General features: G+C 57.8%; 51 protein-coding genes. 25 read left to right on the top strand and 26 right to left on the bottom strand.

Annotated elements, in window-relative coordinates:
- Positions 1–36 precede the first annotated feature (36 nt).
- Positions 37–294 carry a hypothetical protein gene (locus ACFPM8_RS05105; RefSeq protein ID WP_378995617.1) on the bottom strand — a complete coding sequence of 86 codons (258 nt, stop codon included), beginning with the start codon at positions 292–294 and terminating at the stop codon, positions 37–39.
- A gap of 425 nt (positions 295–719) precedes the next feature.
- On the opposite strand from ACFPM8_RS05105, the gene ACFPM8_RS05100 reads away from it, so the two are divergent.
- From ACFPM8_RS05100 to ettA, 6 genes are all read left to right on the top strand, one after another.
- The gene (locus tag ACFPM8_RS05100) at positions 720–1,199 is read left to right on the top strand and encodes an Hcp family type VI secretion system effector (protein ID WP_378995615.1); all 480 of its coding nucleotides are present in this window, start codon (positions 720–722) and stop codon (positions 1,197–1,199) included.
- A 1-nt stretch (position 1,200) separates the two neighbouring features.
- Positions 1,201–1,956 (top strand): hypothetical protein, encoded by a 756-nt coding sequence (locus ACFPM8_RS05095; protein ID WP_378995614.1) that lies wholly within the window; start codon positions 1,201–1,203, stop codon positions 1,954–1,956.
- Complete coding sequence (locus ACFPM8_RS05090; RefSeq protein ID WP_378995612.1) at positions 1,944–2,360, top strand: hypothetical protein; 417 nt, start codon at positions 1,944–1,946, stop codon at positions 2,358–2,360. The genes ACFPM8_RS05095 and ACFPM8_RS05090 overlap by 13 nt, the downstream gene beginning before the upstream one ends.
- 194 nt (positions 2,361–2,554) lie before the next feature.
- The gene (locus tag ACFPM8_RS05085; protein WP_378995610.1) at positions 2,555–3,802 is read left to right on the top strand and encodes a Bcr/CflA family multidrug efflux MFS transporter; all 1,248 of its coding nucleotides are present in this window, start codon (positions 2,555–2,557) and stop codon (positions 3,800–3,802) included.
- Between the two features lie 36 nt (positions 3,803–3,838).
- Entirely contained in the window at positions 3,839–4,723 is an 885-nt protein-coding gene (gene rarD / locus ACFPM8_RS05080) for an EamA family transporter RarD (RefSeq protein ID WP_378995608.1), read from the top strand.
- A 70-nt stretch (positions 4,724–4,793) separates the two neighbouring features.
- Positions 4,794–6,461 carry an energy-dependent translational throttle protein EttA gene (gene ettA / locus ACFPM8_RS05075; protein WP_378995606.1) on the top strand — a complete coding sequence of 556 codons (1,668 nt, stop codon included), beginning with the start codon at positions 4,794–4,796 and terminating at the stop codon, positions 6,459–6,461.
- 121 nt (positions 6,462–6,582) lie between these two features.
- On the opposite strand, the gene alr is transcribed toward ettA, so the two are convergent.
- Both alr and ACFPM8_RS05065 read right to left on the bottom strand, forming a co-directional pair.
- The gene (gene alr / locus ACFPM8_RS05070; protein WP_378995604.1) at positions 6,583–7,689 is read right to left on the bottom strand and encodes an alanine racemase; all 1,107 of its coding nucleotides are present in this window, start codon (positions 7,687–7,689) and stop codon (positions 6,583–6,585) included.
- Between the two features lie 114 nt (positions 7,690–7,803).
- Positions 7,804–9,090, bottom strand: a complete 1,287-nt coding sequence (locus tag ACFPM8_RS05065) for a D-amino acid dehydrogenase (RefSeq protein WP_378995602.1) — start codon at positions 9,088–9,090, stop codon at positions 7,804–7,806.
- 131 nt (positions 9,091–9,221) lie between these two features.
- Here ACFPM8_RS05065 and ACFPM8_RS05060 point away from each other — a divergent pair, with 131 nt between their 5' ends.
- A complete protein-coding gene (locus ACFPM8_RS05060) occupies positions 9,222–9,713 on the top strand; it encodes an Lrp/AsnC ligand binding domain-containing protein (RefSeq protein WP_378995600.1) in 492 nt (163 codons plus the stop codon).
- 199 nt (positions 9,714–9,912) lie between these two features.
- On the opposite strand, the gene ACFPM8_RS05055 is transcribed toward ACFPM8_RS05060, so the two are convergent.
- From ACFPM8_RS05055 to ACFPM8_RS05040, 4 genes are read right to left on the bottom strand one after another with little or no spacing between them, the layout of a single operon-like run.
- Positions 9,913–10,233 carry a HigA family addiction module antitoxin gene (locus ACFPM8_RS05055; protein WP_378995597.1) on the bottom strand — a complete coding sequence of 107 codons (321 nt, stop codon included), beginning with the start codon at positions 10,231–10,233 and terminating at the stop codon, positions 9,913–9,915.
- Between the two features lie 9 nt (positions 10,234–10,242).
- The gene (locus ACFPM8_RS05050; RefSeq protein WP_378995595.1) at positions 10,243–10,521 is read right to left on the bottom strand and encodes a type II toxin-antitoxin system RelE/ParE family toxin; all 279 of its coding nucleotides are present in this window, start codon (positions 10,519–10,521) and stop codon (positions 10,243–10,245) included.
- A gap of 38 nt (positions 10,522–10,559) precedes the next feature.
- Positions 10,560–11,414, bottom strand: coding sequence for a pirin family protein (locus tag ACFPM8_RS05045; protein WP_378995593.1), 855 nt, complete (start codon positions 11,412–11,414; stop codon positions 10,560–10,562).
- A gap of 11 nt (positions 11,415–11,425) precedes the next feature.
- Entirely contained in the window at positions 11,426–11,830 is a 405-nt protein-coding gene (locus tag ACFPM8_RS05040; RefSeq protein ID WP_378995591.1) for a DoxX family protein, read from the bottom strand.
- A 153-nt stretch (positions 11,831–11,983) separates the two neighbouring features.
- Here ACFPM8_RS05040 and ACFPM8_RS05035 point away from each other — a divergent pair, with 153 nt between their 5' ends.
- The gene (locus tag ACFPM8_RS05035; protein WP_378995588.1) at positions 11,984–12,895 is read left to right on the top strand and encodes a LysR family transcriptional regulator; all 912 of its coding nucleotides are present in this window, start codon (positions 11,984–11,986) and stop codon (positions 12,893–12,895) included.
- Positions 12,896–12,988: 93 nt separating this feature from the next.
- Entirely contained in the window at positions 12,989–14,305 is a 1,317-nt protein-coding gene (locus tag ACFPM8_RS05030) for a voltage-gated chloride channel family protein (RefSeq protein WP_378995586.1), read from the top strand.
- Here the strand turns inward: ACFPM8_RS05030 and ACFPM8_RS05025 are convergent.
- The 3 genes from ACFPM8_RS05025 to rtcR all read right to left on the bottom strand — a co-directional run bounded on the left by ACFPM8_RS05025 (position 14,302) and on the right by rtcR (position 18,891).
- The gene (locus ACFPM8_RS05025) at positions 14,302–15,354 is read right to left on the bottom strand and encodes a T6SS immunity protein Tli4 family protein (protein ID WP_378995584.1); all 1,053 of its coding nucleotides are present in this window, start codon (positions 15,352–15,354) and stop codon (positions 14,302–14,304) included. The two genes, ACFPM8_RS05030 and ACFPM8_RS05025, sit on opposite strands and share 4 nt — an antisense overlap.
- 162 nt (positions 15,355–15,516) lie before the next feature.
- Positions 15,517–16,767 (bottom strand): Hsp70 family protein, encoded by a 1,251-nt coding sequence (locus ACFPM8_RS05020; RefSeq protein WP_378995582.1) that lies wholly within the window; start codon positions 16,765–16,767, stop codon positions 15,517–15,519.
- Positions 16,768–17,277: 510 nt separating this feature from the next.
- Entirely contained in the window at positions 17,278–18,891 is a 1,614-nt protein-coding gene (gene rtcR / locus ACFPM8_RS05015; protein WP_378995580.1) for an RNA repair transcriptional activator RtcR, read from the bottom strand.
- 469 nt (positions 18,892–19,360) lie between these two features.
- Between rtcR and ACFPM8_RS05010 the strand changes: the two genes are divergently transcribed.
- The 4 genes from ACFPM8_RS05010 to ACFPM8_RS04995 all read left to right on the top strand — a co-directional run bounded on the left by ACFPM8_RS05010 (position 19,361) and on the right by ACFPM8_RS04995 (position 23,542).
- The gene (locus ACFPM8_RS05010; RefSeq protein ID WP_378995578.1) at positions 19,361–20,596 is read left to right on the top strand and encodes an RtcB family protein; all 1,236 of its coding nucleotides are present in this window, start codon (positions 19,361–19,363) and stop codon (positions 20,594–20,596) included.
- A 151-nt stretch (positions 20,597–20,747) separates the two neighbouring features.
- Positions 20,748–21,767, top strand: coding sequence for an RNA 3'-terminal phosphate cyclase (gene rtcA / locus ACFPM8_RS05005; RefSeq protein WP_378995576.1), 1,020 nt, complete (start codon positions 20,748–20,750; stop codon positions 21,765–21,767).
- A 386-nt stretch (positions 21,768–22,153) separates the two neighbouring features.
- The gene (locus ACFPM8_RS05000) at positions 22,154–23,362 is read left to right on the top strand and encodes an RtcB family protein (protein WP_378995574.1); all 1,209 of its coding nucleotides are present in this window, start codon (positions 22,154–22,156) and stop codon (positions 23,360–23,362) included.
- A gap of 3 nt (positions 23,363–23,365) precedes the next feature.
- On the top strand, positions 23,366–23,542 hold the full coding sequence (locus ACFPM8_RS04995; RefSeq protein ID WP_378995571.1) for a hypothetical protein: 177 nt from the start codon (positions 23,366–23,368) through the stop codon (positions 23,540–23,542).
- Positions 23,543–23,598: 56 nt separating this feature from the next.
- Here ACFPM8_RS04995 and ACFPM8_RS04990 read toward each other — a convergent pair whose 3' ends face one another.
- From ACFPM8_RS04990 to ACFPM8_RS04970, 5 genes are all read right to left on the bottom strand, one after another.
- Positions 23,599–24,045 (bottom strand): TssQ family T6SS-associated lipoprotein, encoded by a 447-nt coding sequence (locus tag ACFPM8_RS04990; RefSeq protein WP_378995569.1) that lies wholly within the window; start codon positions 24,043–24,045, stop codon positions 23,599–23,601.
- Positions 24,046–24,063: 18 nt separating this feature from the next.
- The gene (locus ACFPM8_RS04985; protein ID WP_378995568.1) at positions 24,064–25,848 is read right to left on the bottom strand and encodes a serine/threonine protein kinase; all 1,785 of its coding nucleotides are present in this window, start codon (positions 25,846–25,848) and stop codon (positions 24,064–24,066) included.
- A 69-nt stretch (positions 25,849–25,917) separates the two neighbouring features.
- Complete coding sequence (locus ACFPM8_RS04980; protein WP_378995565.1) at positions 25,918–26,718, bottom strand: PP2C family protein-serine/threonine phosphatase; 801 nt, start codon at positions 26,716–26,718, stop codon at positions 25,918–25,920.
- A complete protein-coding gene (gene tagH, locus ACFPM8_RS04975) occupies positions 26,711–27,883 on the bottom strand; it encodes a type VI secretion system-associated FHA domain protein TagH (RefSeq protein ID WP_378995563.1) in 1,173 nt (390 codons plus the stop codon). Before tagH ends, ACFPM8_RS04980 begins: the two co-directional genes overlap by 8 nt.
- 500 nt (positions 27,884–28,383) lie before the next feature.
- The gene (locus ACFPM8_RS04970; RefSeq protein ID WP_378995561.1) at positions 28,384–29,049 is read right to left on the bottom strand and encodes an NUDIX hydrolase; all 666 of its coding nucleotides are present in this window, start codon (positions 29,047–29,049) and stop codon (positions 28,384–28,386) included.
- Positions 29,050–29,260: 211 nt separating this feature from the next.
- Here ACFPM8_RS04970 and ACFPM8_RS04965 point away from each other — a divergent pair, with 211 nt between their 5' ends.
- Genes ACFPM8_RS04965 through ACFPM8_RS04940 form a run of 6 tightly spaced genes read left to right on the top strand, consistent with a single transcriptional unit; the run spans position 29,261 to position 36,427 of the window.
- Entirely contained in the window at positions 29,261–30,130 is an 870-nt protein-coding gene (locus tag ACFPM8_RS04965) for a cysteine hydrolase family protein (protein WP_378995559.1), read from the top strand.
- 56 nt (positions 30,131–30,186) lie between these two features.
- Entirely contained in the window at positions 30,187–31,374 is a 1,188-nt protein-coding gene (pncB, locus tag ACFPM8_RS04960; protein WP_378995557.1) for a nicotinate phosphoribosyltransferase, read from the top strand.
- 10 nt (positions 31,375–31,384) lie between these two features.
- Positions 31,385–33,082 (top strand): NAD+ synthase, encoded by a 1,698-nt coding sequence (locus tag ACFPM8_RS04955; protein ID WP_378995555.1) that lies wholly within the window; start codon positions 31,385–31,387, stop codon positions 33,080–33,082.
- Between the two features lie 10 nt (positions 33,083–33,092).
- Entirely contained in the window at positions 33,093–34,133 is a 1,041-nt protein-coding gene (locus tag ACFPM8_RS04950) for a bifunctional nicotinamide-nucleotide adenylyltransferase/Nudix hydroxylase (protein ID WP_378995553.1), read from the top strand.
- Positions 34,134–34,175: 42 nt separating this feature from the next.
- Positions 34,176–35,309, top strand: a complete 1,134-nt coding sequence (locus tag ACFPM8_RS04945) for a hypothetical protein (protein ID WP_378995552.1) — start codon at positions 34,176–34,178, stop codon at positions 35,307–35,309.
- Entirely contained in the window at positions 35,309–36,427 is a 1,119-nt protein-coding gene (locus ACFPM8_RS04940; protein ID WP_378995550.1) for a TRM11 family SAM-dependent methyltransferase, read from the top strand. The genes ACFPM8_RS04945 and ACFPM8_RS04940 overlap by 1 nt, the downstream gene beginning before the upstream one ends.
- Positions 36,428–36,623: 196 nt before the next feature.
- Here the strand turns inward: ACFPM8_RS04940 and ACFPM8_RS04935 are convergent, their stop codons facing one another.
- Positions 36,624–38,438, bottom strand: a complete 1,815-nt coding sequence (locus ACFPM8_RS04935) for an aminopeptidase P family protein (protein ID WP_378995548.1) — start codon at positions 38,436–38,438, stop codon at positions 36,624–36,626.
- A gap of 185 nt (positions 38,439–38,623) precedes the next feature.
- On the bottom strand, positions 38,624–39,625 hold the full coding sequence (locus tag ACFPM8_RS04930; protein WP_378995747.1) for a LysR substrate-binding domain-containing protein: 1,002 nt from the start codon (positions 39,623–39,625) through the stop codon (positions 38,624–38,626).
- A gap of 123 nt (positions 39,626–39,748) precedes the next feature.
- On the opposite strand from ACFPM8_RS04930, the gene ACFPM8_RS04925 reads away from it, so the two are divergent.
- Complete coding sequence (locus ACFPM8_RS04925; protein ID WP_378995546.1) at positions 39,749–40,021, top strand: hypothetical protein; 273 nt, start codon at positions 39,749–39,751, stop codon at positions 40,019–40,021.
- A 65-nt stretch (positions 40,022–40,086) separates the two neighbouring features.
- Here ACFPM8_RS04925 and ACFPM8_RS04920 read toward each other — a convergent pair whose 3' ends face one another.
- Entirely contained in the window at positions 40,087–40,893 is an 807-nt protein-coding gene (locus ACFPM8_RS04920) for an AraC family transcriptional regulator (protein ID WP_378995544.1), read from the bottom strand.
- Positions 40,894–40,979: 86 nt separating this feature from the next.
- Between ACFPM8_RS04920 and panB the strand changes: the two genes are divergently transcribed.
- Complete coding sequence (gene panB, locus ACFPM8_RS04915) at positions 40,980–41,807, top strand: 3-methyl-2-oxobutanoate hydroxymethyltransferase (RefSeq protein ID WP_378995542.1); 828 nt, start codon at positions 40,980–40,982, stop codon at positions 41,805–41,807.
- Between the two features lie 158 nt (positions 41,808–41,965).
- Here the strand turns inward: panB and ACFPM8_RS04910 are convergent, their stop codons facing one another.
- The 6 genes from ACFPM8_RS04910 to ACFPM8_RS04885 form a co-directional block, all read right to left on the bottom strand.
- Positions 41,966–43,276 carry an alpha/beta hydrolase family protein gene (locus tag ACFPM8_RS04910; protein ID WP_378995541.1) on the bottom strand — a complete coding sequence of 437 codons (1,311 nt, stop codon included), beginning with the start codon at positions 43,274–43,276 and terminating at the stop codon, positions 41,966–41,968.
- Positions 43,277–43,514: 238 nt separating this feature from the next.
- Positions 43,515–44,666 carry a 2-methylaconitate cis-trans isomerase PrpF gene (gene prpF / locus ACFPM8_RS04905; RefSeq protein WP_378995539.1) on the bottom strand — a complete coding sequence of 384 codons (1,152 nt, stop codon included), beginning with the start codon at positions 44,664–44,666 and terminating at the stop codon, positions 43,515–43,517.
- Positions 44,667–44,760: 94 nt separating this feature from the next.
- The gene (locus tag ACFPM8_RS04900; RefSeq protein ID WP_378995745.1) at positions 44,761–45,663 is read right to left on the bottom strand and encodes a GIY-YIG nuclease family protein; all 903 of its coding nucleotides are present in this window, start codon (positions 45,661–45,663) and stop codon (positions 44,761–44,763) included.
- 234 nt (positions 45,664–45,897) lie between these two features.
- Positions 45,898–48,543, bottom strand: coding sequence for a DEAD/DEAH box helicase (locus tag ACFPM8_RS04895; protein ID WP_378995537.1), 2,646 nt, complete (start codon positions 48,541–48,543; stop codon positions 45,898–45,900).
- Between the two features lie 7 nt (positions 48,544–48,550).
- The gene (locus ACFPM8_RS04890; protein WP_378995535.1) at positions 48,551–50,146 is read right to left on the bottom strand and encodes a site-specific DNA-methyltransferase; all 1,596 of its coding nucleotides are present in this window, start codon (positions 50,144–50,146) and stop codon (positions 48,551–48,553) included.
- 40 nt (positions 50,147–50,186) lie between these two features.
- Positions 50,187–50,402, bottom strand: a complete 216-nt coding sequence (locus ACFPM8_RS04885; RefSeq protein WP_378995533.1) for a DUF6471 domain-containing protein — start codon at positions 50,400–50,402, stop codon at positions 50,187–50,189.
- A gap of 812 nt (positions 50,403–51,214) precedes the next feature.
- Here ACFPM8_RS04885 and ACFPM8_RS04880 point away from each other — a divergent pair.
- Entirely contained in the window at positions 51,215–52,675 is a 1,461-nt protein-coding gene (locus ACFPM8_RS04880) for a hypothetical protein (protein WP_378995531.1), read from the top strand.
- A gap of 932 nt (positions 52,676–53,607) precedes the next feature.
- Here ACFPM8_RS04880 and ACFPM8_RS04875 read toward each other — a convergent pair.
- Positions 53,608–54,468 (bottom strand): sigma-70 family RNA polymerase sigma factor, encoded by an 861-nt coding sequence (locus ACFPM8_RS04875; RefSeq protein WP_378995529.1) that lies wholly within the window; start codon positions 54,466–54,468, stop codon positions 53,608–53,610.
- A gap of 285 nt (positions 54,469–54,753) precedes the next feature.
- Between ACFPM8_RS04875 and ACFPM8_RS04870 the strand changes: the two genes are divergently transcribed.
- From ACFPM8_RS04870 to ACFPM8_RS04860, 3 genes are all read left to right on the top strand, one after another.
- Positions 54,754–55,212 carry a carboxymuconolactone decarboxylase family protein gene (locus ACFPM8_RS04870; RefSeq protein WP_378995527.1) on the top strand — a complete coding sequence of 153 codons (459 nt, stop codon included), beginning with the start codon at positions 54,754–54,756 and terminating at the stop codon, positions 55,210–55,212.
- Positions 55,213–55,626: 414 nt separating this feature from the next.
- Positions 55,627–55,707 (top strand): tryptorubin family RiPP precursor, encoded by an 81-nt coding sequence (locus ACFPM8_RS04865; RefSeq protein ID WP_378995743.1) that lies wholly within the window; start codon positions 55,627–55,629, stop codon positions 55,705–55,707.
- 107 nt (positions 55,708–55,814) lie between these two features.
- A complete protein-coding gene (locus ACFPM8_RS04860) occupies positions 55,815–56,849 on the top strand; it encodes a cytochrome P450 (protein ID WP_378995525.1) in 1,035 nt (344 codons plus the stop codon).
- Between the two features lie 21 nt (positions 56,850–56,870).
- On the opposite strand, the gene ACFPM8_RS04855 is transcribed toward ACFPM8_RS04860, so the two are convergent.
- Positions 56,871–57,671, bottom strand: an 801-nt coding sequence (locus tag ACFPM8_RS04855; RefSeq protein ID WP_378995522.1) for a hypothetical protein, incomplete at its 5' end; no start/stop codon positions are given.

Raw genomic sequence — 57,671 nt, 5'->3', positions numbered from 1 at the left:
CATCCAAAACGGCGGATAACGCTACGCTCATCCGCCCTACTTCTTGCGCGTTTTCTTGCTCTCTTCAAATTGCTCGCGCATCACATCGAACAGGTTGTGCCTGTCGTCGGCCAGGTCGATGATGGCCTGCACCAAGTCATGCGTCATCTTGTTGTCTTTGGAAATCTCGCGCAGCGGCCGCAACAGCCGCCGCACTTCTTCCAGGCAGATCATGCCCAGGCGTGCGGCTTCGAGCGCTTCATCGAGGTAATCGGGACAGATAATTTTTTTGTCGGGCGTGATAGCGAAGGTCATGCGGGCTCCTGTGTGGTGAGGTTAATCGAGCCGCGCTGCCAAAACGGGAGGGCGGCGAAAAGCAAGGTTGACAGACCGGCCCTGGTAACAACCCGTTCCACCGGCAGCCCGAAGGCTCCCCGCCATCGCCGCCCGGAGAGGGCAGAGATAGGAACGGACGCACAGACCGCATGGCGCGGTCCGTACATACCAGGAGGCAGGCTGTCAAACCAGGTCCCTTCTTTATTCAGGGACGGGAGCGACTATAGACCTTCTTTAGCATTACGGCAACAAGCATGCCGTATCCAAGGTCTCGGTTCTCTGAGCATCAACGTCGCACCACATAGCGACAGAAAATTCACCGTACAACTTCTAGAATTTTCTTATATACAAGATTTTATCGACGGTCAGAATGAGTACCTTCACTCACAAAAGAAGAGGCTCAGATGACTCAGGACATGTTTCTCAAAATCGCTGGCATCAACGGCGAAGCACAGGATGCAAAACACCGGGACGAAATCGAGATTCATAGCTGGTCTTGGAATATGAGCCAACAATCAAACATGCATTCAGGCTCAGGTGGTGGATCGGGGAAAGCTACGGTGGGAGATCTGACTTTCTTTCACAAACTTGATCGTGCCAGTCCAAATCTGATGAAGTACTGCTTGGCTGGCAAACATATTAGCGAAGCAGTTCTTATTTCAAGGAAGGCAGGCGGAAGTCCGCTCGAATTTCATAAAATCACGATGAGCGACGTGATTGTATCCAGCGTGTCGTTGAACGCAAACGGAGACGCAGGAGGTATGGAAACCGTAAGTCTGTCATTCTCAAAAGTCGCACAAGAATATGTCGTGCAAAATGCGCAAGGCGGCAGCGGCGGTTCTGTCATCGCATCCTTCGACATCAAAGCCAACAGAGAAACATAAAATGGCTGATGAAAAAGCACGGTATAGCTATGCGGTCAAAGCGTCCGAAACGGTCAATATCGCTTTCCCGGTGGCCGCGAACATAGCGTGGGATGGTTATTGGCGCGCTGCCTATGAAAAAGCAAATGCAGTTATCCAGAAACAAGCCAACGAGTTTGTGCGTCGTGGGAATATCACTCTGGAAGAAGCGCGCAATCTTGTGGAAGTTCAGCGCAACGGACTGGTTATTGAGATGCGCAAACCGCTAAGCCCGTTCGGCCGGTTCTATTCTGAAACACTCAAGCCATCCAACAGACTGCCAACCTTGGAGAGCCTTCTCGCAAAGAAAGGGAGCATCCAGGCCGTCCTGGTCAGTACCGGCAAAACCCGCGCCGTAACGAACCGCATCGCCTTCATTAGTCGTACAGCCGGTTCGGCCGGTATCGTCCTGGAGATAGTCGCCATTGCCGTAGTCATTGAACAAACTCCCGAAAAACAAAAGGCGCAGGTGACAGCCGAACAGATCAGTGGTGCGGTAGGTGGCTTGTCTGGTGGAACATACGGAATGTGGCGCGGTGCTGTCGCTGGTGCCGCATGGGCAGGTACGTGGGCTTCGCCGACTCTTGCAATCCCGGTGATTGGCGAAATTACGGAGGGAAGCGCGATTATTCTCGGTGGCATCATAGGCGGACTATTTTTTAGCTGGCTCGGACACGAAGCGGGTCATACGGCAGCGCATCATGTCTGGAAACTATTACCGATCCAATGGACGCAATGATTCAATTTTTGAGCAAGATTAAACGTGCACTCATCCCTTCCGGAACAGAGAGCATCAGTCGATTGCCATCGCGCCGTCTTGCGGGAAATTGCCGCTTTACTGCTAGCGATAACGGCGTATTGCTACACGACGAATCAAGCGATTATTCCAGATTGGTTAAATGGGACGAAATTGGGGAGATCGTTGTGATTCGCGTTGAGCGGTGGGTCGGGGATACCTTGCTGCTTGTTTTCGAATTACGTGAGGGCGGCACATTCCAGGTGCCCGAAGATCATCCAGACTGGAAATCACTTGGTAACGCCATATGTCGCCATCTGCCCAATGCCAAACAGCCTGACATGTGGTTTCTGGAGGCCGTCTCCTCAAAGGTCGGCTCTGTCCAGATTTATCCTCAACCCATTTGATGTCGCGTCCAATCAGGACATATCCATCACGCCAATCAGAGGCGTCTCGCCACTGACGATATAAACTGATCCGCCGCAGCCCCCGGCAAATACCGGCGCGTTGGTGTAACATGGCATCCCTTGTTTCCGGCCGTAAAAAACACTGCACGCGCCGCCAAAGAAATCTCTTCCTGCGCAATTCCAAAGCACCATTCATGACAAACACACCTGATTCTTCCAGCCCGGAGAAATTATTGCCGGGCTGGCTTGTATTACTCGGCGCATTGATCGCCATCGGTCCGCTGTCGATCGATATGTATCTGCCGAGCTTTCCTACCATCGCGCAGCAATTCGGGGTCGGCAGCAATCTGGTGCAACTGACCCTGGCGGCTTTTCTGGTCGGGCTGGCGGCCGGGCAAATGTTGTACGGCCCGGTCAGCGACCGGTTCGGCCGCAAGCCGCCGCTGTATGTCGGCATGGGGCTGTATCTGTTGGGCTCGCTGGCTTGCATGCTGTCGCAAGACGTTTTCATGCTGATTTTTTTCCGCTTCGTGCAGGGCTTGGGCGGCTGTGCCGGGATGGTGATCAGCCGTGCGGTGATCCGCGACCGGCTGGGCGTCACCGGTTCGGCCCGCGCATTTTCATTGGTGATGCTGGTGATGGGGGTGGCGCCTATCCTGGCGCCGCTGATCGGCGGCGGCGTGCTCAAGCTGTGGGGCTGGCGCGTGATTTTCGGCGCGCTGGCGGCTTTCGGCCTGCTGTGCTTGCTGGCGATCCATTACACGATGCAGGAAACGCTGGACCGCAATAAAGCAGCGCCGCTGCATATGGGCCATGTGTTGAAGCAATACGGCCGGCTATTGCTGGACCGCCAGTTCGTTGCGTACACCCTGGTCGGCGGCTTGATCCAGGGCGGCATGTTTGCCTACATCACCGGTTCCTCGTTTGTGCTGATCGAGCTGCATGGCATCAAACCGGAAAATTTCGGCTGGGTGTTCGGCACCAATGCTTTCGGCTTGATTGCAGCGTCGCAGATCAATGCCCGGCTGGTCGGCCAATACTCGCTCGATGCCATCCTCGGCCGCGCGCTGTGGCTGCCGGCCGGCTTAAGTCTGGCAGTGGCCTTGCTGGTGGCCGGCGGCATCAATCATCTGGCGATCCTGTTGGTCGGATTCTTTTGCTTCCTCGCCAGCTACGGCTTTATCAGTCCGAATGCGTCGGCGATCGCGCTGTCGCAACAAGGCAAGCAGGCCGGCACCGCATCGGCCTTGATGGGCACCTTGCAATTGGCGCTCGGCTTTTTGACCGGCGTCAGCATGAGTTTGTGGCACGATGGCAGTGCGTTGCCGTTGATGACGGTGATGGCGGTGTGCGGCGTCGGAGCCTTGCTGGTGCATCGCTTCATCGCCCGGCCGGAACATGCGCGGCTGACGCAAACGGCGGCCAAACCCGCGCAACAATAAGCACCGCATCTCTCTCTTTTTTAGCTGGAATTCGTCATGCAAGCAGGTATGTTTTACGCCGCCACCGCCTATATTCTGTGGGGCATTTTTCCGTTGTACTTCAAGGCGCTGCACGAGATCCCGCCGGTCGATATCGTGATGCACCGGATGATTTGGTCGTTCCTGTTTTTGCTGGCGGTACTGGCGGTGCGCAAGCAATGGGCCTGGGTCGGCCCGTTGCTGCGCCAACCGCGCGTGATCGGCGGCTTTGCTTTTAGCGCGCTGCTGCTGGCGGCCAACTGGCTGACGTATATCTGGGCGGTCAACAATGACCATATCGTCGATGCCAGCTTGGGCTATTTCATCAGCCCGCTGGTCAGCGTGGCGCTGGGCTATGTGTTTTTGCGCGAACGGCCAGGACTGATGCAATGGCTGTCGATCTTGCTAGCGGCTGCCGGCGTGATGTGGCTGACTTGGCACACCGGCCGCTTTCCGTGGGTGGCGCTGACCTTGGCGGCCAGTTTCGGCGGCTACGGTTTGTTGCGCAAGACCGCCAGCCTCGGCGCGCTACATGGCTTGGTGCTGGAGACGGCGCTGGTGCTGCCGCTGTCGCTGGCGTATCTGGCCGTCACCACCGTGCAGGGACATAACAGTTTTATCGAGGCATCCACGTCGTCGCAATGGCTGCTGGCTGCCGCCGGTCCGATCACGTCGATCCCGTTGCTGCTGTTCGCGGCCGGCGCCCGCCGCATTCCATTGTCGCTGGTCGGCTTGCTGCAGTACATCACGCCGACCTTGCAATTGCTGCTGGGCGTCTGGCTGTATAACGAACCGCTGGACGGCGCCAAGCTGACCGGCTTCATCGTGATCTGGAGCGCATTGGCGCTGTATTCCGCGGATGGCTTGTGGCGCACTTGGAAGCGCGGCACGGTTGCAGGCTGACGCCGCCACTTCGGTTATCCTTGGCAGTCGGTTTTATTCCATTCATTTTTACTTAACTCAACTATTTTCCATGGCCCAATACGTCTACACAATGAACAAGGTCGGCAAGATCGTGCCGCCCAAACGTCAGATTCTGAAAGATATCTCGCTGTCGTTTTTCCCTGGCGCCAAGATCGGCGTGCTGGGCCTGAACGGCTCCGGCAAATCGACACTGCTGAAAATCATGGCCGGCATCGATAAAGACATCCAGGGCGATGCGGTGCCGATGCCGGGATTGAACATCGGCTACCTGCCGCAAGAGCCGCAGCTGGACCCGGAGCAAACCGTGCGCCAGGCAGTCGAAGGCGGCCTGGGCGAAGCGTTCGAAGCGCGCGCAAAGCTGGATGCGGTGTATGCCGCGTATGCCGAGCCGGACGCCGACTTCGACGCGCTGGCCGCGGAACAAGGCCGGCTGGAAGCAATCATCTCCACCGTCGACGGCGGCAACCTGGAATTGCAATTGGAAATGGCGGCCGACGCATTGCGCCTGCCGCCATGGGACGCCAAGATCGGCGTCTTGTCCGGCGGTGAAAAGCGCCGCGTCGCGCTGTGCCGCCTGCTGCTGTCCAAGCCCGACATGCTGCTGCTGGACGAGCCGACCAACCATCTGGATGCCGAATCGGTCGAGTGGCTGGAACAGTTTCTGCAACGCTTCCCCGGCACCGTGGTCGGCATCACCCATGATCGCTACTTCCTGGATAACGCCGCCGAGTGGATCCTGGAACTGGACCGCGGCCACGGCATCCCGTGGAAGGGCAATTACAGTTCGTGGCTGGAACAAAAGGGCAACCGCCTGAAGCAGGAAGAAGCGACCGAATCGTCGCGCCAGAAAACCATCGCCAAGGAATTGGAATGGGTGCGCCAGAATCCGAAAGGCCGCCAAGCCAAGAGCAAGGCCCGTCTGGCGCGCTTCAATGAATTGAGCGAACACGAATACCAGAAGCGCAACGAAACCCAGGAAATCTTCATCCCGGTCGCCGAGCGCCTGGGCAATGAAGTGATCGAGTTCGTCAACGTCTCGAAATCGTTCGGCGACCGGATGCTGATCGACAACCTGAGCTTCCGCATCCCGGCCGGCGCGATCGTCGGCATCATCGGCCCCAACGGCGCCGGTAAATCGACCTTGTTCAAAATGATCACCGGCAAGGAACAGCCGGACAGCGGCCAAGTCGTGATCGGCCAGACCGCCAAAGTGTCTATCGTCGATCAGTCGCGCGACGCGCTGCAGGACGGTCAAACCGTGTTCCAGGACGTGTCCGGCGGCGCCGACATCCTGACCGTGGGACGCTTCGAAATGTCGTCGCGCGCCTATCTGGGCCGCTTCAACTTCAAGGGCGGCGACCAGCAAAAAATCGTCGGCAACCTGTCCGGCGGCGAACGCGGCCGCCTGCATCTGGCCAAGACCCTGCTACAAGGCGGCAACGTGCTGCTGCTGGATGAACCGTCCAACGACCTCGACGTCGAAACCCTGCGCGCGCTGGAAGATGCGTTGCTGGAATTCGCCGGCAGCGTGATGGTGATCAGCCACGACCGCTGGTTCCTGGACCGCATCGCGACCCATATCCTGGCGTTCGAGGGCGACTCGCAAGTGTCGTTCTTCGACGGCAATTATCAGGAATATGAAGCAGACAAGCGCAAGCGCCTGGGTGAAGAGGGCGCCAAGCCTAAGCGGATTCGCTACAAGCCTGTGACGCGTTGATGAGGAAGTTGTAGGGCGGAAAAGCGCAGCGTCTTCCGCCGTTTTGGATGCATCACACGCCTGTGAGGCATCCGACGGCGGATAACGCTTCGCTCATCCGCCCTACATTGCAGGCAGCAAACTACCCGCCAACATATTCCCGGTAATAACGATTGCCCAAACTGGTCAGCACCTCGTAGCCAATGGTTCCGGCCAGTTCGGCCACCGCATCGACCGGATGTTGCGCGCAAATCAAATCGACCGCGGCACCGGCATATAGGCGTTCCGCCGCAATCGCGCTGACGTCGAGCGTGATCGAATCCATCGAGATGGTGCCCACCATCGGCACCGCAACACCGTCAATAAACGCCACGCCGCGATGACTCATGCTGCGCAGCCAGCCGTCCGCATAGCCGACCGAGACGGTGGCGATCCGGCGTTGTTCGCTGGCGCTGTAACGGCTGCCGTAGCCAACATGGTCGCCGCGCTCGATGAGGCGGGTTTGCAGGATTCGCCCCTGCAACGAGGCCACCGGCTGCAGCGGATTGGCGGCGCCGGCCACCGGTGCAATGCCGTATAGCGCGGCACCGGGACGCACCAGATCGAACTGGAAGTCGGGCCCCAGGAAAATCCCGGAAGAATTCGCCAGGCTGGCGGCAACGTTCGGCAGCCGCTGACGCAGCGCGTTGAAGCGCGCCAGTTGCGTGCCGTTCATCGGATGATCCTGATGCTCGGCGCAGGCCAGATGACTCATCACATAGAGCAACTGGATGCTCTTCATGAATGCGGAATTGTCCAGCCAAGCCTCCACTTCCACAGGCGACAACCCCATGCGCGACATGCCGGTATCGACCTGGACGATGGCGGGCAGTGCTTGGCCCATTTCCAGCGCCAACGCATGCCAGGCCTGGATTTGTTGCAGCGAATTGAGCACCGGGATCAGCTGGTGGACGATGCATTCCTTTTCTGCGCCGGGCGGCACCCCATGCAGCACGAAAATTTCAGCCGGCGGCGGCAGGTGCGGACGCAGCGCAATCGCTTCATCCAGATGGGCGACAAAGAAATGGCGGCAACCTTCGGCCGCCAATGCCGGTGCGACCCGGTCGGCGCCCAGACCGTAGGCGTTGGCTTTGAGGACGGCGGCGCAGGCCGCGCTGCCGGCTTGTTGACGCAGCAGGCGGTAGTTGGCGCGCAGCGCGTTCAAGTCGATCGTCAGGACGGCGCCGGCGTGAGATTTTTGTGGATGCATGGTGCTCGTTTATTTATGCGTAGGGCGGATGAGCGTAGCGTTATCCGCCGCGGGTGTTTGACACGCATTTAGAACGGCGGATAACGCTGCGCTCATCCGCCCTACTTAATGGACTCAGGCGTAGACCGGACGCGCTGCCTGACTATTCTGTTTGGAGTATCGAGCAACCGCCAGATCGTCCGATGCAATCGCCGGACGCCGTCCGGAAATCAGGTCGGACAGCAATTGCGCCGAACCGCAGGACATGGTCCAGCCGAGCGTGCCGTGACCGGTGTTGAGGAACAGGTTGCGGATGCGGGTGGCGCCGACGATAGGCGTGCCGTCCGGCGTCATCGGCCGCAAGCCGGTCCAGAAGCTGGCGGCGGCGCTGTCGCCGGCACCGGGGAACAGGTCGTTGACCACCATTTCCAGGGTGGCGCGGCGTTTCGGCTTGAGGGTCTTGTCGAAGCCGACGATCTCGGCCATGCCGCCGACCCGGATCCGGTTGTCGAAGCGCGTGATGGCGATCTTGTAGGTTTCGTCGAGGATGGTCGAGACCGGCGCCTTGTCGGCATCGGTGATCGGCACGGTGATCGAATAGCCCTTCAGCGGGTACACCGGGATATCCACCAGCGAGCCCAGGAAGCCGGTCGAATAAGCGCCCAGCGCCACCACGTAGCTATCGGCTTGCAGATATTCGGAGCCGCACTGGACACCAGCGATCTCGCCGTTGGCCAGGGTCAGGCCGTCGATTTGCAGGTTGTAGCGGAAGCGCACGCCGAGTTCTTCAGCCATCTTCGCCAGCCGCGTGGTGAACATCTGGCAGTCGCCGGTTTCATCGTTCGGCAGCCGCAGTGCGCCGCTCAGTTTGTGCTTGACCGCGGCTAGTGCCGGTTCGGCGCTGGCCAGTTGATCGGGACTCAGCAGCTCGAACGGGACGCCGCTGTCTTTCAGTACCTGGATGTCTTTGGCCGCATCGTCCAGTTGTTGCTGGGTGCGGAACACTTGCATCGTGCCTTGCTGCCGGCCTTCGTAGGCAATCCCGGTATCGGCGCGCAGGGTCTTGAGGCAATCGCGGCTGTATTCGGCCAGCCGCACCATGCGCTCCTTGTTGATCGCATAACGGGCCGAGGTGCAGTTGCGCAGCATTTGCCACATCCAGCGCATCTGGAACAAGGTGCCGTCCGGCGTGATCGACAGCGGCGCGTGTTCTTGCAGCATCCATTTCAGCGCTTTCAGCGGAATCCCGGGGGCCGCCCAAGGCGAAGCGTAGCCGGGAGAAATCTGGCCGGCGTTGGCGAAACTGGTTTCTTCCGCCGGCCCCGGCTGCCGATCGATGACCGTCACTTCATGCCCGGCGCGGGCCAAATAATAAGCGCTGGTGACGCCGACGACACCGCTGCCAAGAATAAGCACCCGCATGGTAAGACTCCGAATTAAGATATTTCTGATTACAGGAAATAGCGCTATCCTAGTTGCTATTCTGCAGCGTTTGTTCATGTATATATTCACAAATTCAGTAATTAATACTAAAAATATCTCGGAAATCAGTCATGAGAATCCATAAGGAATCGACCCGCAGCCTGGACAAGCTGGACCGCCATATTCTGCGCTTGTTGCAACAGGACGGCCGGATGTCGATGAAGGATCTGGGCGAGCAGGTGGGACTGTCGATCACGCCCTGCATCGAACGGGTCAAGCGGATGGAGCGCGACGGCGTGATCGACGGTTATTACGCCCGCATCAACCCGGCCGCGGTCGGCGCCAAGCTGCTGGTGTTCGTCGAAATCACGCTCAACCAGAAATCGGCGAATGCGTTCGAACAGTTCCGGCGTGAAGTGCTGCGCATCCCGGAAGTGCTGGAGTGCCACTTGGTCTCGGGCGATTTCGACTACCTGATCAAGGCCAGGATCCGTGAAATGGCCGAGTACCGCAAACTGCTGGGAGACATGCTGCTGCAACTGCCGGGGGCGGCGCAGTCGAAGAGCTATGTGGTGATGGAGGAGATCAAGGAGACGCTGGCGTTGTCGATGGAGGGGAATTAGACGATATCCGCCGAAGAAAAGTAGGGCGGAAAAGCGTAGCCCTTGCAGGGCGCGTATCCGCTTGCAAGCGGATACCGTTCCGCAGGCAGATGGCATGCCATCTGAAACCCCTGCTACACCCTTCCGCCGTTTTGGATGCGTCAAACACTTGTGGCACATCCAGCGGCGGATAACGCTGCGCTCATCCGCCCTACAGTGTCTATGCGGCGTGCGCCAACTCAGCCATTGGTTGTATCTCTTGCATGATTTTTTGCCAAACTTCGGCCTCGGTAATTTTCAAATCATAAGTTTGCTGAAGGTTTAACCAAGACTGCGCATCGCCGCCGAAGTAGCGCGCCAGCCGCAGGGCCGTGTCGGGCGTGATGCCGCGCCGCTCCAGCACGATGTCGTTGATGCGTCCGGGCGGGACATGCAGGGCTTTGGACAGCGCGTTGGCGCTGATGCCAAGCGGCTTCAGAAAGTCCTCGCGCAGGATTTCTCCGGGGTGAATCGGGCGCATGCCGTTGTTGAACTTGCTCATGTTTTACTCCTAGTGGTAATCCACAATTTCGACTTGCTCCGGGCCTTCGTCGGTCCAGACAAAACACAGCCGCCATTGTCCGTTGATACGAATACTGTGCTGACCGTTACGGTCGCCCGCCAATTGTTCCAGGCGATTGCCAGGCGGCGAGCGCAGAAAGTCCAGCGTCGCCGCACTGTCTAGTTGCTGCAATTTGCGCTCGGCTACTGAGGCGATATTGGCAAAACGGGCGACTTTCTTACCTTCATACAGTTTCTGGGTGTCAGCGCAGGAGAAGGATTGAATCATCGCTAGAGTATATGCCGCTTATCGGTAAGCGGCAAACCTCAAATCTTCCCATCCCGAAAATCCTGCATCGCCTGTTCCACCTGCTCGCGGGTATTCATCACAAACGGTCCCCATTGAGCAATCGGCTCATTCAGCGGCTTGCCGGCAATCAGCAGGAAGCGACTGTCGCCCTGTGCCTGCACCGTCACACCGGCGGCATCGGCGCTATTGCTCAAAATCGCCATCCGGCCCGCCGGTGCCAGCCGTGCATCTTCACCAACTTTCAGGCCGCCTTCGAATACGTACAGGAAGGCGTTGTGGCCGGCCGGGATAGGCAAGTCCAGCTGTTGGCCGGCTGCCAGCCGGACATCCAGGTACAGCGGCTCGGTGCTGGGCTTTTGCACTGCGCCCGTGGTGCCGAAGGCGGAACCGGCGATGACCCGTACTTGCACTCCCGCCTGCGGCGACACTTCAGGAATCTCGGCCGACGGTATGTCGCGATAGCTCGGCGTCGCCATCTTGTCCTTGCCGGGCAAGTTGACCCATAGCTGGAAACCGCTCATCAAACCGTTTTCCTGCTCGGGCATTTCGGAGTGCACCAGGCCGCGGCCGGTGGTCATCCATTGCACCCCGCCCGGTTGCAACAGGCCCTCATGGCCGGCGTTGTCGCGATGGCGCATGCGGCCGGCCAGCATGTAGGTGACGGTTTCGAAGCCGCGGTGCGGGTGGTTCGGGAAACCAGCCAGATAGTCGTCCGGCCGATCCGAGTGGAACGCATCCAGCATCAGGAACGGGTCTAGCCGATGTTGCAGATCGTGGGTCAATACCCGCACCAGGCTGACGCCGGCGCCGTCCGTGGTCGGGATGCCTGTGACCAGGCGTTCGAGCTGGCGATTGAAGTTTGTAGCTGTCATGATGCCGCTCCTTAAATTGTGTTCGATTTAGCTGGTTGGCCCGCACTCACTTCAAGCGCGGCCACCATCAACAGCGCTCCGATCAGCGCGATGTTTTTCAGGAAATGGGTGAGCTGGCCTTGCATGCTGGTGGCGTCCGCGGCCCAGAAGCGATGCGCGGTCAAGGTCGCGGCGACGGTGAACAGCGCCACCAGCACGGCTGCCGGACGCACCTGCCAGCCGCTCGCGATGGCCAGGCCGCCGCCGATTTCAACCGCGATCGTGGCGATCACGGCCAGCATGGCAAACGGTACGCCGAGGCCGGCCATCCAGCCGACCGTGGCGGTGAAGGCGGTGAGCTTGAGGATGCCGGAGACGATAAACAAGGAGGCGAGCAGGGCGCGGCCGGAACGATACAGTGTTGGAGAGATGATCATGATATTTCCAATATAAAAAGAGTTGTGAAGTAGTCTTGCAGACTGCTCGATAAGTGATGCAGCCAGTGACGACAGATTAGCGCTGTCTTTATCCACAAAAAACTGACTATCTTTTTATAATCACTATCTAAATATTAGATAATGTTGAGCATCATGAATATCGAACGACTATCCCTGGACCAATTGCGGGTGTTTGCCCAGGTGGCCGACAGCGGCAGCTTTCTGGCCGCGGCACGGGCCCTGGCGCGGGCGCAATCGGCCGTCAGCTACGCCGTCACGACCCTGGAAAACCAGCTCGGTGTGGCGTTGTTCGACCGCAGCCAATACCGGCCGCAATTGAGCGAGGCCGGCAAGGAATTGTTGCGCGATGCGCGTCAGGTGCTGGACCAGGTCGATGCGTTGCAAGCGCGCGCCAGCGCCTATGCTCAGGGTCAGGAGCTGGAGATCACGCTGGCGCTCGACGTGTTCTTCCCGACCGCGGCGCTGGTCGGCTTGCTGCAAGGCTTTCGCGCCGCTTTTCCGGGTGTCACGGTGCGGCTGGAAATCGAGGCGCTGGGCGCGGTGGCCGAGCGGGTGCTGGACGGCGAGGCGATGCTGGGCATACTCGGCACCTTGCCGATCGTGCCCGCCCATCTGTTGCACATCAGTTTGCCGACTGTGCTGCTGGTGGGGGTGGCCGCACCGTCGCATCCGCTGGCGCAAGTCACAGGCCGGGTGCCCGAGCGGCTGCTGGCGCAGCAGGTGCAACTGGTGTTGAGCGACCGCAGCGCGCTGACCGCGAACCAGGATTTTTCGGTGCACTCGTCGCTGTCCTGGCGCATGAGCGACCTCGGCACCAAGCACGCGCTGCTGCGCGCCGGCCTCGGTTGGGGTTATATGCCGCGGCATGTGGTGGCGGACGATCTGGCGGCGGGGCGGCTGGTGACTATCCGGACCGGCGCGCATCCGCCGGCAGGGCTTGCATTGCCGATGCAATGTATTTATCGTCCCGACCACCGGGTCGGCCCGGCATTGAGCTGGTGGCTGGATGCGCTGGCGCAATTGACCAGCTTCGATCCGGCGTAGGTTGCGGTTGAGCCGAAGGCGAAGCCCAACGTTTAGTCATGATTAAAGAAATGTCGGGCTTTGCAACCCAAGCAATTGTTCTCCTTGAAAGCCATGAAAAGAAAAAACCTCCCCGAGCAATTTTTGATGCTGCTGTATCTCGGCCGCTGGCTGCTGTTGGCGTCTATCGTCGGCGCGCTGGCGGGAGCGGCGTCGGCCGCCTTGCTGGCCGCGCTGGACTGGGCCGGCGACACCCGCAGCGCGCATCGCTGGCTGCTGTGGCTGTTGCCGCTGGCCGGCTTTGCGGTCGGACTGATTTATCACTTGCTGGGCAAGTCGGTCGAGGGCGGCAACAATCTGCTGATCGATGAAATCCACGATCCGAAAAAGATTGTGCCGAAGCGCATGGCGCCGCTGATTTTTATCGGCACCGTGATGACCCATTTGTTCGGCGGTTCTGCCGGGCGCGAGGGAACGGCAGTGCAGATGGGCGGCGCGCTGGCGGATTTTGTGACGCGGGTGGCCGGATTGAAGCAGGACGACAGGCGCATTTTGCTGATGGCCGGGATCAGCGCCGGCTTTGCTTCGGTGTTCGGAACGCCGCTGGCGGGCGCGGTGTTCGGGCTGGAAGTATTGGCCATCGGTCGGCTGCGTTACGACGCGATTCTGCCGTGCTTTGTCGCCGCGATCATCAGCGACCAGCTGCCGGCTTTGCTCGGCGTGCACCATACCCATTACGCGGTGCCGTTGGTGCCGCACTTCAGCCTGGGCATCTTCGGCGCGACCGTGCTGGCCGGGATCGTGTTCGGCCTGGCCGGGATGGTGTTTGCGCAAGCGACCCATGGTTTGTCGCGCGGATTCAAGCGCTGGATTGCCTGGCCGCCGTTGCGGCCGCTGATCGGCGGCGCGGTGGTGGTGGCGCTGGCGCTGCTGCCGGCCACCGACAAATATCTTGGATTGGGCATTCCGACCATCGTCGAGGCGTTCCAGCAGCCGCTGCCGGCGTATGACTTCGCCGCCAAAATCGTGTTCACGGTGATCACCTTGGCGTCCGGTTTCAAGGGCGGCGAAGTGACGCCGCTGTTCTATATCGGGGCGACCTTGGGCAACGCCTTGAGTTATGTACTGGCGCTGCCGTTGCCGCTGCTGGCCGGGCTCGGATTCGTGGCGGTATTTGCCGGCGCGGCCAATACACCGATCGCCTCGGCCATCATGGCGATCGAACTGTTCGGCCCCGAAATCGGCCCGCTGGCCGCGATCGCCTGCGTCGTCAGCTACCTGTTCTCCGGTCATACCGGGATTTATCATGCGCAGCGGATAGGGCATTCGAAACGGCTGCCGCTGCCCGAGGGCATGCGGCTGTCCGAGATTGCGGTGTTTCGTAAAAAGCAGGGTGAGGCTGCGGACAAAAAGGATGACGGTGCAAATTAGTGGACTTGCGGCACTGCTTCCGCGCTGCCGACTTTGGCCGGACTGGTCGGGCGCAGCCGGATCGAGTTGACGATGCTGTCGAATAGTTTGATGGCATCGTCGTCACTCAGAGCAGAGCGACGGGCTTGCCCGTTCAACGGCGTCCCGCTTGCGAACTGCACAACGAGATCAGGCGACAAGACATGATCTTTCGTTCCCGCGGCCTCCCACATGAAGGAATGCTGCTGCTCGAAGCTTCCATCGGCCGGCATCAACTCCAGAATTTCTTCACCTTGACGGCCGTTAGCTTGATGCACGCCGCGGCGCAAGGTTTTTATTTTCCCCGCCAGCGCTGCCGGTGCCGGATGGCTATCGACACGCTGCAACAGCGATTCCTCGCCAGCTTTACTGACGGTTGACGTGATCACGGTAATGGCCAGATCGGGCCAGCGCGCAAAGCGAAAATCAATAGCCGCGTCCTCATCTTGAGTGTGACTTGCGTCATCTGCGACGAATCCGTTTTCAAAGCAAAACCCGGGTTCCGATGGAATTTCGTCCGGCTGACGGACGCGCAAGTGAGGGAGTAGATCACGCTGAACAGGATTTAAGACCTTGCTGCGGAATACATCTTCGCCGACCAAAGAATTTTTGTATTTCAGCGAAAACAAGCGGTCATGATCCAGTTTATAGGCCTCAAAACCATAGTCCTTAGCGCCAAACATATTCTCGAAGGTCACTAATATCCGACCGCTCGGCCCTATGCCATGCGCTTCTTTTAACGATCTGGCTTCATCCGGATCGATTGCCTTGAGCGCCGCCTCGCGCTTATCCATGCGTGCTTCGAAATCTTTCGCGTCGATCTTGCTTACTTCGGATTCGATCCGGCCAAACATGTATTTATTGGTCTGGCCGTTGATCTCGGCTTCTTTCGGCATATCCACCAGGAAGCGACCTACACAGTAGGTTTTTGTGTCGCTCGTCACAGGTTCTTTGGCGTAGGCGCTCAGGAGGCCGAAGCCGGCGAGGATAGCGAAGGCAACTCGGGCGAGTCGCGGGCGGAAGCGGGTCATGTTTCTCCTTTACTTGGTGGTGGGCACTAAGGCGCCCTGAATAATTTCGCCAAGACAATACAGGAGTTTTCCAAGCACATTGCTAACTTTGTTGCTCTCGTCGTAACCAACGCCTTTCAAGCTGAGGAGATGTGGCGTTTGCGCAAAACGTCCGGGCCGTGCTCAGCCAAATTTCCTGACCGCATCCAGCGCCAACCCGGCGCCGATGCTGCCGAACAAATCGCCCTCGACCGCCTTGGCCGCCGGCACCAGCGCCGCGATTTTCTGGCGCAGCAGACCGACGCCGCTGGAGCCGCCGGTAAAGAACACCGTATCGACCTGGGCCGCCGTGACGCCGGCGTCGCGCAGCAAATTGGCGACCGTGTCTTCCACCGAAGTCACCAGATGCCCGATGCTGCTGTTGAATTGCTCGCGATGCAGGCCCAGTGTCTGGCCGGGAGCGATGCGGTCCAGGCTCAGTTCCACCGACTCGGCATCGGACAGGCCGATCTTGCCTTGCTCCACCTGCAACGCCAGCCAGTGACCGGCGCGCTGTTCGACCAGATCCAGCAGGCGGCCGAATTTGTCGCGCTCGACGGTATCCCGATGCACGTCCTTCAATTGCAGCCATGCTTTGCGGGTGTAAATCTGGTTGATCGTGTGCCAAGTTGCCAGGTTGAAGTAGTAGCTGGACGGCACTTCGCTATTGTTCAGCAGGCGGCTACCCAGGCCCAGCATCGGCATCACGCTCGACAGACTCAGGTATTTATCGAAATCGGTGCCGCCGATATGGACCCCGCCGGTCGCCAGGATATCGTCGCGGCGCTCGCTTTTATGCGCCCGTTCCGGCGCCAGCCGCACCAGCGAAAAGTCGGAAGTCCCGCCGCCGATGTCGGCGATCAGCACCAGTTCTTCGCGCTCGATCCCGGATTCGTAATCGAACGCCGCGGCGATCGGTTCGTACTGGAAAGCAATATCTTTGAAGCCGACCGAACGCGCGATTTCTTCCAGCGTGTCTTGCGCGCGTTGGTCGGCAGTCGGATTGTCATCGACGAAAAAGACTGGACGGCCCAGCACCACGCTGGAGAATTCCTGGCCAGCAACCCGTTCCGAACGATTTTTCAATTCGCCGATGAAATGCGTCAGCAGGCTGCGAAACGGCAAAGCGCGGCCGCCGACTTCGGTTTGGGCATCGATCAGACTGGAGCCGAGCAGGCTTTTCAGCGAGCGCATCAAGCGCCCTTCATACCCGGCCAGATAACCGGCCAGCGCGGCCCGGCCGAAGCTGAACGCCTCGTCCTCGGCGTTATAGAACACCACCGACGGCAAAGTGACCTTGCCGTCTTCCAGCTGAAGCAAGGCAGCATGCCCAGGCCGGCTCCAGCCGACGGTGGAATTTGACGTACCAAAATCGACGCCGCAAGCTTTTGACATGCCAACCTCACAAATGAAAAAAGGCCGGCAATGGTATACCAAACCGGGGGTAAAAGGTGGGCGGTCGTGACTATGCCATTGGGCAACTTGACTTGCCTGTTTTCAATAGCGCTTACGTAAAAATGGCGAGGAGTAGGGCGGATGAGCGCAGCGTTATCCGCCGCTTGATGCACCACATGTGGTTGACACGTCCGAAACGGCGGAAGACGCTACGCTTTTCCGCCCTACGCGGCTGATTTTCAATTTGGCTTGCGCAAAAATGGCGGGGAGTAGAGTGGATGAGCGCAGCGTTATCCACCGCTTGATGCACCGCATATGGTTGACGCGTCCGAAACGGCGGAAGGCGCTGCGCTTTTCCGCCCTACGCGGCTGTTTTCAATTTGGCTTGCGCAAAAATGGGAGGAGTAGGGCGGATGAGCGCAGCGTTATCCGCCGCTTGATGCACCACATATGGTTGACGCGTCCGAAACGGCGGAAGACGCTGCGCTTTTCCGCCCTACGCGGCTGCTTTCAACTTGACGCCAGCAATCCTTCCCAGCTCAATCCAAATTTCGCCAGGTATTTCTTAAGCCTATCCGCATCATTCGGTTTGGCCTTGCTGCCGCGCGATGCCGCAAACAATTTGCGCCCCGCATCCGACAGCGATCTGGACTGGCGGCAAACGCCGATCACCGATTTCAATTGCATCGCATCGAATAAATCCATCTGCGCGATGTCGGTATCGCCGAGAATGGCTTCCAGGTCCACCTCGTCCGGCTCGCCCGACGGCGACGAATAATGCTGCCACAAGCGCTTCAGGCGGCCGGTCTCGTCGGCCACAATCGCATCGGTGATGCGGCCGGCGTCGGCCAGCGTCGCCATCCGCGTCACCGCCGCGGATAGATCGCGGAAATTGCCTATCCATAGCGCCTCGGACGACATCGCAAAGCGCATGAAGCGGTCGCGCGCTTCTTTATTGAAGCGCACCATCTGGCCGTTATCGGCGCTGAACTGGGCCAGCAGGTAATCCAGGTTGGGCTCGATATCCTCCGGACGTGCTCCCAATCCCGGCAGCTCATACGTCCACAAGTTGATGCGTGCAAACAAGTCTTCGCGGAAGCGGCCGCTCACCACCTCCCTGGATAGATCGCGGTTGGTGCCCGCCATCAATTGAAAATCGCTCTGGACTTCATGGTCGCCGCCCATCGGCAGGAAGCGTTTTTCCTCGATCGCTTTCAGCAGCATCGCTTGTTCGTCCAGCCCCAGTTCGCCGATTTCATCCAGGAAAAGCAGCCCCTTGTGCGCGGTGCGCAGCAGGCCGGGGCGGTCCGATGCGGCACCGGTGAATGCGCCCTTGATGTGGCCGAACAAGGTCGAGCCGGCGCCGTCGCCTTGCAAGGTGGCGCAATTCAATTCGACAAATTTGCCGTCCAGTTGATGCCGCGCTTTCTTCAGTTCGAACACGCGCCGGGCCAAGAAGGATTTGCCGGCGCCGGTCGGTCCCATCAGCAAAATCGGCGCCCTGGATTTGATCGCGACCCGCTCGATCTCGTCGATCATCGTGTTGAAGCGGGCATTGCGGGTGGCGATGCCGGACTTGAGGAAGGCCACGCCCTCCTGCTGCTCGCGCGAGAAGCGCTGCGCGATCTGGTCGTATTTCGACAAGTCGAGATCGATCAGCGCATAAGTGCCGGGATCGCCGACCGTCTGCCGCCGCGATGGCGACGATTGCAGCAAGCGGCCGGGGAAGTAGTGCGCCTCGGTCATCAGGAACATGCAGATTTGCACCACGTGCGAGCCGGTCGTGATGTGGATCCAGTATTCCTCGTTATCGGTATCGAAGGGGTAGCTGCGAGCGAAGTCGAACAGGCTGCCGTAGACGTCTTCGAAATCCCAGGGATCGACAATCGGCAGTTGATGCGGCACCACCTCGGTCTCGGGCGACACCGCGCCGATATCCGCCGTCACCTGGTTGACCAGCGCTTCATGCCTGCCGCTATACAGCAGCTCCAGCCGCTCCACCACCATCTCGTCGTGCTGGGTCAGGGCGACGGTCGGACGCCACCTTTCCCAACGGTTGCTGCCTGTGCCGCGATCCAGTTGAGTGCCGACAAACCCGATGACGACGATGCGTTTCTTTCGCATATTTTGTATAAGTTTTTATCTAAAAAGATAATTTATCACAAAACACAGTTTATTCGAATCATCACCGGCAATGCCGTAAAAAATAATAATCTCAATTAAATCAATGCCTTATGCATTCTCATCCGAGATTGACCGATGCTGGCACGGCGGTTGCAATAGAGGAGCTACCAGCAAGACAAATACGAGGATAAACATGGCGCAGCAGCAGAAGGCAAACGCTGGTTGGATAATTAGCGTAGGCGAGGCAAGGAAGATCGGCAGCGGGAGCAAGACCAGGCCCTCAATCAATTACCTCATCACATCACGCAATGCCCATACTGTCGCGCAATGGCATTTCTCTGCAACGGCAGGCAGGACCGCAGATGCGCATCCAGCCCCTCAGACCGAGCGAGTCTGGCGCAAGGTCCTGGCCATCGTTGCCGGCATTTGATCGCGTACTTGTCATCGCCCATTTTTAAAAGTGAAAATCATGAAACACGAAGAATTTGATGTAATGAACGTTGAAGGCGGAAGCCATATCAAGATGTGGACCAAAGGCGTCCCGGTCGAAGACAGCGCCAAGCGCCAATTGGCCAACACCGCAAAACTGCCGTTCATCTACAAACATATCGCGGTGATGCCGGACGTCCATCTCGGTAAAGGTTCGACCATCGGCAGCGTCATCCCGACGCTGGGCGCGATCATCCCGGCTGCGGTCGGAGTCGATATCGGCTGCGGCATGATGGCCGCAAAAACAACCTTGAACGCCAACGATCTGCCGGATAACCTGGAACCTTTGCGGCGCGCCATCGAGAGAGCGATTCCGCATGGAATGACACCGAAGACGCGCGGCTTCAAAGGACGCGACAAGGGATCATGGGAAACGCCGCCGTCGGCAGTCGATGCGGCCTGGGCGCAACTCAAGGACGGGTTCGATGCGATTGCGCAAAAGACGCCGCGGCTGAAAAACACCAACAACTATCGTCATTTGGGAACCCTGGGTTCGGGCAACCACTTCATCGAGGTGTGCCTGGATGAAGCCAACTGCGTCTGGTTCATGCTGCACTCGGGATCGCGCGGCGTCGGCAACGCGATCGGAACCCACTTCATTGAATTGGCGAAGCAGGATATGCGCACCCATTTCATCAATTTGCCGGATCAGGATCTGGCGTATTTGCCGGAAGGGACCCAGCACTATGACGACTACGTGGAAGCGGTGAGCTGGGCGCAGAAGTTCGCTCGCATGAATCGCGAAGTGATGATGACCAACCTGATCGCAGCGGTGCGCACCGTGATTACCAAGCCGTTCGAAACGCACGTGGAAGCGGTAAATTGCCACCACAATTACGTGCAAAAAGAAACGCACTTCGGCAAGGATGTGCTGATCACGCGTAAAGGCGCGGTGTCGGCGCGGGCCGGAGAACTGGGGATCATTCCGGGTTCGATGGGCGCCAAAAGCTTCATCGTGCGCGGTAAAGGCAACCCTGAAAGTTTCAATAGCTGCAGCCACGGCGCAGGACGCACGATGAGCCGTACCGAGGCCAAGAAACGTTTCACGATTGCCGATCAGGTCCACGCCACCGAAGGCGTCGAATGCCGCAAAGATGCCGACGTGATCGACGAAATCCCGATGGCCTATAAGGACATCGATGCCGTGATGCATGCGCAACGCGACCTGGTCGAAGTGGTGCATACCTTGAAGCAGGTGGTGTGCGTCAAGGGTTGAAAACGTAAAGACGTAAAGACGTAGGGCGGATGAGCGTAGCGTTATCCGCCGTTGGATGTCTCACAGGTGTGTGATGCATCCAGAACGGCGGAAGACGCTGCGCTTTTCCGCCCTACTCACTAAAAACAACAACAGAATACGAAAAGAAAACATGATCGAATTAGATGGATCAACCGGCGAAGGCGGCGGCCAGATTCTGCGCACTGCGCTGACCCTGGCCATGATTACCGGCCAGCCGTTCCGCATCGCCAATATCCGCGCCAACCGTCCCAAGCCCGGCCTGATGCGCCAGCATCTGGTGGCGGTCCAGGCCGCTGCGCAGATTTGCAATGCGGATCTGCGCGACACCGCAGTCGGCGCGCAAACGCTGGAATTTGTGCCGAACCAGATCACCGGCGGCGACTACCAATTTGCGATCGGCACCGCCGGCAGTTGCACGCTGGTGCTGCAAACGCTGCTGCCTGCCTTGCTGTATGCGCAGCAGCCGTCAGTGATCAAGATCACCGGCGGCACGCATAACGCGATGGCGCCGCCGGCGCAATTTCTGCAGCGCGCCTATGGCAGGGTATTGGCCGACATGGGCGCCACGCTGGATATCCAGTTGAACCGCTTCGGCTTTTATCCGGCCGGCGGCGGCGAGATCGTCGCCAGCGTCCAGCCTTGCCGGCAACTGCGGCCGCTTGAATTGATGACGCGTGGCGAACGCACCTCGGGCTATGCCGAAAGCTTTATCGCCGGCGTGCCGCTGCATGTCGCGCAGCGCGAACTGGAATGCGTCGGCACCAGCATGGGCTGGGACGAGCCGCAGCTGAAGATACGCGGCCTGTCGCCGGATCAAGGCCCCGGCAATGTCTTGCTGGTGACCCTGGAGCATCAGCATGTGACCGATGTGTTTTGTGCGTTCGGCGAAAAGATGGTGCGCTCCGAGTCGGTGGCGAAGAGCGTGATTTCGCAGGTGCGCCAGTACATCACTTCCGGCGCTGCGGTCGGCGAACACCTGGCCGATCAAATCATGCTGCCGCTGGCGCTGGCCGGCGGCGGCGGATTCACCAGCAGCCGCATGTCCAGGCACGCACTGACCAACGCCGGCGTGATAGAAAAATTTCTGCCGGTGAGATTTGCGATGAACGAGAAGGACGGCTTGCACACTTGCGTCATTACTCAAAAATAGCCATCGCAAGCGCCGGACCCGCCGTCTAAAAAACGCAACAGTGGCGCACGTCGATTTGCAAATTAATTGACAGGCCGCAACTGCGTGCCGCAGAATCCGCTCTCATTGAATTTGCGCATTAACTTTGCGCAACAATTTTATCAACCCATTTTTTCAGGAAAGGAACGACTATGCCGCGCATGGCTATCAACAACTCGCAACACGCATAGCCCCGCGCATGGCTGCTCGGGGCAATCGGCAAAGTTCAACACTTGCCGACCCGAGCCGGTCGTTCCAATCAAGAACCCCGGTGAGGAAACTCGCCGGGGTTTTTTGCTTTACGGGCGCGACATCGAACGCGCTTGAGCGACCACCCCGGCATAACAAACAATAAGAAAGAACACGTTATGCCCATCAAACAAACGCTGCACAAGGGCCGGGTCCCAGTGCATATTTTTACCGACGATATCGACCACAGCGCGCTGCAGCAGCTGTTGAATATCGCCAATCTGCCTATCGTTTTCCCCCACGTCGCGGCGATGCCGGATGTCCACGCCGGAATCGGCGCCACCGTCGGCAGCGTGATCCCGACCCGTTCGGCCATCATTCCGGCGGCGGTCGGAGTCGATATCGGTTGCGGCATGAACGCGGTGCGCACCACGCTCACCGCCAGTCAATTGCCGGACAATCTGGCACGCTTGCGCAGCGCCATCGAGGCTGCGATTCCGGTCGGTTTCGAGCAGCATGAATGGAACAAGGTGCGCGGCTCCGCGCATGCCCGGGTCGGCCGTCCGCTCAACGACCGGCTCGACCGTATCGTCGCCAGGCATGGCGGCATCATGAAGATGCAGCACAAATTCACGCAGACCTGGATCTGCCAAATCGGCACGCTCGGCGGCGGCAATCACTTCATCGAAATCTGCCTGGATGAAGAACAACGGGTGTGGATCATGCTGCATTCCGGCTCGCGCGGGATTGGCAATGTGATCGGGCGCTATTTCATTTCGGCGGCACGCAAGGATATGGCGCGCCACAAAATCAATTTACCGGATAAGGATCTGTCCTACTTCAGCGAAGGATCGGAGCTGTTCGACGACTATGTCGATGCAGTCGAATGGGCGCAGGACTACGCGCTGATCAACCGCCGCGAAATGATGCGGCGCGTGGTGGAAGTGCTGGCCCAGCAGCTGCCGCCATTCAAGCTGGACGGCGAGGCGATCAACTGTCATCACAACTATGTGTCACGCGAAACCCATGGCAGCGAGCGGCTGTTCGTCACGCGCAAAGGAGCGATCTCGGCACGCGAAGGCGAGCTTGGCATCATCCCCGGCAGCATGGGCGCCAAGAGCTATATCGTGCGCGGCAAAGGCAATCCCGAATCGTTTTGTTCCTGCTCGCACGGCGCCGGCCGGCGCATGAGCCGGAGCGAAGCCAAGCGGCGCTTTGACCGCTTCGACCTGGCCGAGCAGACGCTCGGCATCGAATGCCGCAAGGACGGCGGCGTGGTGGATGAAATTCCGGCGGCCTACAAAGACATCGACCAGGTCATGGCCAACCAGAGCGATCTGGTGGAGGTGGTGCATACCTTGCACCAGGTTGTTTGCGTGAAAGGATAAGAGATGAAGATCACGATCAAACTACCCAAGCCGCGCAATCCGCTGGTGGCGGCAGCCAAGCTGCGTCAGGCCGGCCGCCATGACTCTTTTAACCCGGCACGCCGCGAGCGGCGCCTGCAGAAGCAAAATCTGCAGCTGCTGCTGTCGGGACGTGGCAGGAAAGACGATCCGGATGCGTGACGATAGGTGCGCATAGTCGAACCATCTGTTGCCGGGATGTGACGGGCGAATTAACTCTACCTCTTGGCCTGAGTAAACACTGGGCCCCATAACGGATGGCCCTTTTCTCCAGGCGCCAGATCGAAAGCCGGGTCCAGCTTCAGCGCTTTTTGAAACTGCTGCTTGCACAGCTGTTTTCTGGAAGTCACGCAATAACTGAAAGCCATGTATTTCAATGCTTCGGTCTGGGTGGATTTGCCTGCCGACCAGATTTCCGGGGCATTCGACAAGCGCTTGATCGCGGCGTTGTAGCTGCCCTTGTTGTACAAGGAAATGCCGTCGTTCAAGGCGGCCGGCGGTGCGCTCGGTTCGGGGGTAACGAAAGCCACGACCTGCTGCAAAATGGTCGGCTCCGGCTCGGTCGCCGCCGCTGGTTTCGGGTGCTCAAAGGTCTTGCAACCGCCAAGCAACATGGCCGCGGCAATCATCCCGGCGCAGCTGATACGGTAAAAGGTCACTGTCATTGCTTGCTATTGGCTGTACTAATTCTTGGAAGGAGAAAAATCGTAGCTGATGTTACGCGTTTTTTTCTTCGAGACGTCAATTTCCGTGACGTGATCAGGGAAATTTGGATTGACGACTTTGATCCGGTGTTTTCCTTCCGGCAAAACCAATTTTTTCAGAGGAGGGCTGACGCCTTTCAAAACCCCGTCAACCATTACGTTGCCCCACGGTTTGATGGTCAGCGTCACGGTCCCGGTGGCGTTGGCGGTCTTGGCATTGCCGGCAGCAGCGGCGGGCGCTGGTGTCGCATTTGCGCCACTGCTGGTCGCGGCTTTTTCGCGGTCCGCTTTGGTCTGCATGGCAAGCAAACTGGCGCGCGCCTGTTCCACATGCTGTCCCGCCGGATATTTCTGGATGAACTGCTCAAACTCTTGCGGGGTCGCGTTCGGATTGTCCTTCAGCACTTCCCAAGTGAAGGATTCGTCATCCGGTACCGGTGCTGCGCTTGCTGCGCCGGTCGAGGGCGCTGATGAAACAGGCGCGGGCGAGGGTGCGGGCACAGGTGCTGGCGTCACTGCGTGCGCCGGCGAATGTGCCGCAACCACGCTGGCAGCGGCGACCGGCGCGGGCCGGTGCTTGAATAAAAAATACCCGCTCGCGCCGAGTACGCACAAGCCGGCTACGGCTGCGATCCACAATGCCGGCGAACGCTTCGGTTTTTCCGGCTGCTTCGACTTCCTGGAATCCTGCCGCAAACGTTTGCCGTCCGGCGTTTTCGTTGATGCCGAAGCGCGCGGCTTGTCGCTGCCGTCGCGCTCCTTGCGGCTTCTGGATTCCGGCAATCTTGGCATGCCGGTGCTGCTGTCCGGCGTCGGCATCGGCACCGACAGTTCCAGATCCAGCAGTTTGCGGAATTCTTCGATCGACTGCGGGCGATCTTCGGGTTTGAGCGACAAGCCCATGTCGATCGCCGCCAGGAATTCCTTGCTGAAACCGCTGTGGCCGCCGTCTTGCAGACGCTTGATCGGATCATTGACCATGCGCGCCACGGAGGTCGGCGGCGACATTTTCATGATGGCGAAATAGACCACCGCCGACAGCGAATAAATGTCGGTCCACGGCCCTTGCTTCATGGTCGAATCGTCGGCGTATTGCTCGATCGGCGCGTAACCGGGTTTCAGGATGACCGTCAGCGAAGAATGGGTCATGTCGCCGATGATTTGGCGCGCCGCGCCGAAGTCCAGCAATACCGCTTCGCCGTTCTTCTGGATCATGATGTTGTCCGGCGAGATGTCGCGATGCAGGATCTGCACGCGGTACATGGCGTCGAGCGCTTCCAGCATCGGCTTCAACATGCTCTTGAGCCAGGCTTCGGTGACCTGCGCCGGATTATTGTTGACCACGCTCTTGAGGGTGCGGCCTTCGTAATACCGCATCGCCATGTAGCCGGTATTGTTTTGCTGCCAATAACGGTAAACCTTGATCAGCGCGGGATGGTCGAATTGCGCCAACAGGCGCGCTTCGTTGATGAAGCTTTTCAAGCCGATGGTGAAAGTTTCCTGGTGACGCTGCGAGCGCACCACCACCCTTTTATCCGGACCGCGGCCGGCAAATGCGCCCGGCATATATTCCTTGATCGCCACCGTGCGCCGCAGCGATCGGTCGAAAGCAAAATACACGATGCCGAATCCGCCTTCGCCAATCACGCCCATGATTTCAAAATCGGCCAGACGTGTTCCTCTAGGAAGACAGTTTTCGATCACTGTTTCCGATGTTTCGTCCGGACCAATCGGGTTGGCCGCGCTGGCGTTTCGTATATTCAAAATCGGCTCGACATTCGTAATATTGTTTTTCAGTGCCTGGAGCCTGCTGGTGCTCGTTGATCGTGCTGGTTAAGTTAACGTTGCCGTACTGGAATCTGTTGACAAGTAAATGGTGAACGCCGTGCAGTCATCGCGCGGGGTCTTCGAAGCACCGCCGTTTTTTTCCACAATCGCGTGCATGCCGGTCAACCATGCCTTGGCGGAATCCGCCGCCGCAGCGGCACTTTCCATTTCGCTCTCATCTATCCATTCCCAAAAGCCGTCGGTGCAAATCAGGAAAGAGTCGCCCGCCTGCACTGGCTCCGGCAGCTGGGTCACCTCGGCAATGCCGTCGCCGGCGACGCCGACCGCCGCGCACAGGATGCTGCGCTGAGGATGGGTGCGCAGCTGTTCGGGCTGGCAATGTCCGGCATCGACGCATTGCTGCACCAGGCTGTGGTCCTTGGTGACGCGGTGCACTTTGCCGCCGCGAAAATGATAGACGCGAGTATCGCCCATATGGGCCCATAACACCGAACGATTTTTGCGGTCGATCAATAGCGCCGCCACCGTCGCGCTCATGTCTTTCAGCCGCGGCTCTTCAGACTGGCGCCGTACCAGTTTGATAACGGCAAAATCTATATAGGCTTGAAGGGCGCGCGGACTGAAAGTCGCCTCTTGCTGAAACCGGTCGAGCACCGCCTTGACCACGATGTTCGACGCAATTTCTCCGCCTTCCTGTCCACCGACGCCGTCCGACACGACAAAGCAGGCCAGATCGTCCTGGCGCGCGCTGGCCAGCGCGTCCTGATTCGATTGCCGCCCGCCGACATTGGTCAGCTGCGAAGAAGTCAGGACCAGAGCGTTGCCGGACGATGGGGTATCAGCCATTCTGTTTCTTTACCTGTTCGACTTTTTTCTCATAGGCTTGCAAAAACGCTTTGCCGAACAGGGACTGGAACTCATCCTGCGCCGCCTCGTCGATTTTCTGGAAGCGCGCAACATAGGCATCCCACAGCTTGGCTTTTCGATTGGCCGGCAGCAGCGAAGCGACAAACCCGCTTTGCTGCACTTTTCGTTCCAGCGCATCAGGGTTAAACAGATGCAGGACCTCGTTCATATTGCCGCGCATGCCGGACACCACGCCGTGCTGGTGCGCATGCAAATCCTGGTACACGTCTTCCATCGCCTCGGTCGCGCCCATGAAGCCGGGCATTTTCTTGCGCAGCATCTGGGTCAGCACCACCTTGCTGTCCTGAAAAAATTTCACCGGATTATTATTCCGGACCACGACCTTGGTCACATCCGCATTCGCCTCGCGCTTGACCAATGCCCGCGCAGCGTTCAGGTCGATCGTGCCTTGCACTGCGGTTGCCAATAACTTGCCGACGGTTTCCATCACTTCCGTGGTCAGTCCGGCCGTCAGCGCTCCGGCCGGGAGGCTTGCGCCTTTCAGGAAAGCATGGGTCAGCGCCTGGACGTCGGCGCTTGCTTCGACCGTCTCCGGCACGGCGTCCGCTTCGCCGCTGTCGGCCACAGGGGCCGGATGAGCGGCCGCATTGGGCGCGGACGGCGCAGCGTTGGCTGCCGCCAATTCCAGGTGCAATTGCGCCAGCGCCGATTGCGCAATGGCGGCCTGTCTGGCGTCCGGCTCAGCGGGCAAGCGGTTGGCGCCAAGCGCTGAATTGATCGGGTCGTTGGCAGGCTGATTGGTCATATTTACGTTTTCTTTCATTAAGCTCAGGTGCGCATCGGCGCGCAATAAATAAAGTCCGATTTGAATTTGGTCGCCGCTTTGCAGCTCGTATTCACGTTCGGCATCGATCTCAAGACCGTTCAACCAGATGGGATTGGCTTGGCTCAGGTTGGTAATCGTTCTCCGCACGCCGTCGCTTTTGATCAAAGCCTGGACGCGGGAAACAAAATGCTTGGGGTCCGCCAGCACAAGGTGATTCTCTTCGCTTCGTCCCAGGGTTTTGCCGTCTCGGCCAAAGACCGCCGACAGCGGTGAGGCGGGCGCTACGTTGTTGTAAGAAACAACACTAATTTTAATCATCAGCTATTGTCCCAGGGACTTGGTAAATGCATGGATGGGCGTACTGGACGAATCTGGATGAACGCACCGTGTTGATATCTGCATCGTCTGGAGCAGACTGACTGGGAAACCTTTGGTGTATTAGAGCAAATATCATGCCAAAAAGCATCGCTATCAATTTGCGCGCGACGCAAGGCGGAACCGCGTTTGCGAAATGAAAAGCTGCCACCCCTTGTCACGCGTGCTGACATTTTCTGTCAGCTTGACTACTGAAGCCGGTGCTTTTTGATTGCAGTTTGATAGCACCCATTCCATTCACAAAAACACCCTGAATACGCGAGCTATAGAGGCGGGAATCATCATTGAATGCGAATGAACGTCCAATGATTTCAAGGCACCTCGAAAAACCGTAGCGAGCGGCCCAAGGTCGGGGCGAGAAGCGGAGTCGTACAACTTGTACGGCGAGCATCACAGCCCCGAGATTGGGCCGCACAGTAGGTTTTTCGAGGTGCGCTTCAGCCTCATAAGCCACGCTGCAACAAGGTCAGCCGCTCGCGCAATTCCGGCTTCAACCGATACAGCTGCGCCGGCCGATGCGCACCGCTCGCGCCGAACTTGCCGGCGATCGCTTCCAGCATGCCCATCTCGAAAATTTTACGGCGAAAGCTGACCTTGTTCAGCGCTTCGCCCATCAGCGTTTCATACACCCGCTGCAGCTGTGGTAGCGTGAACGTCTCCCCCAGCAAATGGCATGGCAACGACGAATACTGGCTGATGCTGCGCAGCCGGGCCACCGCCGTCTCGACAATCTGCCTATGGTCGAACGGCAGATTGAGAGGACGATCGACGCTGAGCAATTGCACGTCGGGATGACTGGCGCGCTCGATCACGTCGGCCGACACCAGCGCGTAATACGCGACAGAAATCGACCAGCCGCGCGGGTCTCGCGCGGAGCCTGAAAAAGTCGCCAACTGCTCCAGATAGGGACTTTCGATGCCGGTCTTGACGCGCAGCACGCGCAGCGCCGCATCGCGCGCATCGGCATCCTCGTCGGCGTGGATGTAGCCGCCCGGCAGCGACAGCACCCCTTTGAACGGGTCATGATCCCTTTTCAGAAGCGCGACTTTCAGGCCGTCATCCTTCAATGTAAGCAACACCAGATCGACGGTGCAAATTAGTTCATTCATGCATGACTCTCGTTATTTTTAATTCAGGCCGCTGATGGATTTTCAGCACTTAGTATCATTGTAGCCTTAAGTATAAGCAATCATAAATTAAAATAAATACCTATTATCAATGACATAGAAATTATCAACAATAAATTCAAGATAGTTAGTTGCATTAATAAACAAAGCAATTTAGACTAGAGCCACACCAGCAAAACAAAGAGGGATTCCCATGCGCCAGCACCTGCATTTACTGATCATCGATCCGCAAAACGATTTTTGCGATTTGCCTGCCGACTACCTGCCGCTCGATCCGGTTGGCGGCGGCAAGTATGCGCCGTCGCTGCCGGTGCCGGGCGCGCATGCCGACATGTTGCGCCTGGCCGAGTTGATCAATCTGGGCAGCGCAGGGATCAGCGGCATCAGCGTCACGCTAGACTCGCATCACCGGATCGACGTCGCCCACCCGACGTTCTGGACCGATGCGGCAGGCGCGGCAGTGACGCCGTTCACCCAGATCTCGGCGTCACAGGTGCGCGCCGGCGCCTATCTGCCGCGGATACCGCAGGCGCTGCCGCACGTGCTCGCTTATCTGGATCAGCTGGAAGCCGCCGGCCGCTATCGGCTGATGGTGTGGCCGGTGCATTGCGAAATCGGTTCGTGGGGCCACGACGTCCACCTCGATCTGCGGCACGCGTACAACCGCTGGGAAGAATCGACCTTGAACAGCGTCGCTAAAATCAGCAAGGGCAGCAACCCTTGGACCGAGCATTATTCGGCGGTGCGGGCCGAAGTACCGGACCCTGAAGATCCATTGACCCAGTCCAATCAAAGCTTGCTGGACAGCCTGGCCAAGGCGGACCGGATCTATATTGCAGGCGAAGCGGGCAGCCATTGCGTGAAGGCCACCACCGAGCACATCGCTGAAAACTTCGGCCCGAAAAATATCGCCAAGCTGGTATTGATCACCGATTGCATGAGTCCGGTCACCGGGTTCGAAACCCAGCACCAGGAATTTGTACGAAGCATGGCGGCGCAAGGTGCGCGCACCGCCAGCGCCAAGGAAGTATTGGCGCAACTGCTGGCCAACGCCCGCAGCTGAATTTTGAAGGCACGCATCATGCATGTCGCAGCAACTCATCTTTTGAAAGCCCTACCATGAATGGCATCGTTCACAGTCTGCTGGAAACCGATTTATATAAATTCACGATGTGGCAAGCGCTGCTGCACAGCCACCCGGATGCACAGACCGAATATGCTTTCGTCTGCCGCAATACGCCGCAATACCCGCTGGCGGCCTTGAAAGACGCGGTCGAACAGGAACTGGACCAACTCTGCTCGCTGTCCTTCCGCGATGACGAACTGGCTTACCTGCGCAACCTGCGCTTCATCAAAAGCGATTTCGTCGACTTCCTGACGGTGTTCCGGTTCCAGCGCAAATTCATTACCGTGGACGTCGATGGCGACCATCTGGTGATTCACGCCAAAGGGCCGCAAGTGCATGTGATGGGCTTCGAGATTTTCGTGCTGTACATCGTCAACGAGCTGTATTTCCGCGGCTTCGATCGGGATGCGGCGCTGACTGAAGCGCGGCAACGCCTGAACGTCAAGATCGAGCTGTTGAGAGAATTCCGCGACCACCCGGCCAAACACCATCCGTTCGAGTTCTTCGATTTCGGCGTGCGCCGCCGCTTCTCCCGCGAGTGGCACGACGAAGTGGTGGCGACGCTTGCGCGTGAAGTGCCGCAGTATTTCAAAGGCACTTCCAACGTCCATCTCGCCAAAAAATACGGCCTGGTGCCGATCGGCACGATGGCCCATGAGTACCTGCAATCGTATCAATCGTTCGGCGTGCGGCTGCGCGATTTCCAGAAAGCCGCGCTGGAAGACTGGGTGCAGGAATACCGCGGCGACCTCGGCACGGCGCTGACCGACGTGGTCGGCATGGACGCCTTCCTGAACGACTTCGATCTGTATTTCGCCAAGCTGTTCGACGGCCTGCGGCACGACTCCGGCGATCCGGTGGCATGGGGCGAGAAGGCGCTGGCGCACTACGCCAACTTGCGTTTGAACGCCCACACCAAACGGCTGGTGTTCTCGGACAGCCTGGATTTGCCGAGAGCGTTTTCCTTGTACCGGCATTTTGCCGACCGCATCATGACCGGCTTCGGGATCGGCACCAACCTGACCAACGACACCGGCCTGGAGCCGCTGAATATCGTGATGAAACTGACCAACTGCAACGGCCAGCCGGTTGCCAAGCTGCCCGATTCGGCCGGCAAGACCATGTGCAACGATGAGACCTTCCTGGCCTATTTGCGCCAAGTCTTTCACCGCACAGCCTAAGGAAAACAACATGCTCAAGATTGCTCTTGCCCAGTTAAATTACACAGTCGGCGACTTCGCCGGCAATACCGCCACCACCATCGATCACATGCGACGGGCGGCAAAAGCGGGCACCGAGGTAGCGGTATTCAGCGAGCTGTCGCTGTGCGGCTACTATCCCGGCGACTTGCTGGAAGACAGCCATTTCCTGCATCAGCTCGATCACGCATTGGAACAAGTGCTGGCAGCGTCGCGCGAGTTGCCGCAGCTGGTCACGGTGCTGGGCACGGTGCGCCGCAATGCCGGCATCGGCAAGCCCTTGCATAACGCTTTGCTGGCGATCCGCAACGGCCAGGTGATCAGCGAATACCACAAACAACTGCTGCCCACCTACGGCATTTTCGATGAGCGGCGCCACTTCGAGCCGGGACCGGAAGGCGCTTGTGTGCTGGACGTAGCGGGCACGCGGATCGGCTTCATCATCTGTGAAGACGGCTGGAATATCGACCGCCGCGATTACCAGGTCAACCCGTTCGATGCGCTCAATGCGGCGCGGCCCGATCTGGTGATCAGCATCAATGCCAGCCCATCCGATATCGGCAAACGGCTGCAGCGTCATGCGCTATTTTCGGCCGCGGTGGAACAGACGCAACTGCCTTTGCTGTTCGTCAATCAGGTTGGCGGCCAGGACCAGCTGGTGTTCGACGGCGCTTCATTCGCGCTGTCGCCGAGCCAGGGCATTGCTTTCGAAGCGGCACAGTTCGCCGAAGATTTTCAGCTGCTAGCTTTCGAGGCCGGGCGCTTCAGCGCGCCGGATGGGCGCGCATTGCCGCAGCCGGAACAACAAGCTTGGTCCGCCAGCGAATTCGCGCGCCGCCAGATCGTATTGGGCTTGCGCGATTACGCCCGCCGCTGCGGCTTCACGCAGGCGGTAGTCGGCTCATCGGGCGGGATCGATTCGGCGTTGACCCTGGCGCTGGCGGTCGAAGCGTTGGGCGCGGAAAACGTGTTCGCGATCACGATGCCGTCGGCTTATTCGAGCGAGGGTTCGGTCTCGGATTCGGTGGCGTTGTGCGACAACCTCGGCATCAAGCTAATGCATCATCCGATTCTCGATCTGGTCGACAATTACGGCCGCGGTTTTGCCGCCGCATTCGGCACGCCACTGCAAGGTTTGCCGCTGGAGAATTTGCAGGCGCGGGTGCGCGGCACGATTCTGATGGAGTATTCGAACGCATTCGGCGCGCTGTTGCTGACCACCGGCAACAAGAGCGAGATTTCGGTCGGCTACTGCACCTTGTACGGCGACACCAACGGCGGTCTCGGCCTGCTCGGCGATTTGTACAAGACCGAAGTGTTTGCGCTGGCGCGTCACGTCAACCAGCATGCCGGGCGCGAAATTATTCCGGCCGCCGTGCTGACCAAACCTCCGTCGGCCGAACTGGCTCCCGGCCAGCAGGACACCGACAGCCTGCCGCCTTACGAAGTGCTGGATGAAATTCTCAAGTGGCACATCGAAGGCGCACGGCTGCCGCGCGCGGAGTTGACGGCCGCCACGCAATTTGTCGAGCAACTCGGCAGCACGCAGCAGGGCGCGCACACCATCGCCCGCATCGTCGGCATGGTGGCCCGTAACGAATACAAACGGCGTCAAGCGCCACCCATCATCCGGGTGCGCGCACGCGCCTTCGGCAGCGGCCGTCAAATGCCGATCGCCGCCAAATACTAGGACAAATCAGATGCCAGTTACCACTCCCGAAGTTGCAGTCCTGATCGGCCGCTTCCAGCCATTTCATCGCGGCCATGCAACGCTGCTGCAGAAAGCGCTGGAAACCGCGCCACGCGTCGTGATCGTGCTGGGTTCGTCGTTTCACGCGCGCAGCGCAAAGAATCCGTTCAACTGGCGCGAGCGCGCCGCGATGATAGGCGCGACCTTGCCGGCGGCTGAGCGCGAGCGGGTGTCGTATGTCGCGGTGCGCGACTACTACGAAGACAAGCGCTGGGCCAGGGCGGTACAGAACGAAGTCAGCAAGCTCCATCCGGATGCCCGGCGTATCGCGCTGATCGGCCATTTCAAGGATGCCTCCAGCCAGTACCTGAACCTGTTCCCGCAGTGGCAGCTGGTCAGCAGCGAGAATGCGTTCGAGATCGACGCCACCCGTATCCGCCGCATCCTGTTCGAGGCGGAAGACATCGACGTCTCGCTGACGGTGATTGCCGAACTGGTGCCGCTCGCGGTACGGCAATACCTGCAAGCGTGGAGCAAACTGGCCTGCTTTGCGCCGCTGGTGCAGGAACATCAGCAACTGCAGAAATACAAGGCGGCGTGGAGCACGGCTCCGTATCCGCCGATCTTTGTGACAGTCGATGCGGTGGTCCGCAGCGCCGGACATGTGTTGCTGGTGCAGCGCGGCGGCTTTCCCGGCAAAGGTTTATGGGCAATCCCCGGCGGTTTCGTCGAACAGCATGAGCGCCTGCTGCCGGCAGCAATGCGCGAGCTGTTCGAAGAAACCGGGATCGCGGTGCTGGCGTCGTCGCTGAACGACGCCTTCATCGAAGCCAAGGCTTTCGATCATCCGGAACGCAGCCTGCGCGGCCGCACCATCACGCATGCCCATTACTTCGACCTGAAGACCGAACACTTGCCGGCAGTGCAGGGCGCGGACGATGCGGCGGTGGCGGTGTGGGTGCCGATTGCGCAATTGGCGGCGATGGAAGAAAGCTTCTTCGACGACCACTTTCACATCCTCGATCAGTTCTTGCGGCTGAGCGAGGACTGACATGAGGACGACGCACCACAAGATATCGGACCGGACCTGGCGATGACGGCAAGCGCCATTCAATTCCATCCGATTGCGGCGCAAGCGATGCCGCAATTGAATGCGGCGGCGATCCTCACGCGTCTGCCTCAGCCACTACCGACGGTCATCTACCGCGCCCCCGATCCGACCGACGACGCGCGCTGGAAGCTGCATTCGATCGCGGGACGCGCACTGCAGATTGCGCAGCCGGTGACGTTTACTCCTTACGCGTCAGCCCGGCCCTGTTCTGCGCGCTGCCGCTTTTGTTCCGAGACCTTGATCGAGAACAAGGGCGACAAGCCAGCCAGCGGCCTGCGCCCTGACCGCCAATATATGCAGGGCTTGCAGAGCGCGCTGGCGCAACTGCGCGGCGTGCCGATGTCGTATTCGCTGTCCGGCCTGGAGACCACCGATGATCCGGACTGGATGCTGGACATGCTGGATATCCTGGATCGGCATGCACAATCTTCGACCGTCCATCAGCGCGTGCTGTACACCAATGCCGCCGGTCTGGCGGACCCGCAACGCGGCACGCAATTGATCCGGCGCCTGGAAGATTTCAACACCGACTGGATCGAGTTATCGCGCCATCATTTTGCAGAGGAGTTCAACCAGGCCATCATGCGTTTTAGGCCCGGCGTTGCGATTCGCGAGCAAGACATTTTTGAAGACACCCTGCTGCGCTTGAATGCGAAATTGCCGGTCAAGCTGGTCTGCATTGTTCAGCGCGGCGGCATCGACAGCGCGCAACAGATGCAACAGTATCTGGATTGGGCGCAAGGCCTGGGCGTAAGCAGCGTGATTTTCCGCGAATTTTCCAAGCTTGACGAACGCTATGCCGACAATGTCACCGCACGTTATATCGGCGCCACGCGGATCGGCATCGACACCTTGCTGGACGATTGTCTGAGCCTGCCTGCGTTGGCCGCACAACTGCATTTTGAACGCGCCACCGAAGGCTATTATTTCTGGAACGTGGCCGCCAAATATCGCGGCATCGATGTGGTGTTCGAAGCCTCCGACTACGTCGCCATGCATCGTCAGCACGACAGCGGACGAGTGTACAAACTGGTGTTTCACGCCAACGGCAATCTGTGCGCCGACTGGAACCCGAATCGCCATGTGCTGTTTAGTGCAAGCCGCGAGGAGTCGTAATGGATGACAATAGCTGGCTGGCGCTGACGGCATCGGACCCCACTTTTCAGTTGCCGGCCGACCTGGCGCAGCGCGATCCGTTTGCCGCGCGCGACATCGGCTGGGTTGAACAGATGCGGCCTTTCATACGGCAGTTTTCGCTGCCCGGACAAACTGTGCTGGACCCTTTTTGCGGCATGGGAACGACGCTGGTGGCAGCGCATCTGGAAGGACGGCGCGGCCTTGGCATCGAAGTCGAACCCGAGCGCGTCGACATCGCGCAGCAACGCTTATCGCGGCTGCAGGCGCAAGACTGCACGGTGCTACAAGGGGATGCGTTGACGCTGATGCCGGGCTTGCCGCCGGCGCATTTGATCCTGACCAATGTGCCGTATTTCGGCTGCCGTTGGCCTGAACAGTTGACCGACCATAAGCAGTTGTATAACAGCGCAACGTATGCCGAATTCCTGGAAGGCTTGCGGCAGACCTTGGCCGCACTGAAACCGTGTTTGCATGAGAACGGTTACTTCATCGTGATGGCGGAAAATCTTCGGATCGGCCAGCAATTCATCCCGCTGGCATCGGATGTCGGCCGCTTGCTGGCGGAACGGTATGTGCTGGTCGACGAACGCATCCTGGTTTACGAACGGCCGCGTCATGCATTAACGCCGCTGAGTTTTGGCAGCAATCGTTCGCACGAATATGCTTTTATCGCCCGCAATCAACCGAAGCCGATCGATCTCGCTGAAACGCTCGCATGCCTGCAAGCATTGGCCAGCGATCTACCGGATTTTGTGGTCTACGGCAGCTTCGCCCGCTGGCTGCAAAAGCTGGCGTTGCCGCGCCTTCCGGCCGATGCCGACTTGCTGGTCAGCGACGATCCGCAGCGGCTGACGGCATTCGTCGGCTGGTTTGAACAGCACGGATTCCAGGTCACGCGCTGGGGTGCGCCGTTGCATGCGCCGCTGGCCGCGGCGGCCAGCCGGCACGCGCATTATTTTCGCGCTGAAAGGCTGCTCGCCAACGGCAGCCTGTGCTTGATCGACCTGTGTTTCGAAGATAGCCGCCATCGCTATGCGGATGCGGTGTCGCAAGCAATCGTCATCAATGGCTTGCGGGTATTGTGCAGCAGCGATTGAGGCCGCATTGAAAAAGACGTCCGTCAGGACGCCTGTGGATACTACAGGGCACCTCGATAAACCGTAGCGAGCGGCCCAAGGTCGGGGCGACGATGTTGCAACACCTGCAGCCGTACGGAGGTACGGTGAGCATCGCAGCCCCGAGATTGGCGAGCTTGCCAAACCCTGCAGTAGGTTTTTCGAGGTGCCCTACGCTTTACAGCGCTTGCGTCCTGAGCTCGAGCCAAGCCTTGGCATCGCCCGCGACATGCGGCGACAGGCGCTCGCGCACTTGCGCATGGTAGGCGTTGAGCCAGGCTATCTCGTCCTGCCGCATCAAGCTCAGATCCAGGCAGCGCGTGTCGATAGGGCACAAGGTCAAGGTTTCGAAACGCAGATATTCGCCGAACTCGGTGGTCTCGGCCGGTTGGTTCAACACCAGGTTTTCGATCCGCACACCCCAGCGCTCGGGACGATAAATGCCCGGCTCGATCGAGGTGATCATCCCCGGCTCCATCGCGGTGTGTGCTTCCGGCATCGCAGTGCAGGAAATGACTTGCGGGCCTTCGTGGACGTTGAGGAAGTAACCGACGCCATGACCGGTGCCGTGCCCATAGTCGATGCCGCCGGCCCAGATTGGCGCGCGTGCGATCGCATCCAGCATCGGCGATTTAACCCCACGCGGGAACTGCGCGCCGGACAGCGCGATCACGCCTTTCAGCACCAAAGTGCAGTCGCGTTTTTGCGCGGCCGAAGGCTGGCCGATCGGAACCATGCGGGTGATGTCGGTGGTGCCGTTTACATATTGACCGCCGGAGTCGATCAGCAGCAAACCGTCGCCTTGTATCGTCGCATGCGATTCAGCGGTGGCCTTGTAATGCGGCATCGCGCCGTTGCCGTTGAAGCCGGCAATCGTGGCGAAACTGGGGCAGGTGAAGCCCGGGCGGCGTGCTCGCGCTGCGGTGATCTGGGTGTCTATCATCAGCTCGGTGACCGGCTCAGATTGGACTAGCGCCTGCTCCAGCCATGCGAAAAATTCGCATAGCGCCGCGCCGTCCTGCTCCATCGCCGCCCGCACATGCGACACCTCGTCGGTGCTCTTGCGCGACTTGGCAAACGTGGTCGGGTTGATCGCCTCGACCACCTTGACCGCGGCCGGGATCGCTTGCCGCAAACCCAGCGTCACGCGGCGCGGATCGATCAGCAGCGCGCTGTCCGCTGGCAGCGCTGCCAGCGCCGCCGCCGCTTGTGCATAAGGCGCCAGGTCGACGCCATCGGCCGCCAGGATAGTGCGCAGTGCCTCCGGCACTTTGCCGTCGGCGACAAACAGCGTCGCGCGTTGCGGTCCGATCAAAGCGTGGGCCACAAACACCGGATTGAAATTGACGTCGGCGCCGCGCAGATTGAACAGGTAGGCGATGTCGTCCAGCGTCGAAATGAAATGCGATTGCGCACCGTGGACCTGCATGGCTGCGCGCAGTTGAGCCAGCTTGTCGGCGCGGGATAGCGGCGCATGCGGCGGCTGGTGTTCATAAATCGGCTGGGTCGGCAGGGACGGCCGCTCGGGCCAGATTTCCGTCAGCAGGTCGAGATCGGTGCGCAACTTGACGCCATTTTTCTTGAGCGCCTGTTCCAGCATGCGCGCCGTCGCCAGACCCAGTACCGCGCCGTCCACGGCGACGGTGTGCGCGGCGGACAGGTTCGCGCCCAGCCAGTCGAGGTGCAACAAGCTATTGCCGGAAAGCGTTTTCATCAACACGATGCCGCTGCCCGCCAGCTCCGCCTCGGCTTGCGACCAATAGCGGCTATCGGCCCACAAGCCGGCAAAATCCGCGGTCACGATCAGATTGGCGACCGAGCCGGTGAAACCGGACAGCCATTCGCGCCCCTTCCAGCGCCCGGGCAGGTATTCGGACAAATGCGGATCGGCGGAAGGCACCAGGCAGGCGTCGATCTTGTGACGCTGCATGGCGTCGCGCAACTGCTGGATTCTGAGGGTAATGGCGGTTTGGGGGAAGTTTGGCGAGTTCATCGGATTTTGAGAAAAAGTTATTCGGATTGAGGGGCGTCGGCTGACGGCTGATACGACGATTTCTGCACCTGCGAATTGACAAGCATATCATTTCCAAACAGAAATTTTTGTGTAAGCACGCTTGCCGATTTGCTGCGCTTTTCCGACAACCATCTGATAGTCGCAACACATGGCCGCCGTCGAGTTCAGCTCCCCGCGGCGGCCTTCTTGGCTTTGCTGCGAGCCGGCGATTTTTTCAGCGGCGCGACGGCCGCTTGCTCGGGAACCGATGCGTCTGGCGCGATCATTTTTTGCGTCGCGCACACCTCGTCATGCAACCAGGCCCGCAGCGCTTGCAACGGCCCCCAGTCGCGCAACGCCGGCGGATAAACCAGGTAATAGGAATCGTAGGCACTGTCGGCCACCAGGCGCTGCTCGGACAAGCGCACCAGGCGGCCGTCGCGCAGCGCATCGGCCACCATGAACTCGCGCCCCAGCGCAATGCCCAAGCCCTGCTCCGCCGCTTGCAGCATCAGGCTGGCGTCGTTGAAATTGGCGACCGGATTGCTGCGCACATGGACCCCGGCCTCCTTGAACCAGCGATCCCAGAATTGGGCGCCGCCCAGCAGCGGCTCGTGCGCGAGCGCGGCAACGCCGCTGCCCTGCAAGCGACGCGCGGTGGCCGGCGACGCCACCGCGACAATCAGGCTGTCGAACAAGCGCTCGTCGCTGAGGCCGGGCCAGCCGCCGCGCCCCTGGCGCAGAGCGGCATGGAAGCCGTCGCGCTGCAAATCCACCAGCTGCTGCGAAGAGTGCAGCTCGAGCGCGATGCCGGGGTGGCGCTCGCGCCAGCGGTGCATGCGCGGCAGCAGCCAGCGCTGGCCGAAGGAGGGCACCACGGTCAGACGCAAGCGTTGCGCGGCGCCGCAAGCCGCCGCTGCCGCCGCCAGCACGCCCGCATCCAGCTGCGCCAGCGCCGAATCGACGCTGCCTAACAGCGCCTCGCCCGCAGCATTCAGCACGATGCGCCGCCCGCGCCGTTCAAACAACGCAAAGCCGAGCTGCTGCTCCAGCACGCCGATTTGCTGGCTCACGGCGCTATGGGTTAGATGCATTTCGAGCGCAGTGGCGCGCAGGTTTTGTAAACGCGCCGCGGTGCGGAAGACGGGAAGGGTATGGAGTGGGAGTCGGGTCATGCTGGTAAGGATAGCTGACCAACATGGTTAGAACAAGTCGTTTCCCTTTGCGAAACTGGTTGGATATTCTTACCAGTACGCAAGCGGCTACGAAAAATATCACCAACTGCCGCTAACCCAACTTGTGAACTCATCATGAATAATTCATCGCCGACCTGCCAATTTGCTGGAACCTTACCCGCCTGTTCGAGAGTCCCATTGCCGCGCTCGCAGCGCCTGTTTGACTACACCGTGCGTGTCGTGCAGTTATGGCAGCAACGGCGCGGTGCGCCCAAGCTTTCCAAGGCCGACAAGCTCGCGGACCGACCACAGCTTGAACGTCACTTGAACGACCACGTGCTGCGCGACATCGGCTTGATCGACTCGCTGCCGCCACGCGATGGCGGACGAGGCTGGGAGCGTGATTGAGGCCGGACTCTGCAATGACAAACACCTCGAACGCGGCTGAAAAAAATCAGCATGACAGCAGCCGCTCACGTATTCAGGCGATGCGACTGTTTGACGAACCTGCCCGGCGTCATGCCATAGCGCCGCTGAAACAAGGCGATGAAGGCAGAGGTCGATTCATAACCGAGTTCGCTGGCCACCGACGTGACGGCTTCCCCTGCTTCCAGTCGCGGCAACGAAGCCAATAGGCGGATAGCCTGCCGCCATTCGGTAAACGACAATCCGGTTTCCTTCCGAAAGAGACGCGCCAGCGTGCGTCGGGTCGCGCCGACCAGTTCGCCCCAATCATCCAGGCTGCGCGACTCGCCGGGACTGGCTTGCAAGGCAACCGCAATTTTCAGCAGGCGCGAGTCGAGCGGCATCGGGACCGTCAATGGCGCCGCGGCCAAGTCCTTGATCTGGTCGACAATCACCGCCACCAGGCGTCCGTCCCGGCCTTCCACGTCGTAATCGACGGCCATGCCCGCAGTGGCCATGATCAGTTCCCTAAGCAGCGGCGTCACGTTGAGCACCGTGCAATCCTGCTCGAAATTTTCCAGTGCCGAAGCCCCCAGATAAAGGCTGTGGAAAGACACCCGGTGATAGGTAGAGACCGCGTGCGGCATGTGCGGCGGAATCCATACCGCGTATTGCGGCGGCACCATGCTATGGCCTTGCGGCGTCTGCACATTAAGCACACCGGAGGTCGCGTACAGAAACTGCGCCCACGGATGGCTGTGCATCGCGACGCTGCTGCGTTCGGGAATCTCCAATGCCCGCACAAACAGCGGCCGCGGCAGCTGCGTCATCGCCGGCACTTCGTAATGGCGCGCTGATTGTCCCGCCAGCAGCATCGTTTGTCCCCTTGTCGCAAGTCTGTCATGAGGGCCAATGATAACGTCTCCTCCTATTCAAACCAACGAAGAAGGGATTCCCGTTCATGAGTACGCAAACATCTATTTCCCGCAAAAGCATCGCCACCATTCGAGAGCAGAAGGGTGCCGGCAAACTGGTTTCGCTGACCGCCTACTCGATGCCGATGGCGAAACTGGTCGATGCGCATGCCGATGTGATCATCGTCGGCGACTCGGTCGGCATGGTGCTGTACGGAATGCCAAGCACCTTAGCTGTGACGCTGGACATGATGATCGCGCATGGCCAGGCGGTAGTGCGGGGATCGACCCAGGCTTGCATCGTGGTCGATCTGCCGTTCGGCGCTTATCAAGAATCGCCGTCGCAAGCGTTCCGCTCCGCCGCCCGCTTGCTGACAGAAACCGGCGCCCAAGCAGTCAAGCTGGAAGGCGGGGCCGAGATGGCCGACACCGTGCGCTTTTTAGCCGATCGCGGCGTTCCGGTGATGGCGCACATCGGCCTGATGCCGCAGCAAGTGAATACGATGGGCGGTTTCAAGGCGCAAGGCCTGACCAGCGCAGCCGCCGAAAAAATCTTGAACGATGCGGTAGCGCTGGAGCTTGCAGGAGCGTTTGCGGTGGTGATCGAAGGTACGGCGGAAGCGCTGGCGCGACGGATTACTGAAACATTGCGCATCCCGACCATAGGCATCGGCGCCTCGCCGGCTTGCGACGGCCAGGTCCTCGTGACAGAGGACATGCTTGGCATGTTCACCGAATACACGCCGAAATTCGTCAAGCGCTATGTCGACATCGCTAGCTCGATGAGCGGCGCAATTGCCGAATATGCCGACGATGTGCGGCGAGGCGCATTCCCGGAACCCGCACACTGTTTTGCCTATGGCAAGGCCGGGTGAGTCATTCGCGCCGTGTGCCTGCCTATGGAGCACCTTGAAAAACCGTAGCGAGCGGCCCAAGGTCGGGCCGAGAAGCGCAGCCGTACAAGGGGTACGGCGAGCATCACAGGCCCGAGATTGGCGAGCTTGCCAAACCCTGCAGTAGGTTTTTTGGTGCCCTATGGGTGCGAGCGGAACATCGCAGCGTCGCCGTAAGAACCTTGGACGCGGCCATTCATCCAGTCGAACATCAGCCGGTAATAGCCGACCGAGTTGCGCACGCCGCCCGCGAATCCCAGGGCCCGCGTTTTATATTCGTAGATGCCGTGATCCGCATTGGGAAACACGGCAACGTCGATAGGTTTGCCGGCGTGCTGCAAATCGACCAGGCGTGCAACTGTGGTCGCGCTCGGCGCCACCGAATCCGATCCGCCCAGGACCCACAGCTGGGGCGCGCCGATTCCCTGCATGACCGATAGCGCATCGTAGTGCCACAACACCTCAGGGCTTTCGCTGCTGGCCTGGTCGAACTCGCCGCGCAAGACTTGTCCGCTGTATTGACCGGATATCTTCGAGAACCACGGCTCGGCGCCGTACTTGCGCCGGACCAGATCCAGTTGTTCGCGGTTGCGTTTGAAATCTGTCTCCGCAACTTTGGCCGTGGCATCCGTTACTTCCTCGATTTTCGGCGCCAGCTCCGGGCCGAAACCCTGCTGCCGGAGTTCGTAGGCCACTTGCCAGGCATCCTGCTCAAGCGGGTCGCCGAGCACGCCAAAAGCGACCACCACGAAGTCCGCCTTGGCTTTCGCTGCCGCGAGTGGCGCAATCCATCCGCCCTGGCTCATGCCGAGCAAGCCGATGCGGCCGATCCGCGAACCGGCCGCGTTGCGCACCGCTTCAACCGCGGCGGCGGCGTCCTGGCCCAAGGTTTCGAAGTTTTGCGTGTAGACACCCTTGGACTGCCCGGTGCCGCGCTTATCGTAGACGAACGAGGCGATGCCGGCGCTGGCCGCCAACAGCGACGGCGTGTTGGCGCCGATCGTCGGCGTCATCTCCGAGCCGTGTACAAAGACCAGGGTCGGCGCCGGTCCGCTGCGATTGAGCGGCTCGATCAGTTGACCCGTGAGTTCCGCGCCGCCGCTCTTGAATTTGATCGTCGTCATACGCAGGGGCTCGCGCACCCAGTGCTGCGCCTCGCCGGCACTGAGTTCTACCGACGCGAATTTTGCATCGCACGACGCCAAGCTCAGCCGGACCGGCTCCGGTCGCGATGCCGGCCAGGCGGGATGCGCAGAAAAGGTACCGGCGCTCTCGTGTTTCAACGTCCCCAACCGACCGTCCATGTACACGTAGCGAAACGTATCGGCAGCGGACAACGAACGGATTGCAATCGCCTCGCCATCCGGCGCGCGGTAAGTCCCGGCCAGACAGGACAAGGCCGGATCGGCTTGCCCAGCCTCGGCCCTGGCCCCGGCAGCAAGGGCGAGCAAGGCTGCTGCAATCGACACACCCCGGAAAACCGTTTTACGAAATTCGCCTGCGTTTGTTTTATTTTCTGACGTCACGTTACTTTGCTCCTGTGGTTGAGAGTCTGCGTTGAGTGCGTAACGATAATGTATCGGCGGAAAAATTTCAGTGTCGTCAGGAAATAAACAGCATCGGCGATGCCGGGAAATTGATCTGCAGCCGCGGCCGCCTGCGCCGACGTCAGCGATGAAAAGAAAATTTTTAAGCGGGAATCCGAACCGCTCCCTCCATCAACCGCCTGGCGCTTCTGCTCATGACAGCCTTGACCACGGTCCAGGTGCCGTTTCGGACGACGGCGCTGGCGCCCACCGATAACGATCCCGACGGATGACCAAAGCAAATCTCATCCTTGCGCGCACCGACAGTGCGTTCAACAATCGTTCCGGGAATCGCAGCGGCGACGGCGATCGCGACTGCGCCGGTTCCAGTCATCGCGTGATGCAATTTCCCCATCGACAAAATACGAACCGTCAGATCGATATCTTTGCGACTGACAAGCTTGCCGCTGGAAGCGACATAATCCTGCGCCGCGGAGACGAACGCCAGCTTGGGCGTGTGCGGACGCTTGGCCGTGGCTTCATCGGCGGTGGCGGCCAATCCCATGACCACCGCACCGTGTGCGCGGAACGTTTCGCACAATTTCAATAACTGCGGATTGTTGTTGACCGCTTCTTGCAGCTCGCATCCAGTCAAGCCGAGCGCTTTCGCGTCGACGAAGATGGCGGGATTGCCGGCATTGATCAAGGTCGCTTCAATCTTCCCGAGATCCGGGATATCCAGCGTATCGATCACCTGCCCGGTGGGGAACATCGCGCCGCCGTCGTCATCGCCGACACCGCCTGGATCGAGAAATTCGAGTTTGATTTCGGCAGCAGGAAAGGTCACGCCATCCAGCTCAAAATCGCCATCCTCGACCACTTCCCCATCCCGCATCGGCACATGCGAAATGATGCGTTTGCCGATATTGGCTTGCCAGATGCGCACTTGTTGCATCCCGTTGGCGATGCCTTCCACCAAGCCCTCGCTAATCGCGAACGGACCGACCGCAGCGCTCAAATTGCCGCAGTTGCCGGACCAGTCAATGACCGGCGCTTCAATCGACACCGCGCCGAACAGATAGTCGACGTCGCAATCCGCGCGAGCCGATTTTGAAACAAGAACCACTTTGCTGGTGCTCGAGGTCGCTCCACCCATGCCATCGATCTGCTTGCCGTAAGGGTCAGGGCTGCCGATGACGCGCAACAAAATCCGGTCCCTTTCGACCGGATCGGCTGGCAATGCATCCGCATGAAAAAACACGCCTTTGCTGGTGCCGCCGCGCATGTAGACGGCGGGGATGCGTAATTGCGTCATGGCAGTGGTCTTTCTAAAAATAAGTTGTTGATTGGTGTGCCGGATTGATTAACGAAGTCGGCACATGGTCGGCCAACGAGCTGGAAAGATAATTTCAAACGTCCGGCAAAGACGCATCCTCGACCTGTTTCAAAGTCTGACCGCTAGCAGTTTTCCAACTCTGCGGGCCACTGCGCGCTGTACCCGCTACCATTGCCGCCGCATAGCTGGATGAACTTAACAGCAGGTCGCCAGCAGCCGAGAAGCATTCTGCTTGCTCATGCAACATGCCATCGGCCAACAACTGAGCTTTGAGATTGACGAGCCTGCTGGGCATACTATCGCCATGCGACTTGGCGAGTTGAGAGCCCTTCTTCAGCACAAAACCTTCATCGGTCACCGCGCCCTTTGCCAGCAAACCGTTGATCGTAAAGCTAAGGTTGAACAGTGGATTGCTTGCCTCTATCGGAGGGTGCTCGTTCTTCGCGCCTATCTCGCCATTAGTCGCAGGTAGCAGCGGTTCGAGAATCGTATAGCCGAGCACGCCAAGGACCATGCGGATGTTTTCGACAAACTCCTCCATTGCATCGCGGTCGGCGCGCGGCAGGCTGGATTGGGGTGGCGTATTGCCATTCTCTAGTTGATATCTAGCCGCATCTTTTGACAACGATACAAGCGCTGATTCCAGATATTTGATGTGCGCCTTGGTTAGGTTTTCATCTTTGCTGGTAAAAATTACGACCTCGCTCCAGAATTCTTTTTTACGGTCGTGAGTCGTAAGCCGTTCCAGTACATTTTCTGATTCGCCAATGTAGGCGAGAGATTTTGTATCGCTCAGCCGGCTTTCAAACAGAAAATAGACACCCGGCTTCGACGCTTCAGGCCACTTGGCCAGTTCGTTCAGTCTGCTTCTTGGACAGGCAATGCCTTGACCGGTCCAATTCACTAGTTCGGCATATCTGATCCCGGTAACGGTAGCGTCAGCAAGATAAATTCGGATGGATTTACCGACAGGCACGAGACGCTCTCCCTTTAGTTCGTCAATATATAAATTCTGCTTGATATCCAAAAACTGAGGTCACCCATTGCCAATTGGGATTTGCTGAACCTTTGATCGCACGGATCGAGAACCGCTTGCAAAGGTGCAGGCGTTTCCCACATTCCCCTCTAGTTCTTGAGACAACGCGCCAAGAGACCTGCGTGTGCTCAGCGCATTCTCAGCCCGCCGCGAAAATTCAACTCCTGAGCAACGTTAGAACTGCGCTAGCTTCTTCAACGCATCCGCCAATCGCTCTGCCCCATTAATCGGATTGTTGTCGAAAACCATCATATACTTGAACGATCCACCAGACTTGGATTCCCATAGTTTTCCCAGCTTGAGCTTAAGTTCGGAATCTGTGTTGTCCCGATCATCTCCTTTTGTTTCCAGAACCACGATCTTTCCGGTCTTGGTCTTGAGGATAAAATCGGGGTAGTGGTTGAGAAATCCATTAATGCGGAATCCCTTGCCCCTGGACAGGTTGCGGTGCCACCATTGGATGCTTTCCAGATTGGCGATATCGTTGATCACACGTCCCTCAAATGCACCCATGGACGCCTCAGTGCCGTATAAGCTCTTTGGCAGTGCCGGTGCATTGGCCGACGGGGCGATCATGTCGGGGAAGCTGAACTGAGGCTGAACCACGATCTTGTCTACATCAAGCAGGTCATTGAATTCCTTGGTCGCATGTGCATTTGCCAACGCAGTGATCTTTTGCTTGATCTTGCGTACATAGGCCACGTCACGCTCCAAGCAGTCTCGAATTTGTTCGGGCGACCATGTTTCTACGATTCGCTGAATGTATTTTTTCACCTCAGGATCGGTGATCGGGTACAAGTTGCCGACGAGATGGACAAGTCGCGCCGTAATGTCGCGCACTTGACTGTCCCGCGCACCTTTTAGAATTATGCTGTTGAAGCGTTCTCGTTCCGTTGCATTGATCTTGAACGGCTTAGGAGCGTAGTTGTGGTCTCCGAGCTGCTCCAGATCCACTCGGTACATTTCGGTAGCCACGTCCTCGAAGTTGATATTCCCATCTGCCTGCGATAGCTTAAATTCTTTGAGGAGTTCGTCGCGTTCAAATAGCTGTAACGCGTTGTCGTCGTCAAACCATCCCCCCGTCGCTACTCGGATGAAAAATTGAGGCAATTTGAGCACAAGCGCGTCATCGTGGAATATCTCCTTTAGCTTGTGTTTGTTCATCTTATCCTCAAGGTCTGCTGGCACATCCGAATCCGCCGCCGCTTCGGCCCTCGCTTCGAACTCCCTATTCTGCGTTACTGCTTGGGCCTTCACAGCCTCGACAAAAGCTATCGTTTCGGAAATCGGTGACGGCACACCTACTTCCGCGGCCGCTACTGTTGACCAATCGGGCGACACTGCGCTCGTGTCGATTTCATATTCGTCCTTAGTTTGTTCGAGCTGGATTCCGCCCAAATCGAAAGCGACCTGTCCATTGTCGGTATCAGCTTTTTCGATCGGGTGAACTGCATTGAAAGTACGATAATCGTTGTCCGAAAAGCCAGCTCGATTGAGAGCGCGAACTACGCTCTGAATCGTATCCATGAATCGGCTGCTCGCGGTGAAGACGTAGGAGAGATTCAGCAGGTCGTGGCCGTGTTGCTGGACATGAGGCATGCGTAGAACTCGGCCAAGGATCTGCTCCACATCGACCGCCGACGATTTGTCCGCAAGCGATGCCAGCACGTAGGCAAACGGGCAGTCCCAGCCTTCCTTCAGGGCATTCACTGTGATGATGTAACGCACTGGACAATTCCGACTCATCAGATCGACGCCTTTCAGCTCGTTCAGACTTGCCGTTTTGATTTTTATTTGTTCCGCCGGTATTTGAAGTTCAACTAGCTTTTCCTTGATTTTTTCGAAGGTCGTATTGTCATCGCCGATCCGTGGTTGCGCTTGAAAGAGCACAATGGGGCGAATGTATTTTCCACCCTTCTTCTCTTCGGAAATCGCGATCTCCTCTAATTGACGGCGCAGGATTAAGGCGCTTTCAATCACTTCGCTTCGGCTGGTCCGGTTCGCAACTATTACCGGGAGCTTAACCATGTGATAGCGCTTGAGCGCCATGGCGTCCACGTAGCTAATGATATTGCTGTTGTTTTTCGGAGTGGCGGTGAGGTCAAGAATGAAGTGCGGATTGAGATTTACCAGCATTTCTACGGACAACGATGTTTCCGCGTTGTGACTTTCGTCGACGACGACAACCGGTTTGAGGCGGCGAATCACATTGATAAGTGCCGATGCGTCATATTCAGGAAGCCGCCAATCATCGTCCTGTGCTTCGGCGCCGGTGAGAAACGATGCGAGGTATCCATTATCCTGAAATATTTTCCGATCCTCCTTGTTTCGGGCACGCAAGCTGTCGAAACTCATTACCACGATAGAGAGCTGTTCTTTTACCGCATCGGCCGAGAATCCGGCGCCGAGCAACATATCGCGTTTTTCATAGACGGTCACGCGACCTTTGAAGAGCTGATTGAGTCGTTTGCTGTATGGATGATCCGGGTCGGAAAGGTTCTTTACCGTCTGTTCTAGAATCGCAAGGGATGGCACCAGCCAAACCACGAGCTTGGCTCGTTCCGGGCTATGGGCAATGAACGTATCAAAAATTGTCTTGATCGCGTTGACGGCGATATAGGTCTTGCCGCCAGCAGTCGGCACCTTGGCGCAAATATGCGGAACACCCGACACATTGTTCCTGTACGCATCCATACGGGTGACACCTCTATCGGCCCAAAACGCTTTGAACGCTCTGGCTAGATGAGGTGTTTTTTCCAGCGTAGACAGATAGACGGCGAGATCATTGATTACGCTTTGTTGATAAGGTTTCAGTTCCATGCCGCCCTCAAAATCGCGTGATATCGCGAGGTATTTTCTTGAAAATAATGCTGTGCTTGACCATGAACTCCTTGGAGAGAAGGCAGCGGTCAGCGTAGATAATCGCGGTACTTGGCTTGGCGTTTCCAAATTTCAGTGTTGACAGAAAATCCAGATCGAGGCTCGTCGATTGTTCCGCCTCGTAGTGGAAGATCCATGCGGTTTCACGATTGAGACCGAGGAGGTAGCGCGTGTATGGATTTGCCTGCTCAGTGCGGTCGCAGTCCGGAATGCCTTCGCTGTAAGCTACATATCGGCGGATGGCTTCAAGGCAGATTGCTTCGTTAAGCGTACCCGACTCAAGGAAAATCGGTTCACCCATAGTGTAGTAATCGAAATTGCCTCCGAGGCCCGCGACAGCCTTGCTTCCGTCACCATACCCACTCATCACGCGGCGCACGCGCTCCGCGGTCACTGTCTCGGCGTAGTCCTCCATTTCGACCAGAATAAAGCGCCGATTACCACCATCTTCCTTGTTGAGCTTGAGGACTCCGTGAGCAGTCGTGCCGGAACCCGCGAAAGAGTCAAGGACTACAGCGTTTTTGTCTGTCGCCATTCTCAAGATGCGCTCCACCAAAGCGCTAGGCTTGGGAGTATCAAATGAGGACGTATCCGGGAACAGGCCGCGAAGTTCATTTTTTGACGAGCGATTGCTACCGACGCTTTCCTTAGTCCAAATCGTTCGAGGAACCAGATCGGAAACTTCGTTCAGGTAGCGCTTGATGCTTGGCCGGGCATCACCGGTTGGCCCCCACCAAATCCTGCCATCCTTATCCATTTCGCGTAACTTCTCTTCTGAGATTCTCCAATAGCGGCCAGGAGGCGGCGAAAATTCCCGGCCAGTTGGACCGGTGATGGTGTACTGGCCCTTCGAATAAGGTTTGTTCGCGTAGGGGTCTCCCGGAATCCAGTCACCTAGCGGGTCATCGTCGGGATTGCGGTAGATAGAATTTGATTCCTCGTCACGGGGAAGGCGCGCAGGTTGCCAGTCGAAATTCTTCGCGTACACGAGGATGTAATCGTGATCGACTGAAAACTGGCGTGCGGAATTGCGTGGCGAATCGGCTTTTTCCCAAATGATGTTGGCAACAAAGTTTCCGGCGCCGAAGATCTCATCCATAATCGGGCGCAGAATCCCAATCGCATTGTCGTCGATGGATACCCAAATTGATCCGTTATGTGCCATTAGCCGGTGCAGCAGCTTCAATCTAGGGTACATCATACAAAGCCACTTATCGTGGCGCGTCAGATCCTCCCCTTCCTTGCCTACGACTTGACCGAGCCACTTCCTGATTTTCGGATCGTTGACCGCGTCGTTATAGACCCAGCCTTCATTGCCAGTGTTGTACGGTGGATCGATATAAATGCAATTGACCTTGCCTTCGAACTCCGGCACAAGGCTTTTTAACACTTCGAGATTGTCACCGTGGATGATGCGGTTGTCGGCTGATTTTGCCTCTCCGCCTGCAGCATTAAAGCTGTATTGCCGGTCCATTACTCTGAACGGTACTTCGTGATGGTGATTAACTACTTTGTCTTTTCCTACCCATGTCAATGTCGGCATTTCAATATTTCATCCTATGATGTTCTTCTTATTTTCTCGGTCACAACCGGATTTCGGTTATGCCGAGTGCTTTCATGCATTGCATGAAAAACACGAAACTGAACGTGCCGCGATTGACCTTATTAGCGATGCCTTTGTAGCTTTCGTTGACGCCAAATCCGTGCAAACGGCCGATCAACTCTTCATAGCCGACACCTGTCCGAGCCATTTCTGACTTGAGCAAGTTGGTGGCTCGTTCGTTCCATTCCTCATGCATGGCTGGTTTCGCATGGTTGTTAATTGTGGGGAATATTCTACATTTAGATGGATAAATCCACAAATTCGGGGGTGCCCACATTTCACATTACGTCGCAATGCTGAATACTTGGATCTGAACACAATTTTCATGCAGGGAAACTCAAAGGACTGTCCGCATAAATCAGCAGAAGCTGGAGCAAGCATCTGACAAGTCTGCGTTGTGCTATTCGCAAGTAAAAAGGCCTTCTTGCGAGAGGGCCTTTTTACTTACGGATTTTTCACTATCTGTGACACCCTACATATAGGTTCTCGCAGATGTTGAAAACAACGCCACTGATTCATAACGTAATTATCAATACTGTGAGACAAACTATGTTGCGTATTGTCTCAAAATTGGTGACTCCCCTACGCTATCTCAAATTAAGTGAAAACCGCCTATGAAGAGCTCTCGAAGGGATTTCATGCCCTCATAAAACTGAATCGACCATTTATGGCTAGCACGAGTCCGCCGGCGCCAAATGAGGAAATATTTCAGCAATTTAAATACATACATTGTTTATTAGCGAATCCTCTTGATACCAAGTAATCACCTGAATTATTTGGAAGATATAGGCGCTTTTCGCGGAGCACGCACACGACCGAGAGGTGGTCGCGAATTCTTCTGAGGATGAATATATTTCGGTGGAGCATCGAGTTCTTTAATCGTGAGATTCCCAACATGTGGTAAGTTTTGTTGCCATTGATCAATTATTAAATAAATGTATTTGTAGACCCTCCGTGTTACTTGAGTGGGTGATATGGCACTCGCGCATACTGACTGGGATAAAGAATATGAAAATCAGCAAACTGTTCGAACTGAAAAAGACGCAGGCGGAACTTGATTTTGTGGACATTGATCCAGAACGGGACGTGGCACTTTTTCTGGATTCACAGCTTATCGGGGCATCAAACCATGTGTTCGCAGATAGATGTCACAACACAATATCCAACTTCTTTTCGCTGTTTTTGGAGCTGATTCAGGAGGGGGAGCGCGATCAAGCGCGGGAGCTATTTTCTTACTTAAGCGAGCCAAACGAAACATGCCTCGGCTCCTCTAAAGGCGAACCTGCAGGCCGTGGTGTGGGAGTGGAACAGGCTAGTGACATATTCGAAAGTATCATGGGCAGCCGCGCCATTGAGACCGGAGTTCTAGATCACTTAGAAGACTTCAGAATCTTTGTTCACGGAGTTGGCCCCGACAAAGTTTCCGACATGACCACCAATATCATTCGTAAAAATTTGATCGAATATACTCAGAATCAATGCGCGCTTCATAATATTCCCATGCGGCCCGCAGTAGCGACTAACCCTTGGTGGAACGCAGAAACGCGCCAATGGGAAAGCTCGCATGAAACTATGCTGGTCATAAACCATCACCCCATACTTCTTGTACCAAAAAGCCTTGTGTCACGAGGTGTTTCTTACTCATTTGATCGATACCATCGGCAATGGGTCCTCAACTTTGTGAAGCGAGACCACCTTGCTTCCAATGGTCCTCACGTTAGACGAAGGAAGCCAAAAAAAGGACAGGCAGAGGGCGAAGCCTATGTAACGAAAGGAGATATGGCGAAGTTCGTCGCACCACCAAATAAAGATTATGTCGCTGGGTTCACTCAAAAACATCCGAAGATCTTTAAAGATTTCAAGGAGTTTTCTAAAGAAAATGCAAAACCGTTGACAAACACGGAAATTAATTCCACGGTCGACATGTCGGACTTGTGCCAATATCTGATCAAGAAATTAGTCAAGACTCCCTCTGGAAACGATGATGCGACGAACTACCATCATCTGATCATCGGCATACTCGAGTTGATTTTTTATCCGAATCTTACGTGTCCAGTGAAGGAGAAGGAAATTAACGATGGGCGCAAACGTATCGACCTCGTTTTTGACAACTCAGCAAGGAGCGGTCAATTTTATAATCTTCATCAGATTAGAAAAATCACTTCGCCGTACATTATGGTCGAGTGCAAAAACTATGGCACTGACGTCGCCAATCCAGAAGTCGACCAGCTAGCAGGCAGATTCTCAATAAATCGTGGCCGCTTCGGAATGCTCTTGTGTCGATCCGTAAAAAACTATAAAAAGCTAATTCAACGGTGTCAAGATACCCATAATGCTCAGAACGGACTGATCATTCCCATATTGGACGATGATCTGATCAAAATTCTGAACGCTAAAGCTCAATCACCCCAGAGTAGACCCGAAGAGGACTTCCTCGCTGAACGCATTCGTGAGGTTGCGATGGGTTAAACCTCATGGCACGTATCGGGGGTAGATTATTACTAACCAAGTTGCCCCGTTATTGGCCAGAAAGAACCACCCTCCAGTACCCTGATTTTTCTGAGTTGGGGGAGCCAATCGAAGCTCAAACCTACGTCGAGTTTAGCTCATGGGAAACAGTAGTCGCTCGTCTGCAATTGATCGATGGCGTGTGCTGTCGTCATTAAAATGGTTAACCTCTTTACCGGCAGACAGCCTACACGTTGGCTGGAATCTGGCACGTAATTCAAGAGTGTGAAAGTCGTCCGTCAGTCTTAAGCGGTCGCTGGATTGTGACAATCCACTAGCAGGAAGTGGCCGAATGGAGACCGTCAGCAATGGCATTTCATTCCAAGTACTGCAACTCAAAAAAGCCAATCTAATGGATTGGCTTTTTCACTTCACAAGATTATTTCATTATTCATGTTAGAAGAATTTCACTAACTTGACACAAATCTCACTTTCCGTGTCATTCGTGTAGGGCATCACAGATAGTGAAAAAACAGCTTTTGATTTTAAAGGCTTTTTTCATATCTGCGACGAATCGCTCGCCTAACTTTGCGTCACAGATTATGAAAAAAACCCACACTTCGTCCAAGACAATGAAAACGACACGCGGTCGCTCAAACACAAACGACGGGAACATCATAACAATTCCAAGCAATTGCCAAAAATTCTAGCTTTTCGACAAACCGAGTAGTCTCTATTTTGGCCTGGTCATCACATCCATGAACGACAAAGACCTTTTAAAAATCGACGACCTGAGGGGCTTGACTTGCGGGCGTCACCCCACGTCAACTAGCTTCTGCTCGAATAACTCGATGACGGTGTGCAGCTTAGTCCGTTCACTTGACTCGCTCTCCTGAAGACTCCTAATTACGTTAGAAATCGATGCCTTGTCCCAGCGTCAGCCCAGCACCAACCTAATCACCCAACACTCCCAACCGCAACCCGTGCAGCCGCGCCGCATCGGTAGCCACTTCCACGCCTGTGATTTTGCCGTCGGCCACGGTAAAGCATAGCGCTGCCATCAACCGGCCCAGCGGGGCCACCACCAGGGCCGGGCTGCCGTTGACCAGCGCCAGCCGGGTAAACGGCGAGCGTGCTGCATAGCTGAGCGCCCTCTGCACCACCGCCGCCGCGCCGCGCACTGGCATCGGCGCGCCGTCGGCCTGCAGCACGACATCCGGGGCGAGCACCGCCAGCAACGCCTGCATATCGCCCGCGCGCGAAGCTGCCAAGAAAGCCTCTACCACTTTCCGTTTGCCGATCAGTGCGGCCGATTGCAGCGTGGCGCCGCCTTGTACCCGGCGACGCGCCCGGCTGGCCAGCTGGCGCGTTGCGGTCGGCGTGCGCTCCACGATGGGCGCGATCTCTTCAAAGGAAAGGTCGAACATATCGTGCAACACAAAGGCCAGGCGCTCGGCCGGTGTCAGCGTGTCCAGCACCACCAACAGCGCCAGGCCCACCGATTCGGCCAGCAGCGCTTCTTCCTCAGGGTTGATAGCGGTTTCACTGTCTTCGGCCGGCTCGTGCTCTTCCAGCGGTTCTTCGCGCTGGACGTTGCGGGTGCGCAGCATATCCAGGCAGATATGCGACACCACCGTGGTCAGCCAGCCGGGCAAGTTGGCCACGGCTGAGATATCGGCCCGGCTGAGCCTGATCCAGGTCTCCTGCACCGCATCTTCCGCCTCGCTCAACGAGCCCAGCATGCGGTAGGCCACCTTGCGCAAGTGGCTGCGATGCTCTTCAAACAGCAATGCCAATATTTTTTGTTGGTCCATCGGTCACGTTTCTCCTTTGCGTTACGTCATAGCTTATGACGGAGCAGAACAGGCCGGTGTGACAACCGGCCCCGAAAGCAGCCGTCCGCATGCTAAACAGCCGGCGCAAACCCTGTCAATCAACCGGGCACGTCGAAAAACCTACTGCGCGGCTCAATCTCGGGGCTGCGATGCTCACCCGCTCCGTACGGATGCAGGTGTTGCAACATCGTCGCCCCGACCTTGAGCCGCTCGCTACGGTTTTTTCGAAGTGCCCAATCATTAAACAAGCGAAAGAGAAAAATCATGCAAGCACGTATCAAAAACCCCGCCTTGACCGTACCTGAAGCCATGCCAGCTCTGATCGCGCTGGGCAACGCCGCAAAAAAGGCAGGCGTAGCAGCCAACACGCTGGACCTGATCTACCTGCGCGCCAGCCAGATCAACGGCTGCAGCGTCTGCGTCGACATGCACTCGCGCGACCTGAAAAAGCTGGGTGAAACTGACGAACGCCTGTACGCCGTAGCCGCCTGGCGCGAAACCGCCTTCTTCACCGAAGCCGAACGCGCAGTGCTGGCCCTGACCGAGGCCGCCACCCGCGCCGCCGACCGCCCGGACGCCGTACCCGACGAGATATGGAACGCCGCCGCCAAGCATTACGACGAAGCCGCGATGGCGGCGCTGGTGTTGAATATTGCGCTGATTAATTTTTGGAACAGGGTCAATTTGACGACCAGGCAGGTGGCGGGGGCGGCGTCTAAATAAAGTTGCGGGACAACGAGGCCATTGCGTCATACGATGAGCCTCAAGCCAGCAAGCATCTGACAAGCGTGCGTTGTGCCATTCGTAAATAAAACGGCCTTCTTGCGAGAAGGCCTTTTTTCTTTCGGATTTTTCACCATCTGTGACTCCCTACAACCCAGCATGTAGGGCCTCGCAAAAGGTGAAAATTCAACATATTGATTTTTAAGGAAATTTTCAGGTATGTGAGACAAATTCCATCCTCCTTTGCCCCAACCGAATTCGCCGCTTGCGTTTTTATTGCCCAATGTTAATATTTGCACGGCGGAAATAACCTGGGTTTTGACATTTCCGTCATGTCGTCAATAGCAACAGCCGCACTACTTGAGCATTCCATGCTGCCGAAAGGCGGTCCACTAATAAAGGAAGGTGCTACTCATGAAAATTCTGTTCACTCTTAAGAATATGCTTACACGCGAAAAAAGCCTGAAGGCATATGCGTGGTACATCTGGTACTAATGCAAGCCATCAGCTGATTACAGGGATGCGGTTGGAGATTCCACCGGCGTTCGGTGTAGCCCCAATCGCTCCTCCGGACGTGGACATCCGTCTATTGGAGACCATCGATGTCTAGTACTGGCAGCCGCATCCGAACCACCGTTTTTTCACCGAGGCTCCAAGCCCTGTTGCGCGATCATCGCGGCGCGGACGTTTTCCGGCTGGATTCGAGCACCGTTGGCGTTGCCGGACCCGCTTTAACCCATCAGATCCTCAGCGCCAGGCCGGCCACCGAATTCGAGCGGCCGACGTTCAAACCTCTGCACGGACGGTCCATCCCTCGCGCCGATGCCTTGAAGTTGATGCAGGCTATCGGCAGCGATGTGCGGGCGGCATTGAAGAAGCCGGTATCCAATACAGTCGATTTTTCCGGTGCGTGGCCGCACGTCGGGCACGTCTACCTGCGCGATCTCATTCTCGGCGACGACCCGTACCGGCTGCGCTTCCTGATGGACCGCATACTGGAACTGACGCCCAAACTGACCTGGGCGGTCATCGCCGCCGGAGCGGCATCGTCGGTCCGACTCCAGCCGGGCGCATCCGCGATCGCGAAACTGACCGCCAATGCCGCGACCTACCATGAGCGTCGCTATGCCATGGGGATGTACCGGCGCACAGCCGCCCCGGTCTGTTTCACCATCTCCACGCTGGTCGCCAACGCACTTTGGCTCGGATCGCCATTTGACGACGACACGTCGAACCGGAACATCCTGTATGAGGCCATGCGGCTGCTGCCGCCGTCCTGGAACATCTTAAGGAACGCGTCCCCCGAATACGCCGCCCTCGACTCCCGCATCGGTCCGAACGACGACGTCCTGATCTTGCCGTTTGTCAGTCATCGCGACCCCGCAATCTGGGACGACCCCGACGAGTTCCGTCCCGAGCGCTGGGACAGCATCGACCCCGATGAGCAGCCCGGCTACCTTCCGTTCGGCCACTCATCCGAACGCTGCTGGGGACGACATATGGTGATGCCCCTGGCCGAGAGGCTGCTTGATATTCTGCGTAGCAACGGCCTTGCGGTCAGCCCGCAGCAAATCAAAGCTGAAGTGCCGCTGACCGGCCTGCTCGGTGTCTTTCAAGTCAACATCAGCCGGCAATGAACTGAGCAGTCCACACCGGGATTATTTAGGAATGGAGCCTTTTGCGGCTTCGATGGCGGCATCGACGCGACGGAATAACGGTTTATGTAATGACCGCGCATGCTTTGGCCAGTGTTTCCAGGTTTGCTCAAGCTCGGCGCGCAGACCCGCGGCGGTTTTAAGATCCCCGGTGGAAGCTGCCCAGATCGCATATTCGGCGCGCGATTCGATGCCGCCGTAGTTATTTACTGTTTGCGTAAAGTGCTGCTGGGCCTGGTGATGATCGCCGGCCGCGGCGTATGCCCGAGCCAGGAGCAGGGAGACCTCTTCGGCGCGAAAGCCAGGGGTGCTATTCATGATCATCGTTAATAGCTGAATGGCGGCAGTCGGTTTTTGATCTAAAAACTTTACCTTGGCTGCGCCGAAACGGATCTCTGGATCGTTCGCAAAAGGACCTTGCAGGCAAATATCAAATTGTTCCGCTGCTTCCGCGGTTGCGTTTGACTCCAGCAATGCATTGGCTAAGTGGATTCGGTTTTGCACGGTAGGCGTCAACTCGAATGCCGCTCTGGCGGTTCTGAGCGCCTTGCTTGGATCGAGCGTCTTTACGGCCAGGGAAGTAACGTTCTTGATCCCGCGATCTACACCGGACGACGGCAGGTACTCGACAAAGAAGTAGGCAATGCTGCCCAGCAGCGGGAATGAAAAAAGAATGATGAGCCAGTAAATCTGCCGGCCTGTCTTCAGTGCGTGAATCGCGAAAAATAGCGCAACTAATACGTGTAAACCTATCCCAAGAAACGGCATTGCGACTCTTTCAGTTTGTGTTGTTGTTAATGATGG

This window comes from Paraherbaspirillum soli (assembly GCF_042654985.1).
Classification (GTDB): Bacteria; Pseudomonadota; Gammaproteobacteria; order Burkholderiales; family Burkholderiaceae_D; genus Paraherbaspirillum; species Paraherbaspirillum soli.
Note: the sequence above shows the minus strand (reverse complement) of the source record. Positions and strands in the feature narration are given on the sequence as shown.

Excerpts from the sequence above, each read along its gene's own strand:
- ACFPM8_RS04870 (WP_378995527.1), top strand. The coding sequence starts at position 54,754 with ATGCAAGCACGTATCAAAAACCCCGCCTTGACCGTACCTGAAGCCATG.
- ACFPM8_RS05050 (WP_378995595.1), bottom strand. The coding sequence starts at position 10,521 with ATGATTCAATCCTTCTCCTGCGCTGACACCCAGAAACTGTATGAAGGT.
- ACFPM8_RS04920 (WP_378995544.1), bottom strand. The coding sequence starts at position 40,893 with ATGCTGCTGGCGGGACAATCAGCGCGCCATTACGAAGTGCCGGCGATG.
- ACFPM8_RS05090 (WP_378995612.1), top strand. The coding sequence starts at position 1,944 with ATGGACGCAATGATTCAATTTTTGAGCAAGATTAAACGTGCACTCATC.
- prpF (WP_378995539.1), bottom strand. The coding sequence starts at position 44,666 with ATGACGCAATTACGCATCCCCGCCGTCTACATGCGCGGCGGCACCAGC.
- ACFPM8_RS05035 (WP_378995588.1), top strand. The coding sequence starts at position 11,984 with ATGAATATCGAACGACTATCCCTGGACCAATTGCGGGTGTTTGCCCAG.
- ACFPM8_RS05010 (WP_378995578.1), top strand. The coding sequence starts at position 19,361 with ATGAAACACGAAGAATTTGATGTAATGAACGTTGAAGGCGGAAGCCAT.
- rarD (WP_378995608.1), top strand. The coding sequence starts at position 3,839 with ATGCAAGCAGGTATGTTTTACGCCGCCACCGCCTATATTCTGTGGGGC.
- ACFPM8_RS04945 (WP_378995552.1), top strand. The coding sequence starts at position 34,176 with ATGACGGCAAGCGCCATTCAATTCCATCCGATTGCGGCGCAAGCGATG.
- ACFPM8_RS04860 (WP_378995525.1), top strand. The coding sequence starts at position 55,815 with ATGTCTAGTACTGGCAGCCGCATCCGAACCACCGTTTTTTCACCGAGG.
- ACFPM8_RS05095 (WP_378995614.1), top strand. The coding sequence starts at position 1,201 with ATGGCTGATGAAAAAGCACGGTATAGCTATGCGGTCAAAGCGTCCGAA.
- ACFPM8_RS04995 (WP_378995571.1), top strand. The coding sequence starts at position 23,366 with ATGAAGATCACGATCAAACTACCCAAGCCGCGCAATCCGCTGGTGGCG.
- ACFPM8_RS04890 (WP_378995535.1), bottom strand. The coding sequence starts at position 50,146 with ATGCCGACATTGACATGGGTAGGAAAAGACAAAGTAGTTAATCACCAT.
- ACFPM8_RS04865 (WP_378995743.1), top strand. The coding sequence starts at position 55,627 with ATGAAAATTCTGTTCACTCTTAAGAATATGCTTACACGCGAAAAAAGC.
- ACFPM8_RS04940 (WP_378995550.1), top strand. The coding sequence starts at position 35,309 with ATGGATGACAATAGCTGGCTGGCGCTGACGGCATCGGACCCCACTTTT.
- ACFPM8_RS05085 (WP_378995610.1), top strand. The coding sequence starts at position 2,555 with ATGACAAACACACCTGATTCTTCCAGCCCGGAGAAATTATTGCCGGGC.
- ACFPM8_RS04955 (WP_378995555.1), top strand. The coding sequence starts at position 31,385 with ATGCTCAAGATTGCTCTTGCCCAGTTAAATTACACAGTCGGCGACTTC.
- rtcR (WP_378995580.1), bottom strand. The coding sequence starts at position 18,891 with ATGCGAAAGAAACGCATCGTCGTCATCGGGTTTGTCGGCACTCAACTG.
- ACFPM8_RS04950 (WP_378995553.1), top strand. The coding sequence starts at position 33,093 with ATGCCAGTTACCACTCCCGAAGTTGCAGTCCTGATCGGCCGCTTCCAG.
- ACFPM8_RS05000 (WP_378995574.1), top strand. The coding sequence starts at position 22,154 with ATGCCCATCAAACAAACGCTGCACAAGGGCCGGGTCCCAGTGCATATT.
- ACFPM8_RS05105 (WP_378995617.1), bottom strand. The coding sequence starts at position 294 with ATGACCTTCGCTATCACGCCCGACAAAAAAATTATCTGTCCCGATTAC.
- ACFPM8_RS05065 (WP_378995602.1), bottom strand. The coding sequence starts at position 9,090 with ATGCGGGTGCTTATTCTTGGCAGCGGTGTCGTCGGCGTCACCAGCGCT.
- ACFPM8_RS05100 (WP_378995615.1), top strand. The coding sequence starts at position 720 with ATGACTCAGGACATGTTTCTCAAAATCGCTGGCATCAACGGCGAAGCA.
- panB (WP_378995542.1), top strand. The coding sequence starts at position 40,980 with ATGAGTACGCAAACATCTATTTCCCGCAAAAGCATCGCCACCATTCGA.
- ACFPM8_RS04895 (WP_378995537.1), bottom strand. The coding sequence starts at position 48,543 with ATGGAACTGAAACCTTATCAACAAAGCGTAATCAATGATCTCGCCGTC.
- ettA (WP_378995606.1), top strand. The coding sequence starts at position 4,794 with ATGGCCCAATACGTCTACACAATGAACAAGGTCGGCAAGATCGTGCCG.
- ACFPM8_RS05025 (WP_378995584.1), bottom strand. The coding sequence starts at position 15,354 with ATGACCCGCTTCCGCCCGCGACTCGCCCGAGTTGCCTTCGCTATCCTC.
- pncB (WP_378995557.1), top strand. The coding sequence starts at position 30,187 with ATGAATGGCATCGTTCACAGTCTGCTGGAAACCGATTTATATAAATTC.
- rtcA (WP_378995576.1), top strand. The coding sequence starts at position 20,748 with ATGATCGAATTAGATGGATCAACCGGCGAAGGCGGCGGCCAGATTCTG.
- ACFPM8_RS04885 (WP_378995533.1), bottom strand. The coding sequence starts at position 50,402 with ATGCATGAGGAATGGAACGAACGAGCCACCAACTTGCTCAAGTCAGAA.
- ACFPM8_RS04925 (WP_378995546.1), top strand. The coding sequence starts at position 39,749 with ATGAATAATTCATCGCCGACCTGCCAATTTGCTGGAACCTTACCCGCC.
- tagH (WP_378995563.1), bottom strand. The coding sequence starts at position 27,883 with ATGATTAAAATTAGTGTTGTTTCTTACAACAACGTAGCGCCCGCCTCA.
- ACFPM8_RS05045 (WP_378995593.1), bottom strand. The coding sequence starts at position 11,414 with ATGACAGCTACAAACTTCAATCGCCAGCTCGAACGCCTGGTCACAGGC.
- ACFPM8_RS04880 (WP_378995531.1), top strand. The coding sequence starts at position 51,215 with ATGAAAATCAGCAAACTGTTCGAACTGAAAAAGACGCAGGCGGAACTT.
- ACFPM8_RS05055 (WP_378995597.1), bottom strand. The coding sequence starts at position 10,233 with ATGAGCAAGTTCAACAACGGCATGCGCCCGATTCACCCCGGAGAAATC.
- ACFPM8_RS04935 (WP_378995548.1), bottom strand. The coding sequence starts at position 38,438 with ATGAACTCGCCAAACTTCCCCCAAACCGCCATTACCCTCAGAATCCAG.
- ACFPM8_RS05040 (WP_378995591.1), bottom strand. The coding sequence starts at position 11,830 with ATGATCATCTCTCCAACACTGTATCGTTCCGGCCGCGCCCTGCTCGCC.
- ACFPM8_RS05030 (WP_378995586.1), top strand. The coding sequence starts at position 12,989 with ATGAAAAGAAAAAACCTCCCCGAGCAATTTTTGATGCTGCTGTATCTC.
- alr (WP_378995604.1), bottom strand. The coding sequence starts at position 7,689 with ATGCATCCACAAAAATCTCACGCCGGCGCCGTCCTGACGATCGACTTG.
- ACFPM8_RS04990 (WP_378995569.1), bottom strand. The coding sequence starts at position 24,045 with ATGACAGTGACCTTTTACCGTATCAGCTGCGCCGGGATGATTGCCGCG.
- ACFPM8_RS04965 (WP_378995559.1), top strand. The coding sequence starts at position 29,261 with ATGCGCCAGCACCTGCATTTACTGATCATCGATCCGCAAAACGATTTT.
- ACFPM8_RS04875 (WP_378995529.1), bottom strand. The coding sequence starts at position 54,468 with ATGGACCAACAAAAAATATTGGCATTGCTGTTTGAAGAGCATCGCAGC.
- ACFPM8_RS05060 (WP_378995600.1), top strand. The coding sequence starts at position 9,222 with ATGAGAATCCATAAGGAATCGACCCGCAGCCTGGACAAGCTGGACCGC.
- ACFPM8_RS04980 (WP_378995565.1), bottom strand. The coding sequence starts at position 26,718 with ATGGCTGATACCCCATCGTCCGGCAACGCTCTGGTCCTGACTTCTTCG.
- ACFPM8_RS04970 (WP_378995561.1), bottom strand. The coding sequence starts at position 29,049 with ATGAATGAACTAATTTGCACCGTCGATCTGGTGTTGCTTACATTGAAG.
- ACFPM8_RS05020 (WP_378995582.1), bottom strand. The coding sequence starts at position 16,767 with ATGTCAAAAGCTTGCGGCGTCGATTTTGGTACGTCAAATTCCACCGTC.